Here is a 54,861-nt window from a genome sequence, read left to right on the forward strand (position 1 = left end):
GAATCGGGTCCGTATACTGCAATTAAATCGGTCGTCATTCCGAGTGCGGCCGTACCGGAGATCGGGCGGATCAGAGCAAGCGGCACTACTTCAGCAGGGATGCCGATAGCGGAGAAAGCCGGTTTTAAAAGATCCATTATAAAATCAAGCGCGCCTGATGATCTGAAAACAGTTATAGCGACAAGCATTCCGACTAAATAGGGGATAATGGAAAAGGCGATTTCTATCCCCTCTTTTCCGCCTTCGACAAACGATTCATATGTCGGAACCTTTTTGATCGTTCCATAAAGAAGAATTCCGGCAATAATGATTGGAATCATGGCTAAAGACAGCCAGTTGATGATTTCCATCCGCTCACCTTCCCTTCTTTTTGCGGCGGTAATAAAAATACCGATCAATGATAATGGCACCGATTCCGGAAATAAGCGTTGCCAAAATGCTTGGCCCGACGATATCTGTCGGTGTTTTGGAGGAATAAGCCATTCGGACAGCGATCACCGTTGTCGGGATGAGTGTGATGCAGGACGTATTAACAGCTAAAAAAGTAATCATCGACCGGCTTGCTTCCGATCGGTTTCCATTCAGCTTTTTCATTTGTTCCATTGCTTTAATGCCAAGCGGAGTTGCTGCATTTCCGAGGCCGAAGAAATTCGCCATAAGATTAGATAAAATATAGCCCATCGCCGGGTGATCCGGCGGTATATCAGGGAACAGTTTAGATATAAAAGGTCTGCACATCCGGCTGAAAATATCCAAAAGCCCTGACTGCTCGGCGATTTTCATTAAGCCAAGCCAGAAAACAAGCACGCTCATCAATCCAAATGAGATCGTAATCGCTTCTTTCGCACCCTTAAACACGGCTTCATTTACATCTTGCAGAGTTCCGTTGCACATCGCAAAAACGAGTCCGATCACGGTTAAACTGACCCAAATTATATTGACCATTTTGCTCCGCCTGCCGCATTCAGAAAGATTGATTTAAACGTTTCAAAAAATTGTTTCTTCGGTTTTTGATGCCGCTCATTTTCATAATAGATCGGCACTTTTGCGATGGTTGCATCGTTGAACATGATCTCCATGTGCCCTACGATGTCAGGGATTTTCGAGGCATCTTTTTCCCATGCTTTTTTCGGCTTGAGCAGTGTGGTATTAATTTTTACATTTTCTTTTTCCTCTTCGGTCAGCAAATAGGTGATATCACGTTTGATAAAAGCCTTCGATTCATAAAATGTGCCTTTCAGCTTTGGAATATCCCCTTTTTTTGCAATTAAATAGGTTTGATAATGCTCAAACACATAGTTAAACATCTTCATATGGTCATCCCAATCATTAGGGTCATTAATGGTGACGGCTATCAGGTCAATGCCGTCCTTTGAAGCCGTAGAGACCAGTGTCCGTTTTGCAAGTTTTGTATAGCCTGTTTTTCCTCCTGTGCTGTACGGATATAGCATGGTCAGCAGTTTATTTTTGTTTTTCCATACGCTTTCCATCGTTTCCGCTTTGTATATTTTTGTGCCTGAAATCTTTTGATAGTCTTTCAGCTTCATAGCATACTTAGTTAAAATGGCCATGTCATAGGCTGTTGAATAATGATTTTCATGGTCGTCCAATCCGTGCGGGTTTTGAAAACGGGTGTTTTTCATACCAAGCTGCTCGGCTTTTTGATTCATCATATAAACAAACCCATCGAGGCTCCCACCGACATGCTCAGCAATCGCGACAGCGGCATCGTTTCCTGATCTTAGCATCAGGCCATACACAAGATCTTTCAGCTTCACTTTTTGACCTTCTGTTAAATAAATGGCGGAGCCTTCTGTTCTGACAGCATTTGCCGAAACCGTCACTGTTTGATCCATTTTGCCGGATTCGATGGCGAGGACGGCGGTCATAATTTTTGTGATGCTCGCGATCCGCCTTTTTTGATGCTCGTCCTTGGCATATAACACTCTGCCTGACGCACCGTCAATAATGATCGCGCTTTTTGCACTGACATCTATAGCAGCATGTGCTGTATTCACATTTACAGTTGCAATAAGAAAAGAAATCATGATCACGAATACTGCCTTTTTGAAAATGCGCATGTTTGCTCACGTCCTTGTGGTGGTTTGTACAAGTTTATGCGCATGTCCATCAGTTATGAATAACAATTATATTTCTGGAAGCAAACATAAAAAAACTCTCCCTGAAAAAGGGAGAGTAAACGTTATCTGATTGGCGCCATGCTTGATCCGGACGCTTCGTAATGAGCCAGCTCTTCCCTCATCTTCAGAAAGGCCGCGCTCAACGGCAATAATAATTGCTCAAGCGACGCAGGAACAGCATGATAAAACTCAATTGCGCTGACCCCAGTATAAGACGCCCGGCTATTTTCACACCACGTGTCTTTTTTCGGCATAAAGAACTCTTCAATGCATTGGTGATACACATTATAAAGTGTTTTTTCCGCTCTGGCTTCCTGAAAAGGCTCCTGCATCAGGAGACGGCGGCACGCTTCTGCGCCTCCTTCACAAAATACTGCCATTCTTCTCAGAGTGCTCAGCACATCACAGCAGTATCCTTTTTCAATAGGCAATTCAGCCTGTAAGGACTCAAGCGTCGTTTGATTTAGGTAATCGTTCACGGTATTGACAACCATTGATAAGAATTCGCCTGTTTTTTGAGTCTGCGCTCGCACAATCGAATGTCCCATTTCGTTTGGTATCTTCCCCTCATGTATTTGTCTCTCACATTTTGCTTCTTTCATGATAGCTTCTTCCTTATATCTTATGATGATGAAAAAGCGCGATTCATTAAACTTCTATTTTATATCTTCGAAGGTTTGGTTAAAGTTTTCAAAAAATAAATCTGCTTCTTCTTGAAGAACGTCTTCTTCCGCATTTTCAGGCAGCGGCGGAAGCTCGTCCAGCGTTTTCAGACCGAATTGTTCAAGAAAAGTCGGCGTAGTACCGTATAAAATGGCCCGCCCCGGACCATCGGCACGCCCTACTTCACACAATAGCGCCTTCGCGACAAGACTGTGTAAAATCCGCTCTGATTTTACTCCTCTGATTTCTTCAATTTCTGCTCTCGTAATTGGCTGTTTGTATGAAACAATGGCCAGTACTTCTAAAGATGCTTGAGAAAGGCCCTTTGACGGCACTTCAATCAGTTTTTTCAAGTAAGGCGCAAAGTCTTTTTTGGTAGAGAGCATGTACGTATCTGCATACTCAATAAGTTCAATCCCTCGTGTATCTCCGCGGTATTCGTCCGCCACATCCGCCATGATAGTGTTCAGTTCAGGCTCTTCGATTTCAAGCACTGTTAACAGCTGCTTTTTTGTAAGCCCTTCATCGCCTGCCGCATAAAGAAGGGCTTCCACAATAGCTTTCCAATTCACGATATCAAGCCCCATGAATGGATTCACTCCCCGTAATGTAAATATCTGAAAAATTGTGCTCCTGTTCAATGAGGACCAGCTGATTTTTCATCAGCTCAAGAACAGCTAGAAAGGTCACTACTAAATGTTCTTTTTGCTCATATGGAAACAGATCCATAAAGTTGATTCTCGTTCCTTTAGATTTCAAGCTGTGCACGATTTCGTTCATTCTGGCTTCGATTGGTATGTCCTGTCTTGTAATTGTTGTTTCCATCGGCCTGTTTATTTTTTTGCGTTTCAGCACTTTTTGAAAAGCTCCGATCATATCATAGACCGTGACAGAGAGCTTTTGCTCAGACTGTTTTACTTCTTTTGCATATTCACTCAAATCACTCGGCGGTTTCGTGAACGATTTTTGTCTTTCTTCTTCCCGTTCTTTTAAATCCTTCGCCGCATCTTTATATTTTCGATACTCAATCAGCTTTTCAATCAGTTCCTCCCGCGGATCTTCTTCTTCAAGTAATTCATCTTCAAAAAGCTCCTCCTCTTGCTTCGGGAGCAGCATTCTGCTTTTAATGCTGAGCAGCGTGGCAGCCATAACCAAATACTCGCTGGCCATATCGAGCTCAAGCACACGCATCGTATGTACATATAATAAATATTGTTCAGTGATCTTCGCCACAGGTATATCATATATGTCAATTTCAAGACGATTGATTAAATGAAGCAGCAGGTCCAATGGGCCCTCAAACGTATCAATTTTCACTTGATATTCTTCCATCATCTCACCATTTTCAAGTATCACTCTCATTGCCGGAAAAACTGGCTACCCTATAGTATAAGCCACCAAAAAGCTCTCGTCCAATACTATTTCATTTCCTGTTTTGAACAAGTTTGTACAGAATATTCAAAACACGAGAGGTGTTTGCTCGGAGCGCTGAAGCGGGAGAAAAAGCCTTAGCTTCTGGTTTTCCTTTCTAAGAAGCAATAGAGGCCGAGCGTTCTTTTTTCCTTTTATCCCTTCTATGGTACACTAAAAGCACATTAAAGGAGGAAACACCTTGTATCCGAAAGCTTATATAGATTATCTCGTTGAGTTTCACGCGACACGGGATTATTTTGAATGCCATGAAATATTAGAAGAATATTGGAAGGAAGATCCGCCAAAGAAACGAAAACGCTATTGGGTCGGCTTTATTCAGCTTGCAGTTGCTTTATACCATCACAGAAGGCAGAATACAGCCGGGGCAAAAAGACTGATGGCGAACAGCATCCGGATTCTTCAAGCAGAATACCGGGCAGTCGAAGACTTAGGGCTCGATCATGGCCGTTTGCTCAAACTTATGCAATCGGTTTACGAACAAATCGAAACGGGCTCTGCCTATAAAAGCATTATGCTGCCAATCAAAGATGAGAAACTGGAGGAAGCATGCAGGATCGAATGCAGGAAAAAAAAGTATACATGGGGGCAGCCCAGTGCACTCAGGAACATATTTCTTATCGACAAACACCGTTTGCGGGATCGGACTGACGTCATCCGTGAACGTGAAAAAGAAATAGAACGCAGAAAAAAAAGCAGAGGCTGATCACAGCCTCTGCTTAATTATTGTATGAAATGTCTTGATCCTGCTGACCTTGACAACGTTCGAAAAAGCTCTGCGTTAATTCATTTGGAACCAGTACTTGCGTTTTGAATAAATGCTTTAAAGCATCCATCATCTGTTTTCCGATTCCTTGATGGCGATGAGAAGGATTCACACTGATATGCCGGATCTCAACCTCAGAATCCTTTTTTTCGACTCCGATTGCTCCGACGATATCCTCGTCCTCTTTCCAAAGAAAGAGCTGGCGGTCTGTATCCGTTTCGTAGTCCTTAATTGTCTGCTGAAGCTGCTTAAGGTCTTTTTCATTCGGCATAAACGAAAGAAGCCCCATCGCAATCTTTTCAAACGATTTTTTATAACGAATTAACATAAAAACCCCTCTATATCCAAAATGTCCAGTCTGCTATTAACGGATACGAATAGGTGATCCGTTTTCTCACATTATATCATTTTCGCCATATTTTTAAACTGTTTTCAGCAAATTATTCAAATGAGCGGTTTAAATTTGCCATTTCAATGGCAGAAACAGCACAATCTACACCTTTGTTGCCCGCTTTTGTGCCGGCACGCTCGATAGCCTGTTCGATGTTTTCAGTTGTTACAATTCCAAAGATGACAGGTACACCAGTAGTGTTTGCTGCTTGCGCGATGCCTTTTGCAGCTTCATTGCAGACATAATCGTAATGTGTCGTCGCGCCTCTGATGACAGTGCCCAATGTGATAATAGCATCATATTTTTTTGTTTCCGCCATTTTTTTCGCAGCAAACGGTATTTCAAATGCGCCTGGAACCCAAGCCACATCAATGTCATTTGTGTCTACGCCATGTCTGAGCAGCGCATCTTCTGCTCCGCTCAGCAGCTTGCTCGTAATAAAATCATTAAATCTTCCTACTACGATTCCGATTTTAAGACCTGTACCAACTAAATTTCCTTGTATGATATTCATATGATTCCCATCCTTTTTTGTGATATTTGTGATTAGAAATGAAGTAAATGACCTAGCTTGTTCATTTTGGTTTGCAAATATTTTTTATTGTGTTCTTTCGCCTCCATTTGAAGCGGCACTCTTTCTGAAATACTGAGTCCGTAGCCTTCAAGGCCTGCGATTTTTCGCGGATTATTCGTCAAAAGCTTCATATTCCGGACACCGAGGTCGCGTAAAATTTGTGCTCCGATGCCATAGTTGCGAAGATCCGGCAAGAATCCAAGCGCCTCATTGGCTTCTACGGTGTCATAACCTTGTTCCTGAAGCTTATAAGCTTTTAATTTATTGATTAAACCGATGCCTCGTCCTTCTTGGCGCAAGTACAGAAGCACTCCACGGCCTTCTGCGGCAATTTGGTTCAGCGCGGCGTGCAGCTGCGGTCCGCAGTCACAGCGATGAGACCCAAACACGTCACCTGTGAGACATTCTGAATGCACCCGGACCAATACCGGTTCTTCTCCGAACGGCACCTCTCCCATCACAAATGCGACATGCTCTTTTCCATCTACCTCATTTGTGTATCCATAAACCTTAAATGTCCCAAAATCAGTAGGCAGCGTAATGTCAACTTCACGCTCGACAAGTGTTGTCAGATTGTAACGGTATTGAATCAAATCCTTAATGGTGATCATTTTTAATTGATGCTTTTTCGCAATTTCAATGAGCTCAGGCACTCTCGCCATCGTTCCGTCTTCATTCATAATTTCACAAATGACGCCGGCTCCTGGAGATCCGCAAGCTTCAGCAAGATCAACAGCAGCTTCTGTATGGCCCGCTCTTTTCAGGACACCTCCTTTTTTCGCAATCAGCGGAAAAATGTGCCCCGGACGCTGAAAATCAGATGGCACGGATTTGCTGTCCAGCAATGCTTGAACGGTAAAAGATCTTTCTTGAGCGCTGATACCTGTTTTCGTTTCACGATGGTCTATGCTTACGGTAAATGCAGTGTGGTGAGAATCTGTATTATGCTCAACCATAGGGTGAAGATCAAGCCTGTCTGCGATTTCCTCACTGAGCGGCGTGCAGATCAGTCCTCTCCCATGTGTCGCCATAAAGTTAATGACTTCCGGCGTTGCATGCTCGGCAAGAGCCACAAAGTCTCCTTCATTTTCTCTGTCTTCATCATCTACAACGATGATGACTTCGCCTTTTTTTAAAGCGTCCAGTGCTTCTTCTATCGGATGAAACATGCAAATCTTCCTCTCTAAAAGCCGTTTTCGCTTAAGAAGGCTTTTGTAATGGTTTGTTGGGTCTTATTTTCATTGGCTTTATGCAAAAATCGATACATATATTTTCCGATCATATCGCATTCGATATTCACTTTAGAGCCGATCGTTTTTTCTGAAAAAATCGTTTCGCTGATCGTATGCGGTATTAAGGAGATCGTCACTGTGTCTTCTGTCAGGCCGAATATGGTTAAGCTCACGCCATCCACAGTAATTGATCCCTTTAAAACCAATGTTTTTGTTAATGACGGGTCCATTTTTAAATCATAGTAAACTGCGTTGCTTTTCTCTTCAATTCGTGTGATTTCCGCAGTTCCGTCGACATGGCCTGAGACGAAATGGCCTCCGAAACGGCCGTTTGCCGCCATCGCTCTTTCCAGATTTACTTTGCTTCCTTTTGTTAAATCATTCAGTGACGTAGCTTTGACTGTTTCAGGCATAACATCCACTGTGAACTGATTTTTTGTAAAATCAGTGACAGTCAGACAAATGCCGTTCACTGCAATGCTGTCGCCGAGATGAACATCCTCTAAAATCTTTGAGCATTTAATAGTTAAGGCCATTGAATGCCCTGCTTTTTTCATGGATTCGATTGTGCCTGTTTCTTCGATAATTCCTGTAAACATGGTCACCATCCTATTCCTTTGTCGGTTTTGCCGTCAGTTTGATATCACGGCCGATTTGGGTTATATCAGTGAATTGTAATAAGGGGACATCTTTCATTGATTGAAAACCTTCACCGGAGATTAAGCTGGGAGCATGCGTTCCTCCGATTAGTTTAGGGGCAAAATAGAAGATGATTTCTTGAAAACAGCCTTCTTTGACAAAGCTTCCGTGAACAGCTGAACCGCCTTCCACATACACCGACATGATACCTTCTTCCGCTAGGATCTTCAAAACATCGGGAATTTGAATGCGCTCGGTTTCAAGTGTAAATATGTTCACTCCGAAAGCTGAAAGCCGTTTTTTCTTTTCCTCGTCTGCGCGTGCCGTCGTAAAAATCCATGTCGGCGCTATTTGATCGCAAATCACTTTAGCGTCCTCAGGAATCGAGAGTACGGTATCAAGTATGACCCGAACCGGCTGTTTTGTTACATTCGGCAGTCTGCAGGTTAAGCTCGGATTGTCGGCTTTCACTGTGCCAACTCCGACTAAAATGCTTTGGTGTGTTTTCCTGTATTGCTGAGCATCCTGTCTTGCAGCCTCTGACGTGATCCATTTGCTGTCACCCGTGCTGGTAGCTATCTTGCCGTCAAGGCTGGCAGCCGCTTTTAGCGTGACGTACGGAAGGCCTGTCCTCATAAAGTGCAGAAATTTTTCATTCAGCCTCTCCGCCTGGTCTGCCAGGATACCTTCCCTTACCTCAATGCCGGCTTCTTTGATCATGCTGATCCCTCTTCCAGCCACAAGCGGATTAGGATCTCTCATCGCCACGAACACTCTTTTGATGCCAGAGTTGATAATCAATTCTGCACATGGCGGTGTTTTTCCGTAATGGCTGCACGGTTCGAGTGTAACGTAAATGTCGGCACCCTCTGCATGTGCTCCAGCCATATGGATGGCATGAACTTCTGCATGAGCCTCACCATATTTTAAATGGGCGCCCATTCCGACAATTTGTCCGTCCTTTACGACAACAGCGCCGACGAGCGGATTGGATTCGGTCTGTCCTTCGCCCTGCTTCGCAAGATCTAAGGCCAGCTTCATATAATACTCTTCCATTTGGTTCCCTCCCCTCTTTTGTTATTTACCGTCAAAAAAAGCCCCGAATTTATAAAAAATTCGGGGCTTTAGGTATTTTACGCAATAGGAAATAACACTATGCATTTTTAAACATTTTGCATAGCGGCTCATCATCCTTCTCCCATCCAGACTTTCACTGTCGGCTTCAGCTTAAACTGAATCCACCGCGTGCTTATGCACACGGGTCACGGGCTCTAAAGCAAATGTGCTTTACTACCGCCGGTCGGGATTTCCACCCTGCCCCGAAGGATACAATCTTTATTCATTTGTCCTTATTGGCTATTATAGCGATCCTTTTTAAAGTACGCAATGAAATAAACTTACAATTTGAGAAAAACAAAACATCACCCTTCGATCCGAAAGGTGATGTTTTGTTAATCATTCACTTTTGCAACCTTGATTAATCCGTCGATCCGCTTTGATTTGCTGAAGTATGCCTTAATCTTGTCACCTTCTTTTATATCAGATAAATCCTGATTTAATTTTTTTCCGTTGAAGATGATTTTCGTTCCGTTTTCTGCTACTCCATGATACTCTGAGCCGTCAATTTTCGTCACTTTATATTCCTGGATGGTGTATTCCTCTTCTTCCGAGGACAAGGTTTGTCCAATTGCTGTCGGAACATCCTTCAGCTCAACATCATTTATGTACATATAACCGCCTGCAAGTAAAAGCATAAGCACTAACAGAATGGTAATCTTGGTTTTTATTCTTCCCATTTCTAAACCTCCAGCCAATATGAATCTATTCATACATATGAGTTATTCCTTTTTTTCATGAATAAAAAACCGTAAATTCTCGTAAATTATTAATATAACGATGCATAACGGGAATATGTTTCACATTTCTGCAAAAATTTCTTTTCTATAGATATACGAATTTATGTTCTGTTTTTAGGGGATGACCGTAAAAAAGATATAAAAAAAGCAGCCCCAATGGGAAACTGCTTGATCCTAATTTGTTTTGCGCATTTCGTTAAACGGGTAGAAAACAAACTTTGACGTACCCGCAATTTGTTTTTTCGTGAAGAGGCCAAGACCGTTACGGCTGTCCATTGAATTCCGACGGTTGTCGCCCATCACAAAATACTTGTTATCAGGCACTTTAACCGGGCCGAAATCATCGGTCAAATGGTCAAAACCGTCCTGTTTCGCTCTCTTTTTATTAGCCGCCAAATAAGGTTCGTCCACCTTTTTCCCGTTGATATAGAGCTGGTCATTTTTCATCTCAACCGTATCGCCGGGAAGGCCGATAATACGTTTGACATAGTGAACATCATCTCCGTTTAACACGACGATGTCTCCTCTATCAAACTCGCCGATGTATTTGACTGTCATATTGACAAAGACCCTTTCACGGTTGTGAAGTGTAGGATACATAGAGTCACCATCAACGACATACGGCGCAAAAATAAAGTTGCGAATGAGCAAAGCAAGAACGACAGCAATCACAATTGCTTTTGCCCATTCTAATATTGATTTTTTCTTCGAAACATTTTCTGATTTCAACTGATTTCCTCCAATAAACAACGGTCTTCAATTTATGTTATCACGAATCGAAAAAAAATCCCATTAGGACCATTGAAGTGATTTTACAAACTGTTAATCTTCATCTTCTACCCACATCATGCCTATTTTTTCTTGTCGATCATAACTAGGCCTGAAAATATTGAAAGAAATGAATCGCATAATTCAGAAGCGATGGACTCAGAAGAAAGAGAGTTCTCATATGCAAAATCTTTAGATCGTATATAAAGCATGAGGTTACGGGCAGTTTGTTCATTTACTGCATTCCATTGATCCCCCAATCCATGATACCCATGGCACTTGACAAAAAACAATTCACGTCATAAAGGTTACTGGAATGTTTGCAGCAACCTATTTCACAGGTGATAACCGCATCCCGTTTTTGCTTTCATGATATGTTAAAAATCATTCAAGCTCGAAAAAAAACATGGATCAGCTTCCAAAAAATAAATCCAATATATTCCCGGCAGTTGAAGACTCTTTATTATAAAACTCTGAATATCCGCAGTTCTTACAGTAAACCACTAGAAATCGGTTATGCTGCACGTCAAACAGCTTTGATAATCCCGTGCCGGTTGTAGCTATTTCTTTTTGTCCGGCTTCAGTACTGCCGCATTTTATACAGCCTTTGTTGTTCATATCGCGATCTCCTTTTCATTACATCACGTTTGTTTGATTTATTTTACTACAAAATATCAATCCCAATGACCCGTACTACTTTAAAGTTTACTTAATTTTGATTACATACTAATTGGGTTCGTTTCTCAGCTTGGTAAATCTTCTGGAGAAACGGAAAAGCTCCATGACCAAAACATTCAAACTCAGCCAAACACCGCCGAAGGCGTAACCCGCAGCAACATCACTCGGATACTGCTCATTAAAGTACACACGGCTCAGCCCGATGAGGAATAAAACGATAATCAACAAAAAAACGCAACAGTTTGCAGACGCGCCTTATGAGAATGACGAACAAAAAGATAAGCACAAAAACCAAAAATGACAAATGCCGTTAAAGTCTGTTCGCTCGGGAATGGATATAATACATGACTTTCCAAAGGAGCGTGAACAGGATGAAGGGAATGAAAGAGCCGTCTAATTCCCTCTTCATAAAGCTCTCGCACCAACGACTAGGAGAAAGAGAGTTCGATTTTCCGGTCTTGCCCTTTGAATACCGTCCAAAAAAAAGTTAGAACAATAACGGCTAACAGAACACCTCTCGACGCAAAAGCTTTCTGAATTGCAGCTGGGCCCAGTCTATACCCGATCCAATACGACATGCTTACTCCCGCACAGCTCCCCAATCCGGCCGCTAACATGCTTAGCACCCAGTTTAACTTTTCTTGAAACACGAGAACACCGGCAAACTCTCCCGGTCCAAGTAAAGCTAGAAGCTCTAACATCAAGACAATAAACAAGACGGCATATCCGTACTGTTCGAGCAACCCCGTCAAAACTTGCATGTGATTCTCCTTAAACTTTTTTGTCCTTTTATCATTCCCAATCCACTTTTTGTATAATCAGCACAATTTCACCTTCAGTCGTCCAACAACATTGTCTATGGCGGGATCTTCTCTCCTATACTCGTCACTCATACATTCTTTTTTGACAAGGAGGAGCAACAGCATGAAATGGGAGGAAACAAAAGATACGCAGGGAGTTTGCCAAAATTTTGGGCAGTTCGTTCTGCCACCGAGTCAGGTGTTTGTTTGCCTACCTCATTCCTTGGCCATTCCCCATTTTTCCCGTTTGAGGTTCGCAATGGTAAAGTATTTCACTTAGTTTCTTACATGAAGAGGTAAATTCTTTGCTCACCGAACTAGGATAGCGGCGTATGGCGATTACTGCATTGCATAACCACTGGTTATTTAGTGAGCCGTGTGCAATGTATATGCACTTTGAGTCAGCACAGGATGATCCTATTACATTCGCCAGAAAAGCAGCTGCCGCATTCAGAGTAGTTAAAAGAATAGACAGGTAGCTGGGCTTCCGGAAGCTATAAAGGAGGCGCTTTTTTCGAGCATTTTATAAATCAATAAAAACAGGCATCTCCTAAATATTTTTGCCGATAAGTTTACGCTAATCAACTCTAGCACTAATACATATAAAAAATAGAATGATATGAAAGGAGACTTGATAGTATGATTGATTATCCTATTAATATAAACAACGTTTCCGGGAACAGTGTAATTAACGTAGGCGGCGCTTTTATGATCAGGCCTTTAACTTTGTCAAAATCTGTGTTTGGCTCCGGAGGTTTAAACACAGGAATTGTCTTTGAAAATAACTTTGTAAGCAAGGCTAAAATGATTAATCATCAATTTACTGATCAGAACGTCACCAAAACTTTTTAATCTATTCATTACGGGGGCTTGCGATGTCTCACTAACTAAACACCTGGTTTTGCCAACCGCCATCAGCACTCGGCGGTTTTTTATTGAACATTTTTACCCAATAAAAAAGCTCCCTCTATATGAGGAAGCCTTTTGCCTGCCAATTAGCCTTCTACGCGAACTTCTTTCATTACATCGCCGTTAGACATGTTTTTCGCGAATTCTAATCCGCTTGTTACTTTACCGAATACAGTGTGAACACCGTTCAAATGAGGCTGTGGCTCATGAACGATGAAAAATTGGCTGCCGCCAGTGTCTTTTCCGGCATGTGCCATAGAAAGTGCGCCCGCCTCATGTGTATGCGGGTTGCCTTCTGTTTCACATTTGATTGTGTATCCCGGACCGCCAGTACCAGTTCCGTGCGGGCAGCCGCCTTGACTGACGAAGCCAGGAATCACTCGGTGGAATGTAAGCCCGTCATAAAAGCCTTCGTTCGCAAGCTTTTCAAAGTTTGCGACAGTTCCAGGTGCAGCTTCAGGATAAAGTTCAAATTCAATTTTGTTCCCGTCTTCTAATAAAAAGTAACCTGTTTTCAATTGTATGCCTACTTTCTTTATTTTAATTTTCAAAGGAGATTATGTATGATAGGTTATAGCCTGTCTCTCCTTGTCGCGGCTATTATACCACACCTTTCGGGGGAAAACGAATCTCCCGGCTTTACTAAAAAATAAAAATGAAACCTGAATCTCTTTATCTCCGTCTAACCTAACGGAACTGTATTTTTCATGATTCAGGTCCTCACAAAGCAGCACTATCCAGCTGCTTGTGAAATTGAAGGAGGTCAAACTGCTTTGAAGAAAATTTGGATTGGAATGCTGGCAGCGGCCGTTTTGCTGCTGACGGTTCCGAAGGTCAGTCTCGCGGATGCCGCAGTTGGAGATGTCATTGTAACACTTGGTGCTGATTTGTCAGAATCCGACAAACAAAAAGTGCTTGATGAAATGAATGTCCCTGATAATGCCACAACGGTAACCGTGACCAATAAGGAAGAACATGAATATTTAGGAAAATATATATCGAACGCGCAAATCGGATCGAGAGCGATTTCTTCATCGTCAATCACCATTGCCAAAAAAGGCTCCGGATTGAATGTTGAGACCCATAATATCAGCGGCATCACAGATGAAATGTACCTGAATGCACTGATGACAGCCGGTGTTAAAGATGCGAAGGTGTATGTTACAGCACCGTTTGAAGTATCCGGGACTGCGGCTTTAACTGGATTGATTAAGGCGTATGAAGTTTCTTCAGACGAAGCGATCTCGGAGGATGTTAAGCAGGTCGCCAACCAAGAGCTTGTCACGACATCAGAGCTTGGAGACAAAATCGGTAACGAAAATGCGGCAGCCCTGATTGCAAAAATCAAAGAAGAGTTTGCTAAAAACGGGGTGCCTGATAATAAAGCTGACATCGAAAAACAAGTGGATGACGCAGCTTCTGATTTAAACGTCACACTTACTGACAGCCAAAAGAACCAGCTTGTCTCCCTATTCAATAAGATGAAAAACGCTGACATTGACTGGGGACAGGTCAGTGACCAGCTAGATAAAGCGAAAGATAAGATTACGAAATTCATAGAATCAGATGAAGGCAAAAACTTCATCCAGAAAGTCATTGATTTCTTCGTATCTATCTGGAATGCGATTGTATCTATATTCAAATAAGAAAAGCGCCGAAAAATCGGCGCTTTCTTTTATTGCTTTACACTCGTTTTAAATGGCAGATCAAGTTTTACAATATCTTCGTATGTTTCTCGCTTCACGACTAAATGAGCCTCACCGTTTTCGACAAATACAACGGCGGGTCTCGGAATACGGTTATAATTGTTGGCCATGCTGTATCCATAAGCGCCTGTACAAAAAACGGCAAGAAGATCGCCTTCTTTTACTTCCGGCAGGTCAATATCCCAAATCAGCATATCTCCGCTTTCACAGCACTTTCCGGCAATTGATACCGTTTTGTCATGCGCTTCTCCGATCCTGTTGGCTGCCGCAGCTTCATATTTAGCTTGGTAAAGCGCAGGACGAATATTGTCGTTCATGCCTCCGTCTACTGCCACATACTGGCGGACACCCGGCACTTCTTTTTGAGAGCCAACCGTATAAAGAGTTGTGCCTGCGTCTCCCACGAGAGAACGGCCCGGTTCGATCCAAATTTCCGGGATGTCAAAACCGTAACGGGAAGCATTTTCTTTCACAGCTTCGATAATTTTTTCAACGTATTCAGTGGCATGAAGCGGTTCATCGTCTTCCGTATAACGAATGCCGAAACCTCCTCCAAGATTCAGCACCTTGGATACAAATGAATATGAATCTCTCCACTCGTCTAGTTTTTTGAAGATTTTTTCCGCTGCTAACACAAAACCGGCCGTATCAAAGATTTGCGATCCGATATGGCAATGGACACCCAGCAGCTGAATGTGTTCCGATTGTAATACTTGTTCGATGGCCCGTTCAGTTTGTCCGTTATGAAGATCGAAACCAAACTTTGAATCTTCCTGGCCCGTTGTAATGTAGTCATGCGTATGCGCTTCTACTCCGGGCGTGATCCGAAGAAGAACATCGATGGAGTGACCCGTTTCTTTACATAGGTCTTCAAGAAGCGCAATTTCATAGAAATTATCCACCACAATACAGCCGATGCGGTGCTCAAGCGCCATGCGCAGTTCTTCCCTGCTCTTATTGTTTCCATGAAAGTGGATGCGTTCTGCCGGAAAGCCTGCCGCAACAGCCGTATATAGCTCTCCTCCGGATACGACATCTAAAGAAAGTCCCTCTTCCTCAGCGAGCTGAATCATTGCGACTGATGAGAATGCTTTGCTCGCATATGCCACCTGTGCTTTCAGCCCTGCAGAAATAAACGCCTGTTTAAAGCTTTTAGCACGCTCACGTATTAAAGCCACATCATATACGTAAAGAGGTGTACCATATTTCTCCGCTAAATAGAGAGCATCCACACCTCCGATTTCTAAATGACCATGTTGATTTTGTCTGCTTGTGCCGTGTAAGAACAATGTCATTCCCTCTTTCTCCGCTTATGGATGAAAGGACAGTTTTATGGACTGTCCCTTCATAATTAAGACATACATTATCATACTCTTCAGTCAGTTTCAATGCGATTATGAATTGGTAGGCTGTCTTAAGCGATTTTTGGGGTGAACGATACTGGGTCTTACTTTTGCGCCAGGTTTCGCTGTGCGGACAAGAACCTGCCACAGCGCCTTTCCGTTAAAGGGAATCAGCGGCCATAAGTACGGTGTCTGAAGGGATTTGATGCTTGCCATGGCAATAATTAGCACTGTAAATCCGATGACGAGCCCTTTTATATGAAATAAGGCAACGAGTATCATGAGGACAAGACGGCTCATTTTGTTTGCCAAGCTTAATTCATAACTAGGCGTCGTAAAGGTTCCAATCGCCGCAAGTGAGACGTACAGAATCACCTCAGGCGAAAAAAGGCCGACCTCAATCGCAATCTGCCCGATCAGAACAGCGGCAATTAAACCCATTGCTGTCGATAAAGCCGTCGGTGTGTGAATGGCAGCCATTCTGAGAAACTCGATTCCTAAGTCAGCTAAAAATATCTGCAGGATGATCGGGATATGCGTATCTTTATTTAAACCGATAAATTTCATATTGTCCGGGAGCAGATCAGGCTGAAGCACAAAGAGAAACCAAATCGGAAGAAATAAAGTAGAAGCAAGAATACCGAAAAATCTTACCCACCTTAAAAAGGTCCCGACTGAAGGCGCCTGCCTATATTCTTCAGCATGCTGCACATGGTGAAATAAAGTCGTCGGGGTAATGATCACACTCGGCGATGTGTCCACTATAATGATAACATGGCCTTCTAGAACATGATTTGCGGCCACATCCGGTCTTTCTGTATAGCGCACGAGCGGAAAAGGATTATAGCTTTGATTAACAATGAATTCCTCGACAGTTTTGTCTGCCATTGTTAATCCATCGACATCAATGGATGCAATTTCTTTTTCTACGATCTCAACCAAATCCGGATCAGCTATATCTTCAATATAACAAATGCTTAAATCCGTCTTTGACCGCTCACCAACTTTCGTCATCTTGACTCGAAGGCGTTCGTCTCTGATCCGCCTTCTGAGAAGGGCCGTATTGACGACGATATTTTCAACAAATCCGTCTCTGGCTCCTCTGACTACCTTTTCCGTATCAGGTTCTTCCGGGTTTCTGCCCGGATAGCTTCTGACGTCAATTATAAATGCGAAACCTGCACCTTCAACAATGACAGCGACGAGCCCGGACAGCACTTGGTCGGTGGTTTCATCCAAGGTTTTTACTTTTTCGACCTGGGCGTTAAGCAGCCTGTTTTCGACGATGTCGACCAGCTCATCAGGGTCTTCTTTCCGATTGTTAATGGCAACAAGTTCTCTCATTAAATGAATAATATAGGCTGTATCGCATAATCCATTTAGATAGTAAAGCTGGATCTCTTTATCTAAAATCGTGAGCTTGCGAACACCTACATCATAGCTCGTCCCCATCCCGACACGGTTTTTGAAATACTCTTCATTTTTAGCTGGATTCCGATAAACCCGAATTTTCTCTTCCTTGTGGTCCGGCATGATACCCGCTCCTTTCTAAAATAAACTCGACCGCTTTCATGGTGATTGGCGACCCTTTTGAGATATCGTCTTTTCTGCCCATTTTGCCGATATCCCCGATACCGACAATAAGCGGGAGATCAAGTTTATCAAGGCAATAGACTGTATCTCCACTCATTCTGTGGTCATCAAATTCCCTTTCCCCGACTTTATCGACGCCGTATTCAGTTATTTCTCCATTGCGGTCAATGCTTACATCGACCCTGGTCCATTCAGCCTGATGTGTTTTTGACGCGACCGCAATCACACCGAGCACTTCAATAGACGGATGGGTTGCGACATAGGTCAGAGCGGCTTCTCCCGGACCCTCTCCTTGAAGGCCGGAGTCGTCAAACATGACAAATACAGGATCATACGGTGCTGAGGCGATCAGCTTGACAAGCTCGGCGCCGCTGCGGGTGGAAGGATTCCCTTTTGATTGTGAAATACATCGACCTCCCACTTTGCTTGCGGCGTATTCAATTGTTTTAGCGGCATAAACATCCCCGTCTGTTACCAGTATGACCTTGCGTTTTGTCGTCATGTCAGCATTATCCTTTCGGTTTGAAAATAACAGCTACGATAAAGGCGAAAAGAATAGCGGCTGAGATACCGGCCGAGGTCAGCTCAAAAATCCCCATGCCGATTCCTATAAATCCGTGTATATGCGCCTGATGCATAGCACCGTGCAGAAGACTGTGACCGAAGCTGACGATCGGAACGGTGGCGCCTCCTCCGGCAAATTCAATAAATTTATCGTAAATGCCGAAACCATCTAATATTGCACCGATTACAACAAATGATGTCATGACATGAGCTGGCGTCAATTTAAAAATATCCAAGAGCAGCTGGCCGACGATACAAATGGCCCCGCCGCATACAAAAGCCAAAAGGTAGTCCATGTTAAGATGCACCTCCTGCACGCTCAAATACAACCCCGTGGGCGATAGTCGGAATGGTTTCTTTTTGCTGGATCATCGTCGGGCTTAACAGCGCCCCGGTCGCCACGACAAATACACGGTTTAATTTTCCTTCTCTCAGCTGCTTAAAAATATGAGAGTAGGTGACAACCGCTGAACAAGCACAGCCACTCCCCCCGGCAAAGACCTGCTGATCCGGAGTGTAAATCAGAAGCCCGCAATCATCATGCTTTGTGCCGACTGGATATCCATCTTCTTTTAAGATGTCTTTTACGATTGGAGAACCGACGCCTGACAGGTCACCTGTCAGGATTAGATCATAATCATCCGCTGTCCGGTTGAGATCTTTAAAGTGCTGCTTAATCGTATCAGCTGCAGCCGGAGCCATAGCCGATCCCATATCAAAAGGATCTGTAATTCCTAAATCAGAAACCTTTCCGACAGTCGCACTTGTGATTTGGATATCACCCGGTGTCTGACTGATGACAACTGCACCGCTTCCGGTTACAGTGGAGGTAGCAGTGTCCGGTTTTTGGCCTCCGTATTCTGTCGGATAGCGAAACTGTCTTTCCGCAGTTGCATTGTGACTGCTGGTGGCAGCGAGTGCCCTTTTGGCAAACCCGCCATCAACTAAGGCTGATGCGACAGCCACTGTTTCCATTGATGTTGAACAGGCGCCAAACATACAAAGAAATGGGATTTTCAAGTGTCTTGCCACATAGTTAGCCGTCACGTTTTGGTTCAGCAAGTCGCCTGCCAGCAATAGGTCAATATCATCTTTTGTCAGATTGTTTTTTTGAAGCGCAACATTAACAGCGTCTTCCATGAGCTGCCGTTCCGCCATTTCCCAGCTTTTTTGATTACAATGCATTTCGTCATAGGTTTTATCAAATAAAGAGCCGAGCGGTCCGTCTTTTTCCTTTGGTCCTGCTGCCGTTCCCGCTGAGTTGACAAATATGGGATGTTCAAATACCCAGGTTTGCTTTCCTGTTAATTTCATTTTCTTCTCCTCCTATGACATCAGTTTCTCAAAAGCAAACCGAATCATTCCAACGATGTATGCAGCTACAACTCCGAAAACAATAACATTTCCTGCCAGTTTAAACATATTTGTCGCTACTCCAAGCACTAATCCTTCGCTTTTATATTCAAGAGCCGCGCTTGCCATACTGTTGGCAAAACCTGTGACAGGTACGGCTGAACCTGCGCCTGCGAATTGTCCGATTCTGTCATAGATGCCGAACCCTGTAAGCAGGGCAGAAATTAATATCAGCGTTGCAGCTGTTGGATTCCCCGCAGTTTTTTCATTGAAATCAAAAAAATGGATATAAAAATTTTGCAGACCTTGCCCGATTGCACAAATCAGTCCGCCCACTAAAAAGGCTTTTACACAGTTCCAGACGTAAGGCGGCTTAGGCTGATATGTTTTCACTTTTGATTTGTAATTTTCTTTTATGTTTGTCATCTTGAAACCTCCTTATGAATGGTCAATAAAGTACAGCCAATGAAATAAGGATCCCGCGATTTTCCCAATCACGATGGCCATTAAAAGAATAATGATTTTACTTCTGAGCCCGATTCGTTTTGCCAAAATTGGCAGGACATTTAAAACCTCTGTAAGAGCAGCCGCTAGCATCCCGACGAACAAACCTGCCAGAAGCCCGACCGGCACAGCTATCCATTTTGTTAGATAAAGATGATTCATATGAAGCGTCTCCCATCCCCCGCAAACCGCGCCAAGAATAACAGCCGCTTCATAAGCCTGAACAAATCTCATTGTTTTGGTGAGCTGCATCAGCCGCGGAATGATTCCCATTACGGTTAAAAAAGCAACGAAACCCGCCCCCACCGTTATGCCTCCGCCGAGCCCGACAAAAATAATGAACAATACACTAACGATCATGCAGATCCTTTATGGTTTCTTGATTCTCATGCATGGCCACATATTGATCGAGATCAAGCTGATAGTTAAACATCTCAACCTCCAGCGGGCTGGGCTCTTCATTTAGGCGCTTTTTAAATATGTGGTTAAAAAACACGATCATCCCCAGTCCCAAACCGATGCTGTATGGGATTTGAAGCAAATATGGATAGTCATTCCTCTCTCCGGTTATGATTTCATATAGTGCGATATGAACATCTCTCATGCTTACATCCTCATGAAAGTTCATGATGGCAAGACACGATCCAATAAACAGAAGCAGCCAGACACCGATAAATAGAACCGTTGATAAATTTCGCTTTCGATATTGAATTTCAACAATGGTTTCTGCTCCGCCTACGGTTTGAACATCAAGTGTCGGATCTTGTAAATGAATGGCTCTGAGGACTTGTATGATATCCAGAATTACGATATTTTTATCTTTTTCGCTCACCTGATAAAGCGGCATAACCGAAAGTTTCTTTTTCAGCTGAAGCTGCCCTTCTATTTGCGCGGCATCTCCAACGGTAATAATATCCCCTGGATGTGCCAGCACCCGGTGGCGAAGCCGGATAAATATTCGTCGTTCCATCATTGATCACCATCTTTCGGTGGTTATATATGTAGTATGTGGTTCGATTTTGTTCTCATTCATCCGCTCGAAAAGACCATAAATTACCACGCTTTTGCACATAAAAAAGCTAGCCTGCACTGCAGACTAGCCATCCGTATGATCCATTTGAACCTTGATCTGTTTTAATATTTTCTTTTCAAGCCTGGAAACCTGCACCTGAGAGATCCCGAGCCGCTCAGCCACCTCAGACTGTGTCTGGTCTTTATAATATCTGAGATAGACGATTAATTTTTCCCTTTCCTCCAAATCGCTGATCGCTTCTTTCAGCGCAATTTTGTCAAACCATTTTTCTTCTGAGTTGTCAGCGATTTGATCAAGCAGGGTAATCGGATCTCCGTCATTTTCATAAACGGTTTCGTGAATCGAAGATGGAGCCCTTACCGCCTCTTGGGCCAGTACAACATCCTCAGCTTCAATCTCCAAATGGTCAGCGATCTCCTGCACCGTCGGCACTCTTCCCAGTGTTTTCGAAAGCTCATCCTTCGCACGCCGGATTTTGTTTCCAAGCTCTTTTAATGACCGTGATACCTTTACAGTTCCGTCATCACGGATAAATCGCTGGATTTCTCCGATAATCATCGGCACTGCATACGTTGAAAAACGCACATCATAGGTTAAATCAAATTTGTCAACAGATTTTAACAGCCCGATGCAGCCGATCTGGAAGAGATCGTCAGGCTCATATCCTCTGTTTAAAAACCGCTGTACGACAGACCAAACAAGACGCATGTTTTTTTCTATGAGGAGGTCTCTTGCCTGCTGGTCGCCATTTTGGCTTTGTTTGATTAATTCCTTTACTTCATGATCTTTCAGCTGAGTGTTTTTGCCGTTTTTCTTAACCTCCACATCCATAACAAATCTCCTTAATTACAAAGCGCTTTGCTTTTTGATAAGTGCTTTGTTAAGCGAATCGTTGTTCCCATTTCAGGCGATGAATCGATACTGACATCATCCATGAAATTTTCCATAATGGTAAAGCCCATTCCAGAGCGCTCAAGCTCAGGCTTAGTCGTAAATAGAGGCTGACGGGCTTCTTCAAGATCTGTAATGCCTAAGCCTTCATCACGAATAGTCATATATACGACATGATCTTCCAGCGTCACTGAAATGTAAACTTTCCCTTCACAGTTCTCTTCATATCCATGGATAATCGCATTCGTGACAGCCTCTGACACGACTGTTTTGATTTCAGTCAGTTCATCCATTGTCGGGTCCAGCTGAGCTATAAATGAAGCAACTGTCACACGGGCGAACGATTCATTCTGACTGAGGGCAGAAAACTCAATGTGCATTTCATTTTTCATGATGCCACCCCCAGTGTCAGGAGCGCCTGCTGTTCAGATTGTTCAAATCGGATAATTTTAAACAGACCCGACATATCAAACAACCGCTTCACCGCAGGAGAGATAGCGCAAACGACCATTTCCCCGCCAATTTGCTTAATTTGCTTGTATCTTCCTAAAATAACGCCAAGCCCCGAGCTGTCCATAAAGGAAAGGTCCTCCAAGTTCAGCACGATATGGCGAATATCATCCTTCTCCAATGATTGAGTCACTTTTTGCTTCAGGGTTTCAGCCGTATGGTGATCGAGTTCGCCTGTTAATCGAATACAAAGCACAGATTCTTTGACATTCATGTCAATTCCAAGGCTCATGCTCATTCCTCCTTGATATGATCGGATAATGAGTGTTTCGATTTCGACGGAATGAATTCCTTCACCGTGACAAAACTAGTGGTCATTCGGCATAATTACTTAAATTTTGTCCAGTCTCCCATCGTCCGCTTCAAGAATGTGATAAACCCGGCTTTCTTCATATCTTCTTTTGCAGCAACAGGACTTTCAGCGAGTACTTCTCCATCCTTTTTCAGAACTAGAGTGCCAAGCTCTTGGCCTTTTTGAATCGGAGCACTAATATTGTCCTTCATCTTGATTTCTTTTTTCACATCGTTCATATCCTCGCCTTTTTTCGTCAATATTGAAATCGGCTCAGATGTAGAGAGTTCGATCAATTTTTGTTTCCCTTTTTTGACCTTTACTTTTGCTACTGTTTCATTTCGTTTATATAAAGGATGCGTTTCATACTGGCTAAAGGCGAAGTCAAGCATTTTTGTCACTTGCGCGTTTCTTTCTTTAGGCGTGCTCGCTCCGAATACAACCGCTATGGCCCGCATGTTTCCTTTTTTTGCCGAAGCAGTCAGACAATATTTCGCTTCGCCTGTATAGCCTGTTTTTACGCCGTCTACACCAGGATAAAATTTGATAAGGCGATTTGTATTGACAAGCCAAAACTTTTTATCTGTATTTTCACGAAGGTAATCTTCATACGTGCCGGTAAACTTCGTAATTGATTCGTATTTCAATAATTCCTTAGCCATGATTGCCATGTCATAAGCAGAGCTGTAATGTCCTTCCTCGGTCAATCCGGTCGGGTTTTTGAAGGATGTATTTTTCAATCCCAGCTCTTTTGCTTTTTTGTTCATTTTCTGAACAAATTCTTCTTCAGAGCCGGAAATAAATTCAGCCATGGCTACAGAAGCGTCATTTCCCGAAGCGATTGCGATACCCTTCAGCATTTCTTTGACAGTCATTTCTTCGCCGGGCTCAAGGAAGATCTGTGAGCCGCCCATTGACGCCGCATGCTCGCTTGTACGGACCTTATCACTCATTTTGATTTTGCCTTTATCTAAAGCTTCCATAATCAAAAGCATCGTCATAATTTTCGTCATGCTTGCAGGCGCCAGTCTCTCATTGCTGTTCTTGTTGTAAAGCACTTTTCCTGTGTCACGTTCTATCAGCACCGCAGACTTCGCTTCATGAGCAAGCTCCGATGTACGTTTTCCGTCTTGTTTTGCAAATGCAGACGGTGCAAATGTAAGCAGCATTATACCAATCAACAAAGTGGATAAAAGACGTTTCATCTCAAAAGCCCTCCATTTCATAATCCTTTTTATTTTTTCCAAGCGGGATGGTTTTATACGCCACTGATGGAAAATGTTTCGAATTTTGGGCATAAAAAAAGACAGCTGTGTGATATCAGTCACAGCTGTCTTTTGGTCCTGCATTGATTCATATTTATTCGTACTGAGCGACGATCGCTTTAACAAGCTTCAAGAATCCAGCTTTTACTTTTTCGGTCACTTCCATAACTTCATCGTGACTTAAAGGCTGATCCAGAATTCCGGCTGCCGCGTTAGAGATGCAGGAAATGCCAAGAACCCGCATTCCCGCATGATTCGCCACAATGACTTCCGGAACAGTAGACATGCCGACAGCATCAGAGCCCATCGTTCTTAAGAAACGGACTTCTGCCGGTGTTTCGTAAGAAGGTCCTGTCACAGCAGTGTACACGCCTTTTTGAATTGGGATATTAAGATCTCTCGCAATCTTTTCAGCCAGGCTGGACAGATCTTTATCATAGGCTGAAGACATATCTGGAAATCTGGCGCCGAAATCAGCTTCGTTTGGCCCGATTAACGGGTTTGTTCCCATAAAGTTGATATGATCGGTAATAATCATTAAGTCTCCCGCACGGAATTCAGTGTTGACACCGCCTGCGGCATTTGTCACGATCAACGCTTCCACACCGAGCGCTTTCATCACGCGTACAGGGAATGTGACTTTCTCCATTGAGTAGCCTTCATAAAAATGAAAGCGGCCCTGCATTGCAATGACGGAAACTCCTTCAAGAGTGCCAAGCACAAGTTGTCCGGCATGCCCTTCAACAGTAGATACCGGGAATTCAGGTATGTCTTCATATTTCAGCTTGACCGGATTTTCGATTTCGTCAGCCAAAATGCCAAGACCTGAGCCTAAAATAAGGCCGATCTTCGGAGATTCCGGCAGGTTTTGTTTAATAAAAGCTGCTGCGCGTTCAATTCTGTCCTTCAAGAAACAGTCCCCCTATTGTAATAAAGATAAAAAGCTTTTCCCGTATTTCGGTTTATTCGTTTGGAAATTATCAGCGATCGTTGCGCCAATATCAGCAAATGTATCTGCAAGCGGCAGCATTTGCGCTTTCTTATGTTTTTTGCTGTAAGCGAGAATCGGCACATACTCGCGTGTATGGTCAGTCCCATGATGAATCGGATCATTGCCGTGGTCGGCTGTAATAATTAACAGATCGTCTTCTCTCATTTTTTCAAACACTTCCGGAAGCCGCGCATCAAATTCTTCAAGCGCGCGTCCGTAGCCTTCAGGGTCACGGCGGTGTCCGAATAACGCGTCAAAATCAACAAGGTTCGCAAAGCTCAGACCCGTAAAGTCTTCTCCCAGCGTATCGATCACCTTGTCCATTCCGTCCATATTGGAAACCGTTCTGCGTGAAGAAGTAATGCCTTCTCCGTCGTAAATATCAGAGATTTTACCGATTGAAATCACATCTAAGCCGCTGTCTTTCAATTCATTCATGACAGTGCGATCAAACGGTTTAAGGGCATAATCATGGCGGTTTGGCGTCCGTTTGAATTGACCCGGCTCTCCGACGAACGGCCGTGCAATAATGCGGCCAACCATATATTTCGGATCAAGCGTCAGCTCTCTCGCCGTTTCGCAAATGCGATACAGCTCCTCAAGCGGCACAACCTCTTCGTGAGCGGCAATTTGCAGAACAGAGTCAGCAGACGTGTAAACAATTAAAGCCCCTGTCTCCATGTGCTCCTGACCAAGCTCATCCAAAATCGCTGTGCCGGAAGCCGGCTTGTTTCCAATAATTTTGCGGCCAGATCTCTTTTCCAGCTCTTGAAGCAATTCATCAGGAAAGCCTTCCGGGAACACTTTAAATGGTTTATCAATGTATAAACCCATAATCTCCCAATGGCCGGTCATCGTATCTTTGCCGTTTGACGCTTCTTGCATTTTTCCATAATACGCAAGCGGATGTTCTGTTTTTTCTATACCTTTGATATCTTCGATAAGACCAAGGCCGAGCTTTGCCATATTCGGCATATGTAATCCGTTCATATGCTCGGCAATATGACCGAGCGTATGAGCGCCTTCGTCATTAAAGTCAGCGGCATCCGGCGCTTCGCCGATTCCGACTGAGTCCATCACAATTAAAAACACACGATTATATTTGTATGCAGGCATCTTGAAAGCCTCCTTTTTTTCTATACGTCTATTGTATCGCTAAGAGGTCTGACAACTCAAGTATAAACCGTTTTCATTCCCGTTGACAATGCATTTGGAAATAATGAGAAACTTCAATATTTTCTGTCGCTCTAAACAAAAAAGCCGCAGCCACCTGCGGCTATGCTCGCGGATGAAACTGCTTGTACACATCCTTCAGCCTTGTTTTCGTCACATGCGTATAAATTTGCGTCGTGGATATATCCGCATGCCCGAGCATTTCCTGCACCGCTCTTAAATCTGCCCCGTTCTCAAGCAGATGCGTCGCAAAGGAATGCCTGAGCGTATGCGGAGTCAGCTCTTTCTTAATGCCGGCTTCCAACGCGATTTTTTTCAGGTTCTTCCAAAATCCCTGGCGGCTGATCTGTTTGCCGTGATGATTTAAAAAGAGGGCGTCAGACACATTGTTCTTTAACAGTTTCCCCCTGGCTTTTGTCATATATTCCTCAATGGCGGAAGCGGCGGCTTCACCAATTGGCACAATCCGTTCTTTTCTGCCTTTGCCGAAGCATCGGATAAACCCCATAGATAAATGAACATCTGCCGTTTTCAACTCAATCATTTCACTGACTCGTATGCCTGTCGCATAAAGCAGCTCCAGCATTGCTTTATCCCGATAGCCGAATGGGCTCGTCAGCTTAGGCGTGTCCAATAATCGCTCGACTTCATTGAGTGCGAGCACCTTCGGAAGCGCCCGTTCCGTCTTTTGTGTTTCGATATGAACGGAAGGGTCCTTATCCGTTACTTTTTCCCTGAGCAGAAATTGATGAAAAGAGCGAATGGATGCCAAATGCCGCGCCGATGTCTTGCCGGATTTCCCCGAGTCCTTCAAATGCTTTAAATATTGGATAATATGTATGCGGGTAACGTGATTCCAATCTGTAACATGAAGGGTTTCTGTTAAGTAGAGAGAATAGCTTTTCAAGTCACGTTCATAGGATACGATCGTATTTTGAGAGAGCCCTCTCTCTACCATAACGTAGTGGATGAAATCCTTTATTTGATCTTTCACTCTTGATCTACTCCCCGTTTTGGTAAAAAAAGATCAACCGGTCGAACCATCCGCCTTTTTCATCCTGATCCATTTCAACAACTTTTACAGCGGAGCCTTCCGGTTTATCATACCGATGATAGTTTTCATACTCTTGATTCACCCATATCATAGCATAATAGAACAAAGCGGTAAAACCGGTAAACAGGATGAAAACTTTCAATGCATCGACAGCTGTTTTCAGGAATCTTCCCATGTCCTAATCGATCCTTTCCCTATGGTTCCAGTTATATAAACCATATGCCAAATCAGAAAGGTTTTATACATAGAAACAGCAAAAAACCCTTTCCCCATGAGAAAAGGTTCGCGCTCGGCACCGTCTATTCAGTTTCTTTTCCGTTACAGCGGTGGCAAATGCCGTGAAACGTCAATCTATGATCTTTAATCTTAAATTTCCAATCACGTTCAATGATTTCTTCCACGTCTTCAAGCAAATCTTCTTCAATTTCATCAACGGCTCCGCACTCCATGCACACCAAGTGGTGATGAAAGTGAGCTGCGCCCTCTTTCCGAAGGTCGTAACGGGACACACCGTCTCCAAAGTTAATTTTATCTACGACTTTTAATTCAGTTAATAATTCAAGCGTACGGTATACTGTAGCGAGACCGATCTCAGGAGATTTCTCTTTTACGAGGAGGTATACATCTTCTGCGCTTAAATGGTCTTCTTCGTTTTCAAGCAGCACTCTTACTGTCGCTTCACGCTGTGGCGTAAGTTTATAGCTGGATGAGTGCAGTTGTTTCTTAATTCGATCAATACGGTTTTCCATGTCTTTCCCTCCTACGCCGCATTCCATGACTCATTATAACAAAATACGCGCAGAGTTCCAACTATAATTATTATAAACTGATAAATAAAACGGTTTTCTTTTAATAATAATTTTAAAAAAGTCTAGATGTAAGCTTTTCCATTAAAACAGGAGATAAGTATGCTTCAAAGAGAGATGAGATCAGCGCTAAAAACAGAATGACCAGCAGCACAAAGGCATACCGCCCGAACCATTGAATCGGCGCGTCATGGAGGCTTCGTTTCACGAACAGCTGTCTGATTAACTTTAAAGAAAACGCAATTGCACATGTGCCCATAATGAGATAAGCCGGAATCAGCAGCACATTTTGCGGCAAAACGGAGACAAATGATAGGAAAAACCCGCTTACTCCCATCTGATTGACTAAAAACCCGACAGTAAAGCCGACGACGATCCCTTTCAGAAAGATCATGATGAAAATAATCGGCATCCCAATGACGGAAATTCCCAGTATCCACATCAGGCCTAAATACTTTGCATTATGAAAGATACTTTGCCCAAACATATCAGCTGAACTTGCCTGTTTTCCATCCGAAAGCTGTCCAAAAAATTGACTTAAATAGTAGTATAAATCTTCTTTCTGGCTGATCGTCATACTGTTGACAATAATCGCGCCAAAGATGACACCCATGAAAAACAGCACTGACACAAATATATAAAGAGAGAGATGATCTTTGACATGCCTGAGAAACATGTCCTTATAAGAGATTTTTCGCATACCGTTTCCTCCCGCCCACTCTAGTGATTTGATTTAATAGATTGTATGAAAGAAACAGAAAAACATGCCCTTTTTCAAAAAGAAACGATAGAGACGAATGCTAGGCGGCTTTTTGGGGCAAAAAAAAATCCTTATCATCAACTGCCGTATGATCATAAGGATTCTTATGCTTCCGTTTATTCAAAATCACTTTTTTGCTTTTTGTCATTCTTTCATGTGTGCTGAAAGATGGTGTGCTGCCTCTTGATAATAAGACGTCACGTCCGCCGTTTCTCAATCGATGCTCCCGCTTCTTTTTCGCTTGGCTTTTTGCCATGTGATCACTCCCTTTTTTATTTTCATAGTAATGATAACAAAATTGAACACTGATAAGAAAAAAACAGCACCTGCTATGCCAGGTGCTGTTTAGCTACATTTATTTCACTGCTGTAAGAGCTGCATGCTCAACAGCTGCTGCTACCGCATGATGGACTTTTGAATCAAGCGGCTGAGGGACAACATCACCTTGTTTAGTACAGGCTGCGATGGCCTCTGCTGCTGCGACAAGCATATCATGATTAATCTCCGTGCTTTTTGCGTTAAGCGCTCCTCTAAAAATCCCCGGAAAACCGAGTACATTATTAACAGAACGCCCGTCAGCTGCATATGCGGCGCCAGCCTGCAGTGCGGCCTCCGGCTCAATTTCCGGCTTCGGATTCGATAAAGCCAAAATGACTTGACCAGAACGTACAAATGCCGGTTTTATTAAACCCGGAACGCCCGTTGTAGCAATGACAATATCACATGTTTCCATGAGCTCCTCAATACTGGAAACTGCCTGTCCGCCGTATTGTTCGAGACGGTTCATTGCTGACTCTGATTTGTCTGTTCCGTACACAGCATTCACACCATAAGCCATGAACATCCGGCAGATGGCCACGCCTGCTGCGCCAAGGCCGATTTGCCCCACTTTCGCTTCCTTCAGGTCAACTCCCGCACTCCTGCATGCCGAAATGGCAGCTGCCAGCGTCACTACAGCTGTACCATGCTGGTCATCGTGCATAACAGGGATGTTCAGCTCCTCTTTTAGGCGATCCTCGATTTCAAAACAATGCGGCGAACCGATATCCTCAAGAAGGATGCCGCTAAAGCCCGGAGAAATATGTTTTACTGTTTTGATGATTTCTTCAGGATCACTCGTATCAAGCAGTATCGGAATGCCGCTAATACCCGCCAGCTGATCAAATAAAGCAGCCTTTCCTTCCATGACAGGCATGCCAGCCACAGAGCCGATATTCCCAAGGCCTAAAATTGCGGTTCCATCCGTTACAATTGCAACAGAATTGCTGATCGTTGTATAAATAGAAGCTTTTTCAGGTTCTTTTTCGATCAGTCGGCACACGTCCGCAACACCTGGTGTGTAGACACGTCCCAGCTCTGCCAGTGAACGGATCGGCATTTTGCTTTTCATTTGGATTTTTCCGCCTTCATGTGCTGACAGGACTTCATCAGATACGGTGTGAAGCCTGATCCCTTCTCCGAGGGCCTGTACAGCCGCGATCACTTCCTGAAGCTGTTCTTCATTCTCCACTTGAACGGTAATATTCCGCATTGTGTAATTGGGTCCGACTTTTACCGTCTCCACTTCACCAATATCCCCGCCCAGAAGGCCGATTGCCGTAGCCACCCTTCCAAGATTTCCGGGAACCGAAGGCGTTTCGATCATCAGTGTCCGAATCATGTGTTTCGCTATCATTCAGTGATCCTCCCCTATTAGCCTAGTTTTTCGGCTTTAACTGTATTGTTTTTCGTATACCATATAAATTTTCCTGTATAGCCATAGATAATTGCAAGACCTATTGCTACAAAACTGAGCCACATAAACGGCAGATAAGAGAAGGTAGAAACACCTAAAATACCAGCCATGTAAATCCCATTATCAGACCAAGGAACCATCCCGGAAGTCAATGTTCCCCCGACCTCTGAGTTGCGTGATAACACTCTTCTGTCCAGATGTAAGCGATCATAGCTGTCTTCCATAATTTTCGGAGTCAAAATAAGGGATACATACATCGCACAGCCGAAGATGTTTGCTAAAAACGCTACGATCAGCGTAGATAAAGTGACATTGCCGGCAGATGTTAATTTCTTTTCAAACATAGAGACGATGACTTTCAGCACGCCGAGTTTCTCAAGCAGGCCTCCAAAACCAAGACCAAATATAATCACGACAAGGGAACTGAGCATTCCGACAATTCCGCCGCGGTTTAACAAGCCGTTCAAAAATTCAACATCTGTTTTAATAGAAAATCCGTTGTACGCAGTGGCAATCGCATCCGCAATATTCATGCCTTGGAACACAGCAGCCCAGATTGCGCCAAGCAAAGCACCGATCACGATAACCGGCATAGACGGCTTTTTCATCGCTAATAAGACAATGACGACAACAGCCGGAATCAGCATCCAAATATGAATATCAAACGTGTTTTGCAAAGATGATTTCAAAAATTCAACTTTATCAAGATCAATATTTTTCCCGCCGTACATAAAGCCGGTAATAGTAAATAAAATAGCCGTAATCACATATGCAGGTATTGATAAATAAAGCATTGCTCTCACGTGGTCCAATACATCGACTTTTGATAGTGAGGAAGCCAAAACTGTACTGTCAGACAGAGGAGACAGCTTGTCCCCAAAATATGCACCTGAAAGGATAGCTCCCGCTACAAGAGGAAGCGGAATCCCTAATCCTTCTCCAATTGCGATCATGGCAATGCCGGCAGTTCCGACTGTTCCCCATGATGTTCCTGTTGCCACAGACATGATTGAACAAATAATCAATGTTGCTAGTAAAAAGATACTAGGGTGAATAAATTCTAATCCGTAATAAATCAGTGTCGGCACAACGCCTCCGGCGATCCATGTTCCAATGAGCGCCCCAACTGAAACGAGAATCAGAACAGCTTCAAGACCGTTTGATATTCCATGCAGAATCGCATTTTGCATATCTTTATAAGAATAACCGAGTCTGATTCCGAGAATCATTGCAATAAACCAGGAAATGAAGAGCGCGAGCTGTATCGGCAAGTCTAAAAAGACTGTAAACGACATGACAAGTGCTAAAAATGATCCTAGTACAATAATAATTTCGAATAGTGTTGGCAGTCTTACATCCTTCATAAGAAGTCCCCCTTCATGTAAAAAGCTAAAACGCTTTCAATAAATAGTGCAACACGTATACTATACTTCCTCATCCCTATGTTGTAAACAGCTTATTCATCCGATTATTCGGAGATGAATAAGCTGTATTTTGTACAAATTTTATTTTTCTAATAGTTCTTTCCCTGCGATACCTGGTTTTGTCATCTCATATGGGTTTAAAATAATATCCAATTCTTCTTCAGTCAGCACATCATGCTGCAGACAAAGATCCCGGACAGATTGCCCTGTCATAATTGCTTCCCTGGCAATTCTAGCTGCCGCTTCATACCCAAGATGCGGATTGACAGCTGTGATCACGCCTGCGCTTTTTTCTACGTATTGCTTCATACGCTTTTCGTTGGCTTCAATGCCTTTTAAGCAGTTGTCAGTGAACGAACGGAAGCCGTTGTTCATGATGCTGATGGATTGAAGCAAATTAAAGACAAGCACGGGCTCCATGACGTTCAACTCAAGCTGGCCGGCTTCTGAAGCAAGGCAGATTGTATTGTCGTTTCCGATAACCTGGAACGCAATTTGGTTGATCAGCTCCGCCATAACCGGATTGACTTTCCCCGGCATAATAGATGAACCCGGCTGACGTGCAGGCAGAGAAATTTCCGCAAGTCCGGCGCGCGGTCCCGACGCCATTAAGCGCAGGTCGTTTGCGATCTTCGACATGTTCATCATGCAGACTTTTAATGAAGCTGATACCTCTGTATAGGCATCTGTATTTTGTGTCGCATCAACAAGATGATCAGCGCCGACAAGAGGAAGCCCGCTAATATCAGCAAGGTGCTTTACTACCTGTTTGATATATTCAGGATCAGCGTTCAGCCCTGTACCAACAGCAGTTGCGCCCATGTTGACTTCATATAGGTGCTGGCGCGATTGCTTGATTCGTTTGATATCACGCTCGAGAACACGGCTGTAAGCTTCGAATTCCTGGCCAAGACGGATCGGAACCGCATCTTGAAGGTGTGTCCGGCCCATTTTAATAACAGAGTCAAACTCCTGTGCTTTTTGCTTAAACACGCTATGCATATCTTCCATTGTTTTCAGCAGTTTTTCTAAGAGCTTCAATGTGGAAATATGAATAGCAGTCGGAAACACATCGTTCGTAGACTGTGACATGTTCACATGTGTGTTTGGACTTAAATGGATATAATCTCCCTTTTTATGTCCCATGATTTCAAGCGCCCGGTTTCCGATAACCTCATTCGCGTTCATGTTCATAGAAGTTCCGGCACCGCCCTGAATCGGATCGACGATAAACTGATCGTGCCACTTGCCTTCGAGAATCTCGTCAGCGGCTTGTACGATAGCTTGGCCAATTCCTTCATACAGCCGTTTCACGTCCATGTTGGCAAGAGCCGCAGCTTTTTTCACAATCGCCAGTGCGTTAATCATTTCCTCATGGATTTTGTATCCTGTGATCGGGAAATTTTCAGAAGCACGGAGCGTCTGAATTCCGTAATAAACATCTGCTTCAATTTGTTTTTCCCCAAGGAAGTCTTTTTCCACGCGATATTCTTTTTGGCCGTTTAACATAATCTTTAACCTTCTTTCTCTTTGCTGGTTATCGTTTTTACATTTTACAGGACAACGTCATCAGCTATCGGCGTTTCCATAATTCTCTTGACGACAGGAAGATCCGAAGACTGGCCTAGTGCCCACATCAATTTTGGCACAATTGCTTCTGTGTTCATATTTCTTGATCGGATAATTAAGTCTTGGTTGACTCTGCGGCCAACCTCGTAAATGCTCATGTCTTCGCCTTCTTCAAGACATTGAGTCGTAATGACGACGACAATGCCGCTTTCGATCAGCTCATTCACTTTTGACAAAATGTCTCTGCCTTCAAACGGCACCCCTCCGCTGCCATAACTCTCAATGACAATTCCTTTATACAAGCTTTTCAGGGCATCAAACATTTCGGGCTTTAAGCCTGGATGCAGCTTCAGCAGACATACATCTGTGCATAGTGAAGTGTCAACTGTGAAGGTGTCGTTCTCAGGTTCCGTTACTTGTTTGTTGTATTCGATCCCGTCTTCATTGATAAAAGCGATATATGGGTAATTGATGCTTTCAAATGCGTCGTAGCTTTTCGTTCTTAATTTGATCGCACGCGTTCCCTGAATGACTCTGCCGTCAAACACAACATAAACGCCGCCCACGCCTTCACAGGCAAATCGAATGGCATCTGTAATATTTTTTTTAGCATCGGTTTTTTGGAACGTGATCGGAATCTGCGAGCCGGTGATGACAATCGGTTTTTTGGCATGCTGCAGCATATACGATAGTGCGGCAGATGTATAGGCCATTGTATCTGTACCGTGAGTAATAACAAACCCGTCATAGGCATCATAATTTTCCTTAACGGCTTCCGCTATTTCCACCCAGTATTCAGGCTGCATATTGGTGCTGTCTATATTCATAAGCGACTGAGTTTCCATTGTGTAATCGTTATCAAGTTTTGATACGTAACTTAATAATTCATCAGCCTTGACTCCGGGAGCCAGCCCATTTTCCCCTTCAACTGAAGCAATCGTTCCCCCAGTTGTCAACATCAATAATTTTTTCATACCATGCACCTCTTCACTGTATCTAAAGATGGGTTGCGAGAAGGTATTCGCTTTTCGCATACTTTTAATGCAATTATAGACACGGAAAATAAAATACGCAAGACATTATTATTCAATTCGCGTACACTTCCTAATACCTATATGATATAATCAGCTCAAGGTGAAAAAGGAGCGGAAGTTCATGAATCTAGATCGTTTAACTGAATTGAGAAAAAAGAAAAATTGGTCGCTTCAATATACAGCTGACCTTCTCGGCATCGCAAAAAGCACATATGCCGGCTACGAGTCAGGCTACCGACGGCCTTCACTTGAAGCGCTTGCCATGCTGGCTGACCTCTTTGACACAACCTGCGATGAACTTTTAGGCCGCGAGAAACAAAAGCAGACTGCTCCTCAGGCCATAGAATTGGCCACGTGGAGCAGCCTTGACTTTACCATTTCTGTTGATGGCCAGCCGCTGAGTGAAGATGAAATCATCCAGCTGATTACCTTTATACGGACAAAAAGAAAAGTACAGGAGGAACTGAGTTAATCTTTAGCTCACGGTTTAATTTTACCGTAGGTTCCTCCTCCTCCGGCTTTCAATTCCAGTTTTCCGGATCTCGCTTTTACGATAAGCGCCGCGGTTTTCGGCGGGACAACGCGAGCCAAATCTTCTTCTGCAGCCTCGTGAAGAACAGCCATTTCTGTTCCGAAGGCTTTTTTTAGTTTGTCCAGCGTTTTCAGGCCTACACCCGGAACAAATTGCAGCGGGATCTGATGTACATATCGCGGACGCGGGACGCGAACTTCAAGCTGATCACTCAATTCATGCAATCTTTCGCTGACTCCCTTGGTAAATCTGGCATTTCCGCAATTCGCGCACGCTGTTTCCCCGCTTACAGCAGGCTCTCCGCACGCTTCGCAAGCCGTCTGATAATATTTCCCCAATAACGGGTCCAAGCCGTAATTTGCGATAATTCCCCTGTCATCTTGTCCCTTTAATGCAAGAGCAAATTCAGTAAAATCAGCTGACTGCACATATAGTTCATTATATTCTCTGCCGATTTTCCCCAACGAATGCGCATCAGAATTTGTTAAAAAAGGATACGGATTCAATTCAGATACGTGTGATGCCATGTCTGTATCACAGCTTAATCCAAGCTCCACCGCGTCTATCATAGATGGATCAAAAACCTCAGTTAAGCTTAATTTAACCCCTTTTCCATATAAGCTTTTATGCGGCGTAAAGATATGGGCGGGGATAAACAGGCCGCCCATATCCTGCACTTTTTTTTGCAGGTTTAAGCCCGTTTCATAAATCCGCTGCGAGCTTAAATGAATATTTTTCAGCCGGGCTGACAGCCAGTTTGAAAACTGTTTCATATCAGCCAGCGTCGGCATAAATACGAGCACATGGATCGGTCCGCTGCAGGCTTCATCATAAATCTCCAGCTCGCTCCCCAATAAAAGAGTCGTGCTGCGATAACGGATTCCTCCCCCGTCAAGCTCGCGATATTTTCCAGATGAAATGCCTTCCTCAAGCTCTAGAATGACTTCCGGAGAATGACAGTCGATAATGCCGAGGAGTTCAATTCCTTTATGTTCACTGGCTTCAACCAAAATTCTGTCCAGCGTTAATGTTTTGGCGCCAGTTATTTTGACAGCCCTTCCTGTAAAGGTCCGGCCGATATGAATGTGCAAATCCGCGTAAATCTTTTTCATTTTTGTGCTTGGAGCGCTTCTTTCAGCTGAAGATACTGAATCGCGTAGGCTGTTTTAGCATCGTATACTTCACGCGATTCAACCAGCTTTAGCGCATCTTCAAGCGTCACCTCCATCACTTCAACAAACTCGTCCTCATCAAGCTCCCGTTTTTCTTCAAGCACAGAAAGCTCCTCAGCAAGAAACACGTGAACGATTTCATCTGCAAATCCGGGTGATGTATAAAACGCAGTTATTTTTGTCAGTTTTTTTGCTGTATAACCGGTTTCCTCTTCAAGTTCCCGAAGTGCCGTATACTCCGGCTCCTCACCTTTTTCAAGCTTACCGGCCGGAATTTCAACGATCGTCCGCTCAAGCGGCTTACGGAATTGTTTGACCATGATGATTTTCCCTTCATCTGTGACGGCTAGTACCGCTACAGCTCCAGGGTGTTTCACAATTTCACGTTTACTGGCTTTGCCGTTTGGCAGCTCTACATCCTCGACATAAAGATCAATGACTTTACCCGAAAAGATCTGTTCTTTGGCAATTGTTTTTTCTTCTAATGATTTCATTTCTTCATCTCCCGTTCTGTCTCTATATGATGCCCCATACATTTTATCATACTAGAGCAAAAGGGGGCTTCTTCGTGAAAATGCACCGCATGCCAAAAGGTGTTGTCTTAGTCGGAAAAGCATGGGAAATTCGGGCGAAGTTAAAAGAGTATGGACGCACATTTCAATATGTGAAAGATTGGATCTCAAAGCCATAAAAGTTGAAACTTTAGCTCCTTTATATTACGGTCAATACAAAGCCTAAAAAAGGAGTGTGCACATGAGAAAGCGCAAATTGGGTACATCTGATTTAGACATTAGTGAAGTCGGACTCGGCTGTATGTCTCTTGGAACTGAAAAAAACAAAGCATTGTCCATTCTGGATGAAGCGATCGAGCTCGGCATCAACTATTTGGACACAGCGGATTTGTATGACCGGGGACGCAATGAAGAAATTGTCGGTGATGCGATCCAAAACAGACGCCAGGATATTATTCTGGCAACAAAAGCGGGAAACCGTTGGGATGACGGAAGCGAGGGCTGGTATTGGGACCCTTCAAAAGCTTACATAAAAGAGGCGGTAAAAAAGAGCCTTACACGGCTGAAAACAGATTATATCGACCTTTATCAGCTCCACGGCGGCACGATAGAGGACAACATTGATGAAACGATTGAAGCGTTTGAGGAATTAAAACAAGAAGGTGTCATCCGCTACTACGGCATTTCTTCCATCCGCCCGAATGTGATTAAAGAATATGTAAAAAAATCAAACATCGTCAGCATTATGATGCAATTCAGCCTATTTGACAGACGCCCTGAGGAATGGCTCCCGCTTTTAGAGGAACATCAAATCAGCGTAGTCGCCAGAGGTCCTGTTGCCAAAGGGCTCTTAACTGAAAAACCGCTTGATCAAGCTTCAGACAGCATGAAACAAAACGGGTACTTGTCCTATTCATTCGAGGAACTGACAAATGCCCGCAAGGCAATGGAGGAAGTGGCTCCCGATCTTTCCATGACAGAAAAGTCGCTGCAGTATCTGCTAGCACAGCCGGCTGTCGCTTCAGTGATTACAGGCGCCAGTAAGATTGAGCAGTTACGGGAAAATATTCAGGCAGCAAATGCACGGCGTTTAACCGAGGAGGAAATCAAAGCGCTCCAATCTCATACGAAACAAGACATTTACAAAGCTCATCGCTCATAGCAGAAAAACCAGCACCCGTACAGGTGCTGGTTTATTTATATTGATGCCAATCCATTTGGCTTTCATTTAGGAGTTCTTCAAAGCTCTTATTTTTTTCGATCTCTTTTTTCTTTCTGATCTGTTCTGCTTTTTCTCTTTCCTGCCTCTTTTCATCCTCTTCCTTCAATTGGCTCTTCATCTCCATAAGCTTTGCTTTGATATCGGATTGAAGGCCGTCTTTTAGCTGGTGTTTGTCAGCGGATTTTTGTTTTTTCATTCAGACTTCCCCCATGTTTTGTTTTGAAGACAGTTTATCACGGAGCATATACACTGAACAAGCAGACTCTCTTCTGATCACTTTCTCAGCGGAGCAGTGTTTAGGTATAATGATTTCAAACACGAATTACCTATATTTAGTTGAAAGGTGCTGTGACTTTTGAAGAAAATCCTTTTGGCCATTGGAGCTCTCGTAACAGCTGTCATCGCAATCGGAATTGTTTTTTCGAATATGATTCTATTCATCAAGAGAAAAACGGATGAAGACATTATCAAAAGAGAGACAGACAACGGACATGATGTGTTTGAATCATTTGAACAAATGGAGAAAACCGCTTTTGTGATACCCTCCGCTTACGGGTACGACATAAAAGGATACCATGTCGCACCGCATGACACACCAAATACCATCATCATCTGCCACGGGGTGACGATGAATGTACTGAATTCTCTTAAGTATATGCATTTATTTCTAGATCTCGGCTGGAATGTGCTCATTTATGACCATCGCCGGCATGGCCAAAGCGGCGGAAAGACGACCAGCTACGGGTTTTACGAAAAGGATGATCTCAATAAGGTTGTCAGCTGGCTCAAAAACAAAACAAATCATCGCGGATTGATCGGAATTCACGGTGAGTCGATGGGAGCTGTGACCGCCCTGCTTTATGCTGGTGCACACTGCAGCGATGGCGCTGATTTTTATATTGTCGATTGTCCGTTCGCATGTTTTGATGAACAGCTTGCCTACCGGCTGAGAGCGGAATACAGGCTCCCGTCTTGGCCCCTGCTCCCTATCGCCGACTTCTTTTTGAAGCTGAGGGGCGGCTATCGCGCACGCGAAGTATCTCCGCTTGCTGTCATTGATAAAATCGAAAAGCCGGTCCTCTTTATTCACAGTAAGGATGATGACTACATTCCTGTTTCTTCGACCGAGCGGCTTTATGAAAAGAAACGCGGGCCGAAAGCGCTGTACATTGCCGAGAACGGTGAACACGCCATGTCATATACCAAAAATCGGGACACGTACCGAAAAACGGTGCAGGAGTTTTTAGACAACATGAATGATTCAACAGAATAAAAAAGCGAAAGGCCTCTTCGGCTCTTCCGCTTTTTTATGTTACAGAACGTCGGTAATGCCATCCATATTTTCTCTGATCCATTCAATCGCAAGATCTATCGTTGTAAACTCCTGCGTCTCGAAGGTCATTTCATCCTGCAATAGCCAGACATCTTTCTTGATGGACTCTGCTCCTCCAATTGACCAGTGAAGCAAGGTATAGGGATGGTTTTGATTCAGGAAGGATACCCACGTTTTATTTTGTGCTGTGTTCTTCATTGCCTTCAGCTTTTGTTCCACGTTTCGCGTCTCCTACTTTACTAATATGCTCATTCTGGGGCTGAGCATTTCAGCCGGGCTTTTCAGCGCCAATGTTTTGGCTTTTTCATTGTAATCGATCGTCATTTGATCGTCAAAAAACACTTTTTGCGACGATTGGATATACAGCGTAATGCCATTCGTTTCCAGCTGTTCGCACTGTCCCGTTAATTCTTCTGCCAGCCAGATTGTCGGGACACCGCTTACAGCGCAGCCGCATCCTTCTGCATCGTAACGAAGCTGGGCTTTTTTTCCCGGGTTGGCGTCAAACGCCTGCTGCAGTGCCTGTTTTGCTGCATCTGTCACATGTATGTTCATAAGGTGAAACCCCCGTTTTCATCATTTTCGCTATTGTAGCATACAACACTGCCATTCGCATTGTTTCTGCCTTTTTTCCACCGCTTCGCATTTTCTTCTGCAGTCTTGATCCACTCATCTTTCCCTTGTATGTACTGATTGATGCTGTCAGGATGCTGGGCCGCCAGCCGTTTTTTGAGAACGGCATATTCTTTCGCTATGTTTGGATGAGCTCTGAGATAATCTCTGAATAACAGATGCCTTTCAATAGCAGGGTTTCCCTGTTCGTACATATGGACATGATGAGTGCGTTTATTTCCGCCCTTTTGGAAATAACGCCTGCCCGCTATGCCGTTCTCACCTTTTGGTGTATAGCCGTTAGCCTTCATTTGTTCATCAAATTGGCTCACGGCTTCAATGCTTCTGACTTCAATTAACATATCAATGATTGGCTTCGCTGCCATGTTCGGTATTGATGTGCTTCCGATGTGATGAACAGCGATAATCTCCGGCCCGAACACCAGTTTCAGCCGTTCTTTTTCTTCATCGAAACATTCTGCCCATTTTTCGTTGTAGAGAATGACCTCAACTTTTCTTTTCGGATACAAATGAAAGACCGTCAGCAATAGACCCTGCGCTGCTTTGACGGTTTCTGCCTTTTGGAATCCGGCCTGTGTATAGAGTGACACAGCCGGGGTATTGTTCTCGGCTGTGACTACTTCGATTTTCTCAGCGTCTTCGTTATGATCAATGACAAATTGCAGAAGCGCTCGTCCAATTCCTTTTCTGAAACCGTCAGGATGCACAATAAGCCTGCAAATGGTGAGATGATGCATGTTTTTCTCATATGAAATGACACCGATCAGCTTGCCGTTTTTCCGATATCCCGCAAACCGCTCATGGGATGCTTGAATATCCTTCACCTTCTCTTGTAAAGCGGGAATACCGTCAAAACCGATAATCTCTGTTTCCTTTATGTAGGCGGGGATCTGTACGGCTAAAATCTCACGCGCTATAGTGTCTTCCTTATGCTGGAGAAATTCAATCATTCGTGTTCTCCTGAAACAGCCGCTGTCTTTCGATTTTTGCGACGCGGACTGCATACGACTCGTACCAAACGCTTTTTCCTTTTTCTTTTGCTGCTTGATGTTCAGTGTGATGCTTCCAATGGTTAATTGCGTCCATACTGTCCCAATAGGAAACTGTGATGCCCCTTCCATCCGCTTCACGTACGCTTTCCACGCCTAAAAATCCAGGCTGATCCGCCGCAAGCGATACCATCCGCTCCGCTGTTTCTCCATATCCTGTGTCATTTTCGCTTTTGACAGAAGAAAAAATGACTGCATAGTAAGGAGGCTCAGGTGTTTTTGATAAAAAATCCATTATATTTCCCCCTCATATGTTTTTGACAAACAGTACCCTGTCTTGGCCCGGGCCATCATAGTTTGCAAACACTGAGATGCCATTTACCGTCTTGGTGCCCTTTTCAATATCAAACCCCAATTTTGTGTGATATGCGATTGATACCTTATTCACAGGTGAAGTGACGCACTTCACCCGGGTGCAGCCTCTTTGTTTTACTGTTTCGATAAATACATCATACAATTGTTTCCCAATTTGCATTTTTCTGAAATCTGGATGCACACCGGAAAAATGAATGTACGCCGTTTCAGGATCCGATTGCGATTGAAATCCGATTAAAAATCCGGTCATGCTGTTATGTTCGGATGTAATAAAGCTTGTGTCCTGAAAATGCTCAAAAAATAGTCTCGGCAATTTTTCTTTCAGCTGTCTGCCGCCCCACCATTCATTCAGTACAGACGTTACCATTTCATAATCTGAAGACGTGATTGTTCGAATATCCATTACGATTTGATCTCCCTCCGTCTGGCAAAACGAATGTCAGCTCTTTTTCTCACAATATAAAAATTATATTTTGCCTGGCTGGAATTGTAAATGCCTTCTTTCCTGTATCATACGTTTCCAGACTGCCGAGGGAACAATGTTTGATCATTTTATGCCTATTTCTCCCCCAAGCAGGAGGAGAGACTTTACAGCACAATATCAAGCACTTGATCAAGTTTCAGCTTATAAAGCTGATCCTCGTCTCCTTTTATCCATACTGCTTTTTCAAACTCTTCATACCGGCAGATTTTCCCGGTGCAGCAGACAATCTCACCGTCCTGAAAGCAGCTGACAGTGATATCCTGAGCAAACTCCATCGCGGCGCAAAGCGTTTGATTCAGCTCTTCCAGCTTATCGGGGTCAAGGATCGGCTTTTGCAGCTTCTGTTTAAGTCGCTTTCTCTCCAGCAGGCTTTGCTTATGTTCCGGCAGAAACATCCTGCTCCCTTCCCACAGCAGGTTGCCCCTTTTTAAATGGTCGTTCATTTATAATGCCCTCCTATTTTAGCCGCACGTTCAAATGCCTGGCCTGCCGCTGTCAGTGACGCCGCCCTGATGATTGCTGTATCGCCGAATCGATTTTTAATGCCGTCCATCACATAGCCTAGGCTCATTTTCTTTGCATAATCCTGAAATAAATTGAGCTGCCATATGTCATCAGATGAGAGCTGAGACAGATTGACACCGAGGCGGCGGACGGGTTTCCCGTCCCAAAATGTAAGAAACAGCCGTCGTACAGCCTCATATACATCCTGCGTAGAATTAGTCGGCTCTGCCAGCTTCACTTGCCGGTTGAAGCCCGTCGGCCAATCAAAATCAGCACCCCGGCAGCTCACTGACACTGTCTGCCCCATGACCCCGGCGTTTCGGCTTCGCCTGCACACCTCTTCACTCAGCTCAAGCAATACGACCTTGATTTCTTTGTCAAAGTGTTCGTAGTCTCTCGGGAGAGTCATTCCATGGCCTATCGCCTTTTGCCCGTCCAGAGACGAAGTTGACACAGGGGAATAGTCGATTCCGTTTGCCGTCATCCACAGCACGTGGCCGTTAATGCCCCATTTCTTTTTTAAAAGATCGAGCGGAAAAGCCGCGAGCCCGCCGATCGTGCTGATGCCCATTCGATTTAAATGATGCTTCATGCGGCTCCCGACGCCAAACATGCTGCCCACCGGGAGCGGCCACATTTCGGTTTTCATATTTTCTTTCGTTAAGGTAAAAATACCGTTTTTATTCTTTTTGGCAAAATTGTCACACGCAATTTTGGCCAGCGCTTTGTTAGGGCCGATTCCCACCCGTGCATAAACGCCGATTTCCCGCATGATTCTGCCCTGAATGCTTTTCGCGATCTCCATCGGCGTCCCAAACAGCTTCTGGCTGCCTGTAATGTCCATGAACTGTTCATCGATGGAATACGGCTCCACAAGGTCTGTATACTCCTCTAGAATGGCCGTAATTTGCAGTGATACATCAATATACCGCTGCATACGCGGCCGGAGCACAACAGCCTCAGGACACTTTTCCTGCGCCTCCCACAGCCGTGAAGCATTCACCACACCCTTTTGTTTCGCCAGCGGGCAGGCAGCCAATACGACTCCGCCCCTTTTTTCAGGGTCACCCGAAACAATGACGGGCCTATTTTTCAAATATGGATTTTCCGCTTTCTCTACAGATGCATAAAACGATTGCATGTCAACGAGAAAAATCACTTTTTCTTTCATCATACACACCTCTAAAAAGAACTTATGTTCGTTTTTCATTATATGCGAAAGTATGTTCGTTTTATACTGGTAAATGATTCTTGTCTGACAGAAAATATGATACAAGGGTTTGAGAGAAGAAAAACATTTAGTAGAATAAAAGCGAAGCATAAGGATAGGAGAGTCATGATGGAGAAATTTGTCGAAAAAATGCTGGGACAGGCATTGCGTCAATACGGCAGAAACGTTGCTATAGATCCGTTAAGCCCGTATGAAAAACAAAGCCTGAAAGCGGCTCTACAAGAGAGACGGAATGAAGAACCGGATGAGGATCTGCATGCGCATATAGAAGATATCATTTATGACTATGTCACAAACCAAGGCCTGTTCTCTTAAACGCATGACTGTCAGTTCGTTCAGCCGCTGATGCGGCTTCCCTTTGAAAACACCGCCCGAAACAAATAAACAGTTTCAGGCTCACAGAAAAAAGCAGGATTTTCTCACGCTCCATAGATTCATATGGCCTGGCATAAAATTCCCCTCAGTGCTCGCGCAAAACGGAATAAGCTGTCCATGATCACGCGTATACACTTTTTCGAAGAGATGTGCTCTCTTGTTCTGTCATGCGGTCCATCGGTTTTCAGCTTACATCTTGATCTCATAGCCGGTTTCACTGCCGATATGATCTACGTCCTGGCGGCTTAAACTAACACACCCTCACTGACCAATCGCTTTGCTTTTCATCGGACATCCCGTCATTTTCCTTCTTCAATTTCAAGATGTAAACTCCGTCAGCCACACGCATCCTCAACGCATAGTATATTGCCATCCATACAATCAGGCATACTACATGTCAAAAACGAAATATTTTGAATGATCTATTGGAGAAGGAAATTTTTTCATATATGATAGAGGAAGATCTTACATACAGGAGAGAATATAATTCATGAAGAAATGGAAAGATATCCACCCGATCAGCTGGACAATTATAATCGGAACCATTTTCGGCAGAATGGCAACATCGATGAGCATTCCTTTTTTAGCGATTTATTTGACAGCCGTCCAAGGCGCATCAGCTTCCTATGCAGGGCTGGTCATTGCCGCGAGCTCATCAGTCGGCATCCTCGCAAGCTTTTACGGCGGATATATCTCAGATAAATTCGGCAGAAAAAACATGATGCTTGTATCGATTTTCGGATGGATGCTGGTATTTGCAGGCTTTGCGGCGGCATCTCATCTCTGGGTGTTTTTTGTAGTTAACGCATTAAACGGTCTTTGCAAATCACTGTTTGAGCCCGCTTCAAAGGCCTTGCTGTCTGATATGACAGAAGAAAAAACGAGACTGCTAGTTTTTAATTTACGCTATGCAGCTATTAATATCGGCGTTGTCTTCGGACCTGTGCTTGGCCTATATTTCGGCTCATCGCAATCGACTACGCCCTTTTTGGTGCCTGCAGTCATTTACGGACTATACGGAATTGTGCTTGCCCTCCAATTTAAAAAACATCCATCCTTATCAGCACCAGCCCAATCCCGAAATATGAGCGTGCGGGAAGCGTTTATGGTCACGCAAAAGGATTATCTTTTTACCATTGCTTTGGTCGGCATTACGCTATGCACCTTCGGCTACTCACAATTTAGTTCCACATTCCCTCAGTATATGGCGCAGAACCCCTTGATCGGCAATGGAACGAAGCTGTACGGGCTGATGCTGACATTAAACGCAATCGTAGTGTTGGCGACGCAATTTCCCATTGTCCATTTTGCAAAACGGTTTTCGCCGCTTTGTTCTCTGATGCTCGGTAATGTGATGGTTAGCATCAGCATGGCCATTTTCACCGTATCGCACGGTGCTCCATCAATTGTGATGATTGTCATCACATTTACAATCGGCGAAGTTCTTTTATTCTCTATGATGGATTTGTATGTAGACCAGATTGCAAAACCAGGATTAAAAGGCACTTATTTCGGGGCAATCGGTTTTTCACAGCTCGGAAACGTCATCGGCCCTTGGGTCGGGGGGATATGTATAGACCTGTTTGGCGCTGACAGGCCGATTTTTATTTTTTCTGTCCTGAGCGGCATTACCCTGCTCGGCCTGCCATTTTTAGCGTTCGCCTATCGGCAAATGAAAATGGAGACCACAAAACACCGTTCTCGTCTGGAAAAGCCGCTTTAAATAAAAAACGGAAGAGAATGAAACTCTCCCGCAAACATGAGGTGAAGAACATGAATATAGGTGATGTGATGTTTCAGCTGTTTGTATTTATTATATTTGCCGCTGTCATCTTTGCGGCTGTTACAGGCTTCAAGTATGCGAAAAACCGAAAAGCGCAGCTGGATCGCATTGAGAAAAAGCTGAACAGCCTGTCCGAAGATCACGATTAACAGCTTGGGGCAACGAGCTCTACCTTAATCCGGTCTGGATCCTCACAAAAGACTGCATAATGCCCGTCTCCTCCGGCAAAAGGATGCCTGTCTCGGTACAACACACGATAACCTTTTGCCGTCAATTTTTCGGTCATCTGATCGACTTGAAGCTTGGATTCAGCATGAAATGCGAGATGGTTCAGACCGACTCGGCATCTATGGTATTCCGGCTCTAGAAATGGCTCTTTCGCCTGCACAATCACTAGGTAAAAACGATCTTTCTTCCAGCTGATGCCTGAGCTCCATTTTTGATACTCTTTATAGCCAAGTTCTTTTAAGAACCATCCCCAAAACCGTTTAGACGCCTCCAAATCAGAGACATACAGTTCGATATGATGCACAATTTCATACCCTCCTTACCAGCACTTCCTCGACCTTATGCCCGTCTCCCTTACGCAAAATGAGATCTGACCTGAATTTAGTCGGCAAAATATTTTCATATAAATTCGGCCGGTTGACACTCTCCCAAATCGAGGCTGCCATCTCGTCAGCCTCCTGATCGGACAAGTCTTTAAATTTATGAAAATATGAATCAGGATTTTGAAAAGCAGTTTCCCGAAGCAGGCGAAAACGCTCTAAATACCAAGTGAAAATCCGGCTTTCCTCCGCATCCACATAAATCGAAAAATCAAAGAAATCGGAAACAAAAATACGCGGGTTTTCCCGGTCATCCTCCAAGGTGGGCGACTGAAGCACATTAATGCCTTCAATAATCACAATATCCGCCTGTTCTACAACCTCGAACACACCTTCCTCGCGGTCATAGGTTAGATGGGAATACACCGGGGCCTTTACGCTGTCCTTTCCTGATTTTAAGTCATTCAAAAATTCGAGCAGCGCCTTTACATCATAGCTTTCAGGAAACCCTTTTCTAGACATCATATTTTTCTTTTTCAGCTCGGCAGTAGGAAATAAAAAACCATCTGTCGTGATAAGGCTCACTTTTGGACGGTCAGGCAAACGCGAAAGCAGCTTCTGCAAGATCCGCGCCGTCGTGCTTTTTCCGACTGCGACACTGCCGGCAATGCCGATAATAAACGGAATTTTGGCTGAATGTGGGTGCTTCAAAAAAACATTGACATGCTTATTGCGTTCAGCCGCAGACTTGACATGTAAATGAAGCAAGCGAACAAGCGGAATATAGATCGTTTCCACTTCTTCAACAGATAGATAATCATTCAATCCTTCCACAGCTTTTGCCTCTTCTTCAGATACAGCAATCGACAAATGCCCCCCAAAACCAGACCAAGACTCACGATTGTGCTGTGTATATAAAGTATGTAAGTTAAGTTCTTTATTTTTCACTGTTTACACCTGACTCTCTGTAGGTTAAAACCCTTACAAAGATTGTAACGGAAAACCTTTTCACTGTCTGCTTATTTTTCATTTCGTTTTTTTAGCAAATCGGCACCGATTCGGTTATACGCAGCCATTTCTTCTTTTGGAACCATGCTTCCTCCCGTTCCCCAGACGACATGTACGGCATGTTCCATCTTATATTTCTGACCATAGCGCCTTCCCTCTTCTGTCGAAAAAAGCTGAACCGGCCCGAACATGCCCGCAAGAGCAGAGGGCTCTAAATATTTATCTTCAGATACAGCCAGCATATGAAGCAAAGTATAAAGCGTATTGTCCTCTACCGTATAACAGCCGCTCAGAAGCGGTTCAATCAGCTTGCCGACAAATCCTGACGGCCTCCCTACGGCAAGTCCGTCAGCAGCAGTCTGATTATCCAGGCCGATATCCTGGACGGAGATCTTCTCGTGAAGTCCTGAATAAAGCCCTAACAGCATACAAGGTGAATGAGTTGGTTCTGCGAAAAACACATGAACATCATCTCCGTATAAAAGCTTCAGCCCAAATGCTACACCGCCCGGTCCTCCGCCGACTCCACACGGCAGATACACAAACAAAGGCGTCTCAAGACTCGGCTGTATATTCATACAGTCAAGTTGTGTTTTTAATCGGCTTGCAGCAACAGCATATCCTAAGAACAACTGACGAGAATGTTCATCATCAATAAAATAACAGAATGGATCTTGTTCCGCCTGCCGTCTCCCTTCGTTGACCGCTTCGCTGTAATCTGTTTCGTACTCCATAACAGTGACTCCCTTTTGGCGGAGGAGATCCTTTTTCCACTGCTTAGCATCGGCGGACATATGCACTGTCACGCGAAACCCGAGTGCCGCGCCGATGATGCCGATGCTTAAACCCAGATTCCCTGTCGAACCGACAGCAATCGAATAGCGGGAGAAAAACCCGGTAAACCGCTCTTCCTGTAAGATGCGGTAATCATCGGTTTCCTGAAGCATTCCTTCTTGAAGCGCGAGATTTTCAGCATGCTTTAACACTTCATAAATCCCGCCCCTCGCTTTAATCGATCCTGAAATCGGAAGCTCATGGTCGCACTTTAAAAGCCATCTTCCCGGAAGTGGCTGCTGATATGCCGCTTCCAGCTTTTCCTTCATATGCTGCACCTCAAAAAGCGGAGACTCGATGATTCCTTTAGCACCTTTCGTCTCAGGAAACACCTCGGAAATGTAAGGTGCAAACCGCCGCATTCTTTTTTCCGCTTCCGCTATCTCGGTTTCCCACTCATCTGCACGGGGTAATGGCCCCTCTTTCTTGCCTGAATTTGCCCAGAATACAGGCTCTGCATCAATCAGTTTCTGTATAAATGGATCTTTAAACAGAGCATGAAGGACTTCTGAATGAACTGACATTCAACAATCTCTCCCTTCCACTATCAAAAACTGCCCCGTGAGAAACAAGCCACTCCACTACAGGCAGTTCCATCATTATTTTTTCATGAGCGCGCGTCCTGCCAGCTTTTCTACAAGAGCTGGAAACAGCTGATACAGCTTAGTGCCGGCATTCATTAAACGCGGAAGATTGATCTCCCGCTTGTTCGTAAAAATTGCAGCTGTAATTTGAGCTGCTACGTCATCAGGATCAAGCATCCAGCGGCCGACATTTTTGGCGTAGTCCCCGCCTTTATCAGCAATGGAAAAAAAGTCCGTCTGAATCGGTCCCGGGTTGACTGTTGTCACATAAATGCCGGTTCCCGAAAGCTCCATCCGCAAAGCGTTTGAGTAACCTAACACGGCATGTTTAGTCGCGGAATACAGGCTAGACTTCGGTGTTGCGATTTTCCCCGCTTGAGAGGCGATATTGATGATATGGCCCTTTTTTTGCTCAAGCATTTGCGGAAGCACCGCTTTTGTACAGGCGATCAGGCCGAAGACATTCACATCAAACATCGCTTTCATGTCATCCAATGTAGAGTCTAAAACCGTTTCAAATATACCGAAGCCCGCATTGTTAATCAGTACATCAACCGAGCCGATCTGATCGCGGACCCGGGCAATATCCTCTAGGCGGCCGACATCCAGAGGAAAAATCTCACACTGTCCGCTCCATTCCTCGGTTATTTTCCTTTTGATTTCTATCAAACGATCCTCGCGTCTAGCCGACAGCAGGACATGGGCTCCTTCAGCCGCGCATAAGTATGCGATTCTTTCACCAAGCCCTCCTGAAGCGCCGGTTATCCAAATCCTTTTTCCCGCTATATGTTTCACCCATTTCACCTCTTCATTGTTTTAAAGTATGCGGTATTTCCTTCCCAATATGACGTGATGGCTTCTTCAGCCTCCAACACATCAAGGTGACCTGCCGTTTCTGACATCGTTAAAAACAATTCCTTTTCATATACAGCAGGAAAAAGCTGCTGACAGACCTGAAAAGCGGTCATTGGCTTTTCATCCAGCATGCGACACACATCCTCCGTCCTGTTCCTCTGCTTGTCAAAACGCTTCTCAATCAGCGCTTGTACACTGGTGATAGGCTCGCCGTGACCAGGAAATACGATTGTTGGATCAAGTTGAGACAGCCTTCGCAATGACCGCTGATAATCCACTAAAGGCTTTGACCTGACGTCTCCCGCTTTCGGCGCTTCCAAAATCGGATTAGACGAGCTGTTGGCCAGCAGTAGATCGCCGCCAAGCATCCTTCCGCTTTTTTCATGGAACAGAACGATATGCGATTCAGCATGTCCAGGCATCTCCAACACAGACCAGCCCTCAAGCCCATCTATGCCCATACCTTCTCTGATTGATTTTGTCAGAGATCTCGTACAGGAAAATGCGTACGCTGATCGAATCAGCTTTTCCGCCTTCCCCGTATCAAATGGAACGCCTAATTCAGGCAGCAGCTTTTGAAAAAAACGTTTTTGCCAATCCATAAAGGCTTGATTTCGGCTGATATAAGGTTCGTTGAATGCATGCCCAATCACTTCGATTTCATCTGAAAAGACATCAAGCAAGCCTGTATGATCAGCATGATGGTGAGTCAGTACAACCTGCTCGATATCTGACAATTTCACATTTACAGCGGCAAGCTGCTCTTGTAAGGCTCTGGCAGCCTCTTTTGTATTCGGTCCTGCATCAATAAGTGTCAGTGCATCACCTTTTACGAGGTAAACGATAACATCGCCGACAGCAAACGGCGTCGGGACGCGGATCGCAATTACATCTTCAGTTGTCATCCTTTCGCTCCTTGTCTTCATTCATTATTCATATTTTAGCTTTTTCTCGATCTTGTGTCATTATTGCTGAATGAGAACAAACCTTTTTGAAAAAGCTATTGACATCAGCTTGTCCGCCATTGCATAATGAACAACAAACTAAAACGAGAACCATTGGAACGCTATGACGAGGAATAGTATACAAGGCAATGGCCTAAGAGAGCGATACCCCCGGCTGAAAGGTGTTGCGGCCCGCTTGTTTGTAGAACCTGCCCTCAAGTCGCGGTTAGGAAAACCTAAACGTTTCCCGCGTTACGGGATTTGAGCTGAGCACAATTTGTGCTAATGAGGGTGGTACCGCGAACCTTTTCGTCCTTTACGTGATGAAAAGGTTTTTTGTTGTTCTGATAGAAGGAGGATATCAATGAAAAAGATAGGATTTGTCGGCGCCGGGTCAATGGCAGAAGCAATGATCAACGGCATTTTGCAAAGCGGCATCACAAAACCAGAACATATCTATATTACAAATCGCTCAAATGACGAGCGTCTGATTGAATTAAAGGAAACGTACGGCGTGCGTCCATGCAGAGATAAAAATGAGTTTTTCACTCACACCGATATCATTATCCTCGCTTTCAAACCGAAAGACGCGGCGGAAAGCATCGACAGCATCCGGCCGTATATCAAGGACCAGCTTGTAATTTCAGTACTTGCAGGCCTTACCATCGAAACCATTCAGCATTATTTTGGCAGAAAGCTCGCGGTCATTCGCGTCATGCCTAATACATCAGCGGCAATCAGAAAATCAGCAACCGGATTTTCCGTAAGCGCGGAAGCAAGCAAGAATGATATTATTGCCGCAAAAGCTCTATTGGAAACAATCGGTGATGCAACACTGGTTGAGGAGCGGCATCTTGACGCTGTCACTGCAATTGCAGGCAGCGGCCCGGCCTACGTGTATCGTTATATCGAGGCGATGGAAAAAGCGGCACAAAAAGTAGGATTAGATAAAGAAACGGCAAAAGCACTCATTTTGCAGACAATGGCAGGGGCAACAGATATGCTCCTTCAAAGCGGCAAACAGCCGGAAAAGCTGCGTAAAGAAATCACCAGTCCTGGAGGCACTACAGAGGCAGGTCTTCGCGCTTTACAGGACTCCCGCTTTGAAGAAGCAATCATTCACTGTATTGAAGAAACAGCTAAACGGAGCGCAGAAATCAAAGAACAGTTTGCCGGTGCCGCCTTAGAGAGACATTCTTAGATGTAAGACAAAAACAGAAGGCACAGTGCCTTCTGTTTTTTATGTTTCCCGCAGCAGCTGGCCGGCAGACTCTGATTGCTTTAATAGCACGGAGATCGTAAATGAAAGCAAATCGGGAAGCACTTCAAAGGAATAAGGCATATACAATCTTTCCGTCCATTTATGCGGGTCTTTACCAGCCGGACCGACATTTAAAACCGGGACATATAAAGCCTGTTTTTTACCGCTTGGCAATGAATATCCTCTGTTAAAGAGCGGCATATTGCTTGTGTATGCATCAACCTCCTGCTTTTCCAGCTGAAGATAACTCAAGTCCGAAAGTCCGGGGAAGTACTGAACCTCCCGTAATGCAATGCCGTATCGCTCAGCCGCATAATGCTTTAACTGATCTGCTGTATTCCTGATCAATTGATCATCCTTCGAAGAAACAGCCGGATACAACGGTGGGCTGTAAAAAAGCACAATGAGCGGCGCATCCTCCTTACAAAGCGAAGCAAGCTCAGAAACAATTTTCGTCGAAAAATCCCTGTCTCCAAGCTCCCCCCTGTTAGCAAAGGCATAATTTAGAGCCCGCTCTGTTTCCGAGATCCCCGCACGCTTTTTTGCACGCGAGACCAGCTCATCAAATGTCAAAACAGTGACGTCCCGCTCAATCGGCTGAAATGGCTCAAATTGTTGAAAATCCTGTGTTTTCTTCCGAACGTTCGACATGATTTCCTCTGCCGCCTGTTCTGCTGTTTTAAGCAGCATCTGATGCAGCTCACTAGCTGAGCGTTTCATTGACAGCACATTAAATAATGTGACGGCTGTATGCGGTGTCTGGACTGAATATGCCTCTTTCAAGTCCTTTTGCATTAAGTTTACCGGCGGCGGAGTGACCTCGCCATCTACCTTTTCGCAATAATCAGCATTCAGTTCAAGCAAACGGTTAATCTCAGATACCATTAAATTTGCGTTTAGGCCTGAAAACGGCTCTCCAACATGTGTCTCAATCCCCTTGCAGAAAAAACCCGCAAGCACCTTGCCAATGCTTCCTGTATAAAAATATTGCTGCTGATCGCCGGGAAATTTTTCAAACATCGGTTCGGCATTCAGGCAAGCGGTTAATGTGATATCATGCTTTTTCTCCATTTCCTTCAATGCAGGAACCGCTTCAATCATGCCTCTTGAATTCACTTCCTCGTCCGGAACCGTTATCAACAGCAGATTGCCCTCAAAATGCCCGTTCATTGCCCTCTCCAGCATCGACAGTTGAACACAAAGCCCCGCTTTCATATCCATCGTCCCTCTTCCGAACAGCCAGTCTCCGCTTTCGGCATCTCTTCTCACACGTTCCGGGAGCAGCTCTTTTTTCTCTAAAAAGGAGCTCAAAAGCTCAGCAGGCTTGCAAGCCATATGTTTAAATTCGCCGTAATCTTCTATGTCAACGACATCAAAATGACTCAGCAGAAGCACTGTCTTTTTGACATTCTTCTTTTTGACTAGAGCCGTAAGAAAAGATCTGCCATCGTCCATCGGATGAAGTATTACATCATCAGGGTGCTTTTGAAAATAGGGCTTGTCCTTCAAAATAAAATAAAGATACTCTGCAAGTGCTGCCTCGCCCTTTGAACCGGTGATGCTTTCGTATTGCACAAGAGAAGTTAAAAGTGCCAGCAATTCGTCCTTCGTCTGCCAATTCATTGATTTCGCCCCTCCTATGAATAAAAATGCTTCTATACTGAAAAATAAACTGATTTCTCGTCTATTATACAGAAATGTTTGACAAAAGCGGTTCTTTTGAGCAGTTTATATGACGGGAAAGAAATGACTTGATATAATCAATCTCTAAAAACCTTACGGGAGGCGAAAGAAATGGCCAGAAAATTATTCACACCGATTACAATTAAAGATATGACGTTAAAAAACCGCATTGTCATGTCGCCAATGTGCATGTATTCTTCTCATGAAAAGGACGGAAAATTGACACCGTTCCACATGGCACATTACATATCGCGCGCAATCGGCCAGGTCGGACTGATTATTGTCGAGGCGTCAGCAGTTAATCCTCAAGGACGAATCACTGACCAAGACTTAGGCATTTGGAGCGACGAGCATATTGAAGGCTTTGCCAAACTGACTGAGCAGGTCAAAGAACAAGGTTCAAAAATCGGCATTCAGCTTGCCCATGCCGGACGTAAAGCTGAGCTTGAAGGAGATATCTTCGCTCCATCGGCGATTGCGTTTGACGAACAATCAGCAACACCTGTAGAAATGTCAGCAGAAAAAGTAAAAGAAACAGTTCAGGAGTTCAAGCAAGCGGCTGCCCGCGCAAAAGAAGCCGGCTTTGATGTGATTGAAATTCATGCGGCGCACGGATATTTAATTCACGAATTTTTATCTCCGCTTTCCAACCATCGCACAGATGAATATGGCGGCTCACCTGAAAACCGCTATCGTTTCTTGAGAGAGATCATTGATGAAGTCAAACAAGTATGGGACGGTCCTTTATTTGTCCGTGTATCTGCTTCTGACTACACTGATAAAGGCTTAGACATTGCCGATCACATCGGTTTTGCAAAATGGATGAAGGAGCAGGGTGTTGACTTAATTGACTGCAGCTCAGGCGCCCTTGTTCACGCAGACATTAACGTATTCCCTGGCTATCAAGTCAGCTTCGCTGAGAAAATCCGTGAACAGGCGGACATGGCTACTGGTGCCGTCGGCATGATTACAGACGGTTCAATGGCTGAAGAAATTCTGCAAAACGGACGTGCCGATCTCATCTTTATCGGCAGAGAGCTTTTGCGGGATCCATTCTTTGCAAGAACTGCTGCGAAACAGCTCAACACAGAGATTCCGGCCCCTGTTCAATACGAAAGAGGCTGGTAATGCCATAAGAGATATCCTGTAGAGGATATCTCTTTTTTTATTTTTAGAGAAACGATCGGCTAAGGTTCTCCGTCTCCCTAGTAGAACCAATTAGAGGAGATGACTCCAATGAAATCAGCTTGGATGGAAAAGACATATACAATTGACGGATGTGCGTTTCATACACAGCACCGGAAAGGATCAAGCGGTGTAACGATTGTCTTTGAGGCCGGCTATGGTACTTCTTCTGAGACGTGGAAACCATTAATGGCGGACATTGATGATGAATTTGGCATTTTCACATATGATCGGGCAGGCATAGGAAAAAGCGGGCAAAGCAGAGCTAAACGAACAGCTGATCAACAAGTGAAAGAATTGGAGAGTTTGCTTAAAGCAGCTGATGTAAAACCTCCTTATTTGGCTGTTTCACACTCATACGGAGCT

The 54,861-nt window shown here is 44.2% G+C and carries 69 protein-coding genes, 2 pseudogenes and 1 riboswitch (2 of these 72 only partly in view); of the genes and pseudogenes, 15 read left to right on the forward strand and 56 right to left on the reverse strand.

The window, feature by feature from the left end:
• From spmB to AC07VD_RS15010, 6 genes are all read right to left on the reverse strand, one after another.
• Positions 1-350, reverse strand: partial view of a spore maturation protein SpmB gene (gene spmB / locus AC07VD_RS14985; RefSeq protein WP_003230509.1) — the 5' portion only. 187 nt of this gene lie to the left of the window's left edge; only the first 350 of its 537 coding nucleotides appear in the window; its start codon is at positions 348-350; the stop codon falls past the left edge of the window.
• Between the two features lie 4 nt (positions 351-354).
• A complete protein-coding gene (spmA, locus tag AC07VD_RS14990; RefSeq protein WP_004398980.1) occupies positions 355-945 on the reverse strand; it encodes a spore maturation protein SpmA in 591 nt (196 codons plus the stop codon).
• Positions 933-2,081: a D-alanyl-D-alanine carboxypeptidase DacB gene (gene dacB, locus AC07VD_RS14995; RefSeq protein ID WP_003230505.1), complete on the reverse strand. Its 1,149-nt coding sequence runs from the start codon at positions 2,079-2,081 to the stop codon at positions 933-935. Before dacB ends, spmA begins: the two co-directional genes overlap by 13 nt.
• Before the next feature lie 122 nt (positions 2,082-2,203).
• Entirely contained in the window at positions 2,204-2,743 is a 540-nt protein-coding gene (locus tag AC07VD_RS15000) for a YpuI family protein (protein ID WP_004399065.1), read from the reverse strand.
• A gap of 54 nt (positions 2,744-2,797) precedes the next feature.
• On the reverse strand, positions 2,798-3,391 hold the full coding sequence (gene scpB, locus AC07VD_RS15005; protein ID WP_003223904.1) for an SMC-Scp complex subunit ScpB: 594 nt from the start codon (positions 3,389-3,391) through the stop codon (positions 2,798-2,800).
• Entirely contained in the window at positions 3,381-4,136 is a 756-nt protein-coding gene (locus AC07VD_RS15010; RefSeq protein WP_046381501.1) for a segregation/condensation protein A, read from the reverse strand. The genes scpB and AC07VD_RS15010 overlap by 11 nt, the downstream gene beginning before the upstream one ends.
• A gap of 280 nt (positions 4,137-4,416) precedes the next feature.
• Here AC07VD_RS15010 and AC07VD_RS15015 point away from each other — a divergent pair, with 280 nt between their 5' ends.
• The gene (locus AC07VD_RS15015) at positions 4,417-4,941 is read left to right on the forward strand and encodes a DUF309 domain-containing protein (protein WP_217018330.1); all 525 of its coding nucleotides are present in this window, start codon (positions 4,417-4,419) and stop codon (positions 4,939-4,941) included.
• Between the two features lie 13 nt (positions 4,942-4,954).
• On the opposite strand, the gene ribT is transcribed toward AC07VD_RS15015, so the two are convergent.
• From ribT to sipS, 7 genes are all read right to left on the reverse strand, one after another.
• Positions 4,955-5,329, reverse strand: coding sequence for a GNAT family N-acetyltransferase RibT (ribT, locus tag AC07VD_RS15020; RefSeq protein WP_003223910.1), 375 nt, complete (start codon positions 5,327-5,329; stop codon positions 4,955-4,957).
• Between the two features lie 112 nt (positions 5,330-5,441).
• Positions 5,442-5,906, reverse strand: a complete 465-nt coding sequence (gene ribH, locus AC07VD_RS15025) for a 6,7-dimethyl-8-ribityllumazine synthase (protein ID WP_003223915.1) — start codon at positions 5,904-5,906, stop codon at positions 5,442-5,444.
• A gap of 32 nt (positions 5,907-5,938) precedes the next feature.
• Positions 5,939-7,135, reverse strand: a complete 1,197-nt coding sequence (locus AC07VD_RS15030) for a bifunctional 3,4-dihydroxy-2-butanone-4-phosphate synthase/GTP cyclohydrolase II (RefSeq protein WP_003230496.1) — start codon at positions 7,133-7,135, stop codon at positions 5,939-5,941.
• 14 nt (positions 7,136-7,149) lie between these two features.
• The gene (gene ribE / locus AC07VD_RS15035) at positions 7,150-7,797 is read right to left on the reverse strand and encodes a riboflavin synthase subunit alpha (protein ID WP_014480161.1); all 648 of its coding nucleotides are present in this window, start codon (positions 7,795-7,797) and stop codon (positions 7,150-7,152) included.
• A 10-nt stretch (positions 7,798-7,807) separates the two neighbouring features.
• Positions 7,808-8,893 carry a bifunctional diaminohydroxyphosphoribosylaminopyrimidine deaminase/5-amino-6-(5-phosphoribosylamino)uracil reductase RibD gene (ribD, locus tag AC07VD_RS15040; protein ID WP_015714195.1) on the reverse strand — a complete coding sequence of 362 codons (1,086 nt, stop codon included), beginning with the start codon at positions 8,891-8,893 and terminating at the stop codon, positions 7,808-7,810.
• 130 nt (positions 8,894-9,023) lie between these two features.
• Positions 9,024-9,168, reverse strand: a riboswitch (FMN riboswitch).
• 120 nt (positions 9,169-9,288) lie between these two features.
• Entirely contained in the window at positions 9,289-9,633 is a 345-nt protein-coding gene (locus tag AC07VD_RS15045) for a hypothetical protein (protein ID WP_217018324.1), read from the reverse strand.
• A 234-nt stretch (positions 9,634-9,867) separates the two neighbouring features.
• The gene (sipS, locus tag AC07VD_RS15050) at positions 9,868-10,422 is read right to left on the reverse strand and encodes a signal peptidase I sipS (protein WP_003246166.1); all 555 of its coding nucleotides are present in this window, start codon (positions 10,420-10,422) and stop codon (positions 9,868-9,870) included.
• 266 nt (positions 10,423-10,688) lie between these two features.
• Here sipS and AC07VD_RS15055 point away from each other — a divergent pair.
• Positions 10,689-10,930 (forward strand): annotated as a pseudogene (locus AC07VD_RS15055) (hypothetical protein).
• On the opposite strand, the gene AC07VD_RS15060 reads toward AC07VD_RS15055, so the two are convergent.
• The 3 genes and pseudogenes from AC07VD_RS15060 to AC07VD_RS15070 form a co-directional block, all read right to left on the reverse strand.
• Positions 10,873-11,079, reverse strand: coding sequence for a zinc ribbon domain-containing protein (locus AC07VD_RS15060; protein WP_217018322.1), 207 nt, complete (start codon positions 11,077-11,079; stop codon positions 10,873-10,875). The pseudogene AC07VD_RS15055 and the gene AC07VD_RS15060 overlap by 58 nt on opposite strands.
• Positions 11,080-11,187: 108 nt before the next feature.
• The gene (locus tag AC07VD_RS15065; protein ID WP_254491086.1) at positions 11,188-11,328 is read right to left on the reverse strand and encodes a lipid A 1-phosphatase; all 141 of its coding nucleotides are present in this window, start codon (positions 11,326-11,328) and stop codon (positions 11,188-11,190) included.
• Positions 11,329-11,694: 366 nt separating this feature from the next.
• A pseudogene (locus AC07VD_RS15070) lies at positions 11,695-11,900 on the reverse strand (hypothetical protein).
• Between the two features lie 371 nt (positions 11,901-12,271).
• Here AC07VD_RS15070 and AC07VD_RS15075 point away from each other — a divergent pair.
• A complete protein-coding gene (locus AC07VD_RS15075; RefSeq protein WP_128737992.1) occupies positions 12,272-12,418 on the forward strand; it encodes a DUF1259 domain-containing protein in 147 nt (48 codons plus the stop codon).
• 160 nt (positions 12,419-12,578) lie between these two features.
• Positions 12,579-12,791: a spore germination protein gene (locus AC07VD_RS15080; RefSeq protein ID WP_003230479.1), complete on the forward strand. Its 213-nt coding sequence runs from the start codon at positions 12,579-12,581 to the stop codon at positions 12,789-12,791.
• 143 nt (positions 12,792-12,934) lie between these two features.
• Here AC07VD_RS15080 and AC07VD_RS15085 read toward each other — a convergent pair whose 3' ends face one another.
• Positions 12,935-13,366 carry a peptidylprolyl isomerase gene (locus AC07VD_RS15085; protein ID WP_003223931.1) on the reverse strand — a complete coding sequence of 144 codons (432 nt, stop codon included), beginning with the start codon at positions 13,364-13,366 and terminating at the stop codon, positions 12,935-12,937.
• 255 nt (positions 13,367-13,621) lie between these two features.
• Between AC07VD_RS15085 and AC07VD_RS15090 the strand changes: the two genes are divergently transcribed.
• On the forward strand, positions 13,622-14,494 hold the full coding sequence (locus AC07VD_RS15090; protein WP_014480169.1) for a DUF1002 domain-containing protein: 873 nt from the start codon (positions 13,622-13,624) through the stop codon (positions 14,492-14,494).
• A gap of 29 nt (positions 14,495-14,523) precedes the next feature.
• Here the strand turns inward: AC07VD_RS15090 and lysA are convergent, their stop codons facing one another.
• The 23 genes from lysA to ansA all read right to left on the reverse strand — a co-directional run bounded on the left by lysA (position 14,524) and on the right by ansA (position 34,388).
• Entirely contained in the window at positions 14,524-15,843 is a 1,320-nt protein-coding gene (lysA, locus tag AC07VD_RS15095) for a diaminopimelate decarboxylase (protein ID WP_129092866.1), read from the reverse strand.
• Positions 15,844-15,948: 105 nt separating this feature from the next.
• Positions 15,949-17,430, reverse strand: coding sequence for a spore germination protein SpoVAF (gene spoVAF / locus AC07VD_RS15100; protein WP_003230471.1), 1,482 nt, complete (start codon positions 17,428-17,430; stop codon positions 15,949-15,951).
• Positions 17,381-17,992 carry a stage V sporulation protein SpoVABEA gene (gene spoVAEA / locus AC07VD_RS15105; RefSeq protein ID WP_003230469.1) on the reverse strand — a complete coding sequence of 204 codons (612 nt, stop codon included), beginning with the start codon at positions 17,990-17,992 and terminating at the stop codon, positions 17,381-17,383. Before spoVAEA ends, spoVAF begins: the two co-directional genes overlap by 50 nt.
• Positions 17,993-17,999: 7 nt before the next feature.
• Complete coding sequence (spoVAE, locus tag AC07VD_RS15110) at positions 18,000-18,350, reverse strand: stage V sporulation protein AE (RefSeq protein WP_003230467.1); 351 nt, start codon at positions 18,348-18,350, stop codon at positions 18,000-18,002.
• 1 nt (position 18,351) lies between these two features.
• Complete coding sequence (spoVAD, locus tag AC07VD_RS15115; protein WP_003230465.1) at positions 18,352-19,368, reverse strand: stage V sporulation protein AD; 1,017 nt, start codon at positions 19,366-19,368, stop codon at positions 18,352-18,354.
• Positions 19,369-19,380: 12 nt separating this feature from the next.
• A complete protein-coding gene (gene spoVAC, locus AC07VD_RS15120; protein WP_003223947.1) occupies positions 19,381-19,833 on the reverse strand; it encodes a stage V sporulation protein AC in 453 nt (150 codons plus the stop codon).
• A 12-nt stretch (positions 19,834-19,845) separates the two neighbouring features.
• A complete protein-coding gene (gene spoVAB, locus AC07VD_RS15125; protein WP_003230463.1) occupies positions 19,846-20,271 on the reverse strand; it encodes a stage V sporulation protein SpoVAB in 426 nt (141 codons plus the stop codon).
• A complete protein-coding gene (spoVAA, locus tag AC07VD_RS15130) occupies positions 20,261-20,881 on the reverse strand; it encodes a stage V sporulation protein SpoVAA (protein ID WP_212130248.1) in 621 nt (206 codons plus the stop codon). The genes spoVAB and spoVAA overlap by 11 nt, the downstream gene beginning before the upstream one ends.
• 126 nt (positions 20,882-21,007) lie before the next feature.
• On the reverse strand, positions 21,008-21,775 hold the full coding sequence (sigF, locus tag AC07VD_RS15135) for an RNA polymerase sporulation sigma factor SigF (protein WP_494721818.1): 768 nt from the start codon (positions 21,773-21,775) through the stop codon (positions 21,008-21,010).
• 11 nt (positions 21,776-21,786) lie between these two features.
• Complete coding sequence (gene spoIIAB / locus AC07VD_RS15140; protein WP_014477237.1) at positions 21,787-22,227, reverse strand: anti-sigma F factor; 441 nt, start codon at positions 22,225-22,227, stop codon at positions 21,787-21,789.
• The gene (gene spoIIAA / locus AC07VD_RS15145) at positions 22,224-22,577 is read right to left on the reverse strand and encodes an anti-sigma F factor antagonist (RefSeq protein ID WP_004398633.1); all 354 of its coding nucleotides are present in this window, start codon (positions 22,575-22,577) and stop codon (positions 22,224-22,226) included. The genes spoIIAB and spoIIAA overlap by 4 nt, the downstream gene beginning before the upstream one ends.
• A gap of 95 nt (positions 22,578-22,672) precedes the next feature.
• The gene (dacF, locus tag AC07VD_RS15150; protein WP_024572758.1) at positions 22,673-23,842 is read right to left on the reverse strand and encodes a D-alanyl-D-alanine carboxypeptidase DacF; all 1,170 of its coding nucleotides are present in this window, start codon (positions 23,840-23,842) and stop codon (positions 22,673-22,675) included.
• 154 nt (positions 23,843-23,996) lie between these two features.
• On the reverse strand, positions 23,997-24,812 hold the full coding sequence (locus AC07VD_RS15155; RefSeq protein WP_015714207.1) for a purine nucleoside phosphorylase I, inosine and guanosine-specific: 816 nt from the start codon (positions 24,810-24,812) through the stop codon (positions 23,997-23,999).
• 12 nt (positions 24,813-24,824) lie between these two features.
• Positions 24,825-26,009 (reverse strand): phosphopentomutase, encoded by a 1,185-nt coding sequence (deoB, locus tag AC07VD_RS15160; protein WP_163189996.1) that lies wholly within the window; start codon positions 26,007-26,009, stop codon positions 24,825-24,827.
• Between the two features lie 160 nt (positions 26,010-26,169).
• A complete protein-coding gene (xerD, locus tag AC07VD_RS15165) occupies positions 26,170-27,060 on the reverse strand; it encodes a site-specific tyrosine recombinase XerD (RefSeq protein ID WP_004398985.1) in 891 nt (296 codons plus the stop codon).
• A 7-nt stretch (positions 27,061-27,067) separates the two neighbouring features.
• The gene (locus tag AC07VD_RS15170) at positions 27,068-27,295 is read right to left on the reverse strand and encodes a YqzK family protein (RefSeq protein ID WP_003230440.1); all 228 of its coding nucleotides are present in this window, start codon (positions 27,293-27,295) and stop codon (positions 27,068-27,070) included.
• Positions 27,296-27,419: 124 nt separating this feature from the next.
• Positions 27,420-27,869, reverse strand: coding sequence for a ferric iron uptake transcriptional regulator (gene fur / locus AC07VD_RS15175; protein ID WP_003223972.1), 450 nt, complete (start codon positions 27,867-27,869; stop codon positions 27,420-27,422).
• 112 nt (positions 27,870-27,981) lie between these two features.
• On the reverse strand, positions 27,982-28,626 hold the full coding sequence (gene spoIIM / locus AC07VD_RS15180; RefSeq protein ID WP_004398593.1) for a stage II sporulation protein M: 645 nt from the start codon (positions 28,624-28,626) through the stop codon (positions 27,982-27,984).
• 100 nt (positions 28,627-28,726) lie between these two features.
• Positions 28,727-28,942: a ribosome rescue factor BrfA gene (gene brfA / locus AC07VD_RS15185; RefSeq protein ID WP_124058532.1), complete on the reverse strand. Its 216-nt coding sequence runs from the start codon at positions 28,940-28,942 to the stop codon at positions 28,727-28,729.
• A gap of 99 nt (positions 28,943-29,041) precedes the next feature.
• Complete coding sequence (locus AC07VD_RS15190; protein ID WP_004398731.1) at positions 29,042-30,361, reverse strand: NAD-dependent malic enzyme; 1,320 nt, start codon at positions 30,359-30,361, stop codon at positions 29,042-29,044.
• Between the two features lie 17 nt (positions 30,362-30,378).
• A complete protein-coding gene (mleN, locus tag AC07VD_RS15195) occupies positions 30,379-31,785 on the reverse strand; it encodes a malate-H+/Na+-lactate antiporter MleN (protein ID WP_032726072.1) in 1,407 nt (468 codons plus the stop codon).
• A gap of 141 nt (positions 31,786-31,926) precedes the next feature.
• Positions 31,927-33,354 carry an aspartate ammonia-lyase gene (gene aspA, locus AC07VD_RS15200; RefSeq protein WP_003230430.1) on the reverse strand — a complete coding sequence of 476 codons (1,428 nt, stop codon included), beginning with the start codon at positions 33,352-33,354 and terminating at the stop codon, positions 31,927-31,929.
• A 44-nt stretch (positions 33,355-33,398) separates the two neighbouring features.
• Positions 33,399-34,388 carry an asparaginase gene (gene ansA / locus AC07VD_RS15205; protein WP_015384018.1) on the reverse strand — a complete coding sequence of 330 codons (990 nt, stop codon included), beginning with the start codon at positions 34,386-34,388 and terminating at the stop codon, positions 33,399-33,401.
• A 181-nt stretch (positions 34,389-34,569) separates the two neighbouring features.
• On the opposite strand from ansA, the gene ansR reads away from it, so the two are divergent.
• The gene (gene ansR, locus AC07VD_RS15210) at positions 34,570-34,920 is read left to right on the forward strand and encodes an HTH-type transcriptional regulator AnsR (protein ID WP_004399024.1); all 351 of its coding nucleotides are present in this window, start codon (positions 34,570-34,572) and stop codon (positions 34,918-34,920) included.
• An 8-nt stretch (positions 34,921-34,928) separates the two neighbouring features.
• Here the strand turns inward: ansR and AC07VD_RS15215 are convergent, their stop codons facing one another.
• Complete coding sequence (locus AC07VD_RS15215; RefSeq protein ID WP_342819523.1) at positions 34,929-36,092, reverse strand: TIGR00375 family protein; 1,164 nt, start codon at positions 36,090-36,092, stop codon at positions 34,929-34,931.
• The gene (gene nudF, locus AC07VD_RS15220) at positions 36,089-36,646 is read right to left on the reverse strand and encodes an ADP-ribose pyrophosphatase (protein WP_004398600.1); all 558 of its coding nucleotides are present in this window, start codon (positions 36,644-36,646) and stop codon (positions 36,089-36,091) included. Before nudF ends, AC07VD_RS15215 begins: the two co-directional genes overlap by 4 nt.
• A gap of 74 nt (positions 36,647-36,720) precedes the next feature.
• Between nudF and mciZ the strand changes: the two genes are divergently transcribed.
• Both mciZ and AC07VD_RS15230 read left to right on the forward strand, forming a co-directional pair.
• On the forward strand, positions 36,721-36,843 hold the full coding sequence (mciZ, locus tag AC07VD_RS15225) for a Z-ring formation inhibitor MciZ (protein WP_217018296.1): 123 nt from the start codon (positions 36,721-36,723) through the stop codon (positions 36,841-36,843).
• A 62-nt stretch (positions 36,844-36,905) separates the two neighbouring features.
• Positions 36,906-37,826: an aldo/keto reductase gene (locus AC07VD_RS15230; protein WP_015714213.1), complete on the forward strand. Its 921-nt coding sequence runs from the start codon at positions 36,906-36,908 to the stop codon at positions 37,824-37,826.
• A 31-nt stretch (positions 37,827-37,857) separates the two neighbouring features.
• On the opposite strand, the gene AC07VD_RS15235 is transcribed toward AC07VD_RS15230, so the two are convergent.
• Positions 37,858-38,082, reverse strand: a complete 225-nt coding sequence (locus tag AC07VD_RS15235) for a YqkE family protein (protein WP_003230416.1) — start codon at positions 38,080-38,082, stop codon at positions 37,858-37,860.
• Between the two features lie 159 nt (positions 38,083-38,241).
• Here AC07VD_RS15235 and AC07VD_RS15240 point away from each other — a divergent pair, with 159 nt between their 5' ends.
• Positions 38,242-39,159, forward strand: a complete 918-nt coding sequence (locus AC07VD_RS15240; RefSeq protein ID WP_217018291.1) for an alpha/beta hydrolase — start codon at positions 38,242-38,244, stop codon at positions 39,157-39,159.
• Between the two features lie 39 nt (positions 39,160-39,198).
• Here the strand turns inward: AC07VD_RS15240 and AC07VD_RS15245 are convergent, their stop codons facing one another.
• From AC07VD_RS15245 to AC07VD_RS15275, 7 genes are all read right to left on the reverse strand, one after another.
• Positions 39,199-39,438, reverse strand: coding sequence for a YqkC family protein (locus tag AC07VD_RS15245; RefSeq protein ID WP_003230411.1), 240 nt, complete (start codon positions 39,436-39,438; stop codon positions 39,199-39,201).
• 12 nt (positions 39,439-39,450) lie between these two features.
• Positions 39,451-39,774, reverse strand: a complete 324-nt coding sequence (locus AC07VD_RS15250; RefSeq protein WP_217018290.1) for an iron-sulfur cluster biosynthesis family protein — start codon at positions 39,772-39,774, stop codon at positions 39,451-39,453.
• A complete protein-coding gene (locus AC07VD_RS15255; protein ID WP_217018289.1) occupies positions 39,771-40,802 on the reverse strand; it encodes a GNAT family N-acetyltransferase in 1,032 nt (343 codons plus the stop codon). Before AC07VD_RS15255 ends, AC07VD_RS15250 begins: the two co-directional genes overlap by 4 nt.
• Entirely contained in the window at positions 40,795-41,139 is a 345-nt protein-coding gene (locus AC07VD_RS15260) for an antibiotic biosynthesis monooxygenase family protein (protein WP_072557091.1), read from the reverse strand. The genes AC07VD_RS15255 and AC07VD_RS15260 overlap by 8 nt, the downstream gene beginning before the upstream one ends.
• Before the next feature lie 9 nt (positions 41,140-41,148).
• Entirely contained in the window at positions 41,149-41,619 is a 471-nt protein-coding gene (locus AC07VD_RS15265; RefSeq protein ID WP_004398668.1) for a GNAT family N-acetyltransferase, read from the reverse strand.
• Between the two features lie 185 nt (positions 41,620-41,804).
• A complete protein-coding gene (locus tag AC07VD_RS15270; RefSeq protein WP_163138281.1) occupies positions 41,805-42,143 on the reverse strand; it encodes a YolD-like family protein in 339 nt (112 codons plus the stop codon).
• On the reverse strand, positions 42,140-43,378 hold the full coding sequence (locus AC07VD_RS15275; RefSeq protein WP_080263027.1) for a DNA polymerase IV: 1,239 nt from the start codon (positions 43,376-43,378) through the stop codon (positions 42,140-42,142). The genes AC07VD_RS15270 and AC07VD_RS15275 overlap by 4 nt, the downstream gene beginning before the upstream one ends.
• A gap of 165 nt (positions 43,379-43,543) precedes the next feature.
• On the opposite strand from AC07VD_RS15275, the gene AC07VD_RS15280 reads away from it, so the two are divergent.
• From AC07VD_RS15280 to AC07VD_RS15290, 3 genes are all read left to right on the forward strand, one after another.
• Positions 43,544-43,750, forward strand: a complete 207-nt coding sequence (locus AC07VD_RS15280) for a YqzH family protein (protein ID WP_004398642.1) — start codon at positions 43,544-43,546, stop codon at positions 43,748-43,750.
• A gap of 550 nt (positions 43,751-44,300) precedes the next feature.
• Positions 44,301-45,533 carry an MDR family MFS transporter gene (locus AC07VD_RS15285; protein WP_217018285.1) on the forward strand — a complete coding sequence of 411 codons (1,233 nt, stop codon included), beginning with the start codon at positions 44,301-44,303 and terminating at the stop codon, positions 45,531-45,533.
• 50 nt (positions 45,534-45,583) lie between these two features.
• The gene (locus tag AC07VD_RS15290; RefSeq protein WP_014477259.1) at positions 45,584-45,742 is read left to right on the forward strand and encodes a hypothetical protein; all 159 of its coding nucleotides are present in this window, start codon (positions 45,584-45,586) and stop codon (positions 45,740-45,742) included.
• On the opposite strand, the gene AC07VD_RS15295 is transcribed toward AC07VD_RS15290, so the two are convergent.
• The 5 genes from AC07VD_RS15295 to AC07VD_RS15315 form a co-directional block, all read right to left on the reverse strand.
• A complete protein-coding gene (locus tag AC07VD_RS15295) occupies positions 45,739-46,125 on the reverse strand; it encodes a VOC family protein (RefSeq protein WP_217018282.1) in 387 nt (128 codons plus the stop codon). The two genes, AC07VD_RS15290 and AC07VD_RS15295, sit on opposite strands and share 4 nt — an antisense overlap.
• Positions 46,126-46,129: 4 nt before the next feature.
• The gene (gene coaA, locus AC07VD_RS15300) at positions 46,130-47,089 is read right to left on the reverse strand and encodes a type I pantothenate kinase (RefSeq protein WP_003245966.1); all 960 of its coding nucleotides are present in this window, start codon (positions 47,087-47,089) and stop codon (positions 46,130-46,132) included.
• Between the two features lie 71 nt (positions 47,090-47,160).
• The gene (gene dsdA, locus AC07VD_RS15305) at positions 47,161-48,507 is read right to left on the reverse strand and encodes a D-serine ammonia-lyase (protein WP_217018273.1); all 1,347 of its coding nucleotides are present in this window, start codon (positions 48,505-48,507) and stop codon (positions 47,161-47,163) included.
• A 75-nt stretch (positions 48,508-48,582) separates the two neighbouring features.
• Positions 48,583-49,362 carry an SDR family oxidoreductase gene (locus AC07VD_RS15310; protein ID WP_144483054.1) on the reverse strand — a complete coding sequence of 260 codons (780 nt, stop codon included), beginning with the start codon at positions 49,360-49,362 and terminating at the stop codon, positions 48,583-48,585.
• Between the two features lie 5 nt (positions 49,363-49,367).
• Positions 49,368-50,327 carry an MBL fold metallo-hydrolase gene (locus AC07VD_RS15315; RefSeq protein WP_494721817.1) on the reverse strand — a complete coding sequence of 320 codons (960 nt, stop codon included), beginning with the start codon at positions 50,325-50,327 and terminating at the stop codon, positions 49,368-49,370.
• Between the two features lie 403 nt (positions 50,328-50,730).
• Here AC07VD_RS15315 and proC point away from each other — a divergent pair, with 403 nt between their 5' ends.
• Complete coding sequence (proC, locus tag AC07VD_RS15320) at positions 50,731-51,567, forward strand: pyrroline-5-carboxylate reductase (RefSeq protein WP_124058552.1); 837 nt, start codon at positions 50,731-50,733, stop codon at positions 51,565-51,567.
• A 39-nt stretch (positions 51,568-51,606) separates the two neighbouring features.
• On the opposite strand, the gene AC07VD_RS15325 is transcribed toward proC, so the two are convergent.
• Positions 51,607-53,250, reverse strand: coding sequence for a M20/M25/M40 family metallo-hydrolase (locus AC07VD_RS15325; protein ID WP_494721816.1), 1,644 nt, complete (start codon positions 53,248-53,250; stop codon positions 51,607-51,609).
• A 171-nt stretch (positions 53,251-53,421) separates the two neighbouring features.
• Between AC07VD_RS15325 and namA the strand changes: the two genes are divergently transcribed.
• Together namA and AC07VD_RS15335 are read left to right on the forward strand one after the other, a co-directional pair.
• Positions 53,422-54,438 (forward strand): NADPH dehydrogenase NamA, encoded by a 1,017-nt coding sequence (gene namA, locus AC07VD_RS15330; protein WP_003230377.1) that lies wholly within the window; start codon positions 53,422-53,424, stop codon positions 54,436-54,438.
• Positions 54,439-54,546: 108 nt separating this feature from the next.
• Positions 54,547-54,861: the 5' end (the start) of an alpha/beta fold hydrolase gene (locus AC07VD_RS15335; RefSeq protein ID WP_014477266.1), read on the forward strand. It continues 447 nt past the right edge of the window; only the first 315 of its 762 coding nucleotides appear in the window; the start codon lies at positions 54,547-54,549; the stop codon falls past the right edge of the window.

Source organism: Bacillus sp. GW821-FHT01G09 (assembly GCF_059422205.1).

What these genes read in the sequence shown, in the direction of transcription:
- ansR (WP_004399024.1), top strand. Translation starts at nt 34,570, where the DNA reads ATGAATCTAGATCGTTTAACTGAATTGAGAAAAAAGAAAAATTGGTCG.
- proC (WP_124058552.1), top strand. Translation starts at nt 50,731, where the DNA reads ATGAAAAAGATAGGATTTGTCGGCGCCGGGTCAATGGCAGAAGCAATG.
- namA (WP_003230377.1), top strand. Translation starts at nt 53,422, where the DNA reads ATGGCCAGAAAATTATTCACACCGATTACAATTAAAGATATGACGTTA.
- spoIIM (WP_004398593.1), bottom strand. Translation starts at nt 28,626, where the DNA reads ATGCGAAAAATCTCTTATAAGGACATGTTTCTCAGGCATGTCAAAGAT.
- AC07VD_RS15030 (WP_003230496.1), bottom strand. Translation starts at nt 7,135, where the DNA reads ATGTTTCATCCGATAGAAGAAGCACTGGACGCTTTAAAAAAAGGCGAA.
- dacB (WP_003230505.1), bottom strand. Translation starts at nt 2,081, where the DNA reads ATGCGCATTTTCAAAAAGGCAGTATTCGTGATCATGATTTCTTTTCTT.
- spoVAC (WP_003223947.1), bottom strand. Translation starts at nt 19,833, where the DNA reads ATGACAAACATAAAAGAAAATTACAAATCAAAAGTGAAAACATATCAG.
- AC07VD_RS15285 (WP_217018285.1), top strand. Translation starts at nt 44,301, where the DNA reads ATGAAGAAATGGAAAGATATCCACCCGATCAGCTGGACAATTATAATC.
- AC07VD_RS15190 (WP_004398731.1), bottom strand. Translation starts at nt 30,361, where the DNA reads ATGATAGCGAAACACATGATTCGGACACTGATGATCGAAACGCCTTCG.
- spmA (WP_004398980.1), bottom strand. Translation starts at nt 945, where the DNA reads ATGGTCAATATAATTTGGGTCAGTTTAACCGTGATCGGACTCGTTTTT.
- AC07VD_RS15280 (WP_004398642.1), top strand. Translation starts at nt 43,544, where the DNA reads ATGGAGAAATTTGTCGAAAAAATGCTGGGACAGGCATTGCGTCAATAC.
- scpB (WP_003223904.1), bottom strand. Translation starts at nt 3,391, where the DNA reads ATGGGGCTTGATATCGTGAATTGGAAAGCTATTGTGGAAGCCCTTCTT.
- spoVAD (WP_003230465.1), bottom strand. Translation starts at nt 19,368, where the DNA reads ATGAAATTAACAGGAAAGCAAACCTGGGTATTTGAACATCCCATATTT.
- AC07VD_RS15235 (WP_003230416.1), bottom strand. Translation starts at nt 38,082, where the DNA reads ATGAAAAAACAAAAATCCGCTGACAAACACCAGCTAAAAGACGGCCTT.
- AC07VD_RS15000 (WP_004399065.1), bottom strand. Translation starts at nt 2,743, where the DNA reads ATGAAAGAAGCAAAATGTGAGAGACAAATACATGAGGGGAAGATACCA.
- ribD (WP_015714195.1), bottom strand. Translation starts at nt 8,893, where the DNA reads ATGGAAGAGTATTATATGAAGCTGGCCTTAGATCTTGCGAAGCAGGGC.
- spoIIAB (WP_014477237.1), bottom strand. Translation starts at nt 22,227, where the DNA reads ATGAAAAATGAAATGCACATTGAGTTTTCTGCCCTCAGTCAGAATGAA.
- AC07VD_RS15170 (WP_003230440.1), bottom strand. Translation starts at nt 27,295, where the DNA reads ATGGGAAGATTCCTGAAAACAGCTGTCGATGCATTGAAAGTTTTCATC.
- spoVAA (WP_212130248.1), bottom strand. Translation starts at nt 20,881, where the DNA reads ATGGAACGACGAATATTTATCCGGCTTCGCCACCGGGTGCTGGCACAT.
- AC07VD_RS15075 (WP_128737992.1), top strand. Translation starts at nt 12,272, where the DNA reads ATGGCGATTACTGCATTGCATAACCACTGGTTATTTAGTGAGCCGTGT.
- ansA (WP_015384018.1), bottom strand. Translation starts at nt 34,388, where the DNA reads ATGAAAAAATTATTGATGTTGACAACTGGGGGAACGATTGCTTCAGTT.
- AC07VD_RS15270 (WP_163138281.1), bottom strand. Translation starts at nt 42,143, where the DNA reads ATGAACGACCATTTAAAAAGGGGCAACCTGCTGTGGGAAGGGAGCAGG.
- spoVAEA (WP_003230469.1), bottom strand. Translation starts at nt 17,992, where the DNA reads ATGACGACAAAACGCAAGGTCATACTGGTAACAGACGGGGATGTTTAT.
- mleN (WP_032726072.1), bottom strand. Translation starts at nt 31,785, where the DNA reads ATGAAGGATGTAAGACTGCCAACACTATTCGAAATTATTATTGTACTA.
- AC07VD_RS15290 (WP_014477259.1), top strand. Translation starts at nt 45,584, where the DNA reads ATGAATATAGGTGATGTGATGTTTCAGCTGTTTGTATTTATTATATTT.
- AC07VD_RS15255 (WP_217018289.1), bottom strand. Translation starts at nt 40,802, where the DNA reads ATGATTGAATTTCTCCAGCATAAGGAAGACACTATAGCGCGTGAGATT.
- AC07VD_RS15215 (WP_342819523.1), bottom strand. Translation starts at nt 36,092, where the DNA reads ATGAAAAAGATTTACGCGGATTTGCACATTCATATCGGCCGGACCTTT.
- AC07VD_RS15250 (WP_217018290.1), bottom strand. Translation starts at nt 39,774, where the DNA reads ATGAACATACATGTGACAGATGCAGCAAAACAGGCACTGCAGCAGGCG.
- AC07VD_RS15010 (WP_046381501.1), bottom strand. Translation starts at nt 4,136, where the DNA reads ATGGAAGAATATCAAGTGAAAATTGATACGTTTGAGGGCCCATTGGAC.
- ribT (WP_003223910.1), bottom strand. Translation starts at nt 5,329, where the DNA reads ATGTTAATTCGTTATAAAAAATCGTTTGAAAAGATTGCGATGGGGCTT.
- deoB (WP_163189996.1), bottom strand. Translation starts at nt 26,009, where the DNA reads ATGCCTGCATACAAATATAATCGTGTGTTTTTAATTGTGATGGACTCA.
- ribE (WP_014480161.1), bottom strand. Translation starts at nt 7,797, where the DNA reads ATGTTTACAGGAATTATCGAAGAAACAGGCACAATCGAATCCATGAAA.
- spoVAF (WP_003230471.1), bottom strand. Translation starts at nt 17,430, where the DNA reads ATGCCGGACCACAAGGAAGAGAAAATTCGGGTTTATCGGAATCCAGCT.
- spoVAE (WP_003230467.1), bottom strand. Translation starts at nt 18,350, where the DNA reads ATGGACTACCTTTTGGCTTTTGTATGCGGCGGGGCCATTTGTATCGTC.
- AC07VD_RS15230 (WP_015714213.1), top strand. Translation starts at nt 36,906, where the DNA reads ATGAGAAAGCGCAAATTGGGTACATCTGATTTAGACATTAGTGAAGTC.
- dsdA (WP_217018273.1), bottom strand. Translation starts at nt 48,507, where the DNA reads ATGTCAGTTCATTCAGAAGTCCTTCATGCTCTGTTTAAAGATCCATTT.
- AC07VD_RS15060 (WP_217018322.1), bottom strand. Translation starts at nt 11,079, where the DNA reads ATGAACAACAAAGGCTGTATAAAATGCGGCAGTACTGAAGCCGGACAA.
- aspA (WP_003230430.1), bottom strand. Translation starts at nt 33,354, where the DNA reads ATGTTAAACGGCCAAAAAGAATATCGCGTGGAAAAAGACTTCCTTGGG.
- dacF (WP_024572758.1), bottom strand. Translation starts at nt 23,842, where the DNA reads ATGAAACGTCTTTTATCCACTTTGTTGATTGGTATAATGCTGCTTACA.
- AC07VD_RS15080 (WP_003230479.1), top strand. Translation starts at nt 12,579, where the DNA reads ATGATTGATTATCCTATTAATATAAACAACGTTTCCGGGAACAGTGTA.
- spoVAB (WP_003230463.1), bottom strand. Translation starts at nt 20,271, where the DNA reads ATGATCGTTAGTGTATTGTTCATTATTTTTGTCGGGCTCGGCGGAGGC.
- nudF (WP_004398600.1), bottom strand. Translation starts at nt 36,646, where the DNA reads ATGAAATCATTAGAAGAAAAAACAATTGCCAAAGAACAGATCTTTTCG.
- fur (WP_003223972.1), bottom strand. Translation starts at nt 27,869, where the DNA reads ATGGAAAACCGTATTGATCGAATTAAGAAACAACTGCACTCATCCAGC.
- AC07VD_RS15315 (WP_494721817.1), bottom strand. Translation starts at nt 50,327, where the DNA reads ATGACAACTGAAGATGTAATTGCGATCCGCGTCCCGACGCCGTTTGCT.
- AC07VD_RS15265 (WP_004398668.1), bottom strand. Translation starts at nt 41,619, where the DNA reads ATGGATATTCGAACAATCACGTCTTCAGATTATGAAATGGTAACGTCT.
- AC07VD_RS15045 (WP_217018324.1), bottom strand. Translation starts at nt 9,633, where the DNA reads ATGGGAAGAATAAAAACCAAGATTACCATTCTGTTAGTGCTTATGCTT.
- brfA (WP_124058532.1), bottom strand. Translation starts at nt 28,942, where the DNA reads ATGGCAAAAAGCCAAGCGAAAAAGAAGCGGGAGCATCGATTGAGAAAC.
- AC07VD_RS15325 (WP_494721816.1), bottom strand. Translation starts at nt 53,250, where the DNA reads ATGAATTGGCAGACGAAGGACGAATTGCTGGCACTTTTAACTTCTCTT.
- sigF (WP_494721818.1), bottom strand. Translation starts at nt 21,775, where the DNA reads ATGGATGTGGAGGTTAAGAAAAACGGCAAAAACACTCAGCTGAAAGAT.
- AC07VD_RS15275 (WP_080263027.1), bottom strand. Translation starts at nt 43,378, where the DNA reads ATGATGAAAGAAAAAGTGATTTTTCTCGTTGACATGCAATCGTTTTAT.
- spoIIAA (WP_004398633.1), bottom strand. Translation starts at nt 22,577, where the DNA reads ATGAGCCTTGGAATTGACATGAATGTCAAAGAATCTGTGCTTTGTATT.
- ribH (WP_003223915.1), bottom strand. Translation starts at nt 5,906, where the DNA reads ATGAATATCATACAAGGAAATTTAGTTGGTACAGGTCTTAAAATCGGA.